This is a genomic window from Rhizobium sp. 01T417 (assembly GCF_056398905.1).
The window spans coordinates 1-51,658 of sequence record NZ_JBFTQH010000033.1; the positions used below are offsets into that span (position 1 = coordinate 1).

The following is a 51,658-nucleotide window of genomic DNA, read 5'->3' on the forward strand; positions in this document are numbered from 1 at the left end:
TTGAGTACCGTTTCAAGTTCGCAGTCGATAACCGTCAGCGCATCTTTCAGCGCGGGCGTGCCGGTCGAAAGACTATACCATTGCGCGTCCTGATAGCGCTCGACCCCTCGCCGCCCATCGAAGCCGGCGAAGGACTGCGCGATATGCTGTTGGTCGACGGCAAGCACATTGACGCAGAAGCGGCGATATCGTTCAACCACCGGCCAGGACGACGACCCGCGATTGAGACTGACGATTATCGAAGGCTGCTCCGCGGAAAGGGACGAAACCGATGTCGCGGTAAAGCCTGTCCGCTCCTCGCGTTCGCCTACGGTGATGACGCTCACCGCGCCGGCCAGGTGGCGCATAGACAGCTTGAACGCAGATTGATCGACGACAGGTCGGGTTGTCATCTCTAGCATTCGCTCTCTCCTTGGTTAGGCTGTGGCTTGCGCCTTCGCGAAACGATTGGTCGGCATCGAAAGGCCGAGGTTGTCCCGTAGCGTCTTGCCCTCATATTCTTCCCGGAAAAGTCCGCGCCGGCGCAATTCCGGCAGAACGAGCTTCACAAAATCGTCGAGGCTGGATGGCAGCGTCGGGAACATCAGGATGAATCCATCCGCCGCACGGGTCTCGAACCACTCCTCCATGAAGTCGGCAATCTGTGTCGGCGTACCGGTGATGCCATTGCCTGTGTGCTTCTCGGCGTAGTGGCGGACCAATTCACCGACGGTACGACCGCTCTTCACAAAATCGGTGAGTTCCTCAAACAGCGCCCGCGATCCCTTGGGTTCCGTCGGCAATCGATCCATCGGAAATGGCTTATCCAATGGGACGCCACGCAAATCGGCCTCGAGGAACTCGGAAAGCATCAGGCGACCGACGTCCGGGTGCATCTTGTCGATAAGGTAGTTGACCTTCGCCTGCGCCTCGGCTTCCGTTTCACCCACGTTCAGCACGACACCGGGCATGATTTTGAGGTCGTCAGGGTTACGCCCGTAGGCGGGCATACGTCCCTTGACGTTTTCGTAGAATGCGCGGTTTCGCTCGATGTTCGAGGCGAGGCTGAAAACGATCTCGGCCGTGCGTGCTGCCATGTCCATGCCGGGCTCCGAGCCACCGGCCTGCGCAATGACCGGCCGGCCCTGCGGCGAGCGCGCAATGTTCAGCGGTCCGCGCACCTGGAAGTGCTTGCCCTTGTGATTGAGCGTATGGTGCTTGGTCTTGTCATAGTAGACACCGCTCTCGCGATCGAGCAGCAACGCGCCGTCCTCGAAGCTGTCCCAGAGACCAAAGACGACATCCACAAACTCGTTGCCTCGCTCATAGCGTAGCGCGTGCGGATCCAGCCCCTCACGATTGAAATTGTAGCCCGTCTCGTCGTGGTCCGAGGTAACGACGTTCCAGCATACCCGCCCGTGGCTCAGATGGTCGATTGAGGCAAATAGCCGAGCGACGTTGTATGGCTCGTAGTAGCTGGTCGATACAGTGGCGACGAGACCGAGCTTCTCCGTCGTTACCGCAAGCGCCGCGAGCAACGACAATGGCTCGAAACGGTTCATCTTGGTCGGGATGCGCGCGAGAGCATCCGGGTCGCCGACGGCGGCGGCCGGAGAATCGGCCATGAACATGAAATCGAGTTTCGCCGCTTCGGATCGCCTGGCAACATCGAGCAGGTGGCTAAAATCGTTGGCGCCGTGAACGTCGCTTGCCGGATGCAGCCATGAGGCCGGGTGAAATCCGAACGTATAGACGAATGTACCCAGTTTCATCTTGTCGGTACGCGCCATGCCATTCTCCAGTGGGATTGTTCTTTGATTGCCCAAGGTAACGCCACGCGACTTTCTTCATCAAGAACGCAACGCTGACTTCCGTTTTAGTTTTTCTAAAGAGTCGCAGGTGCGGAGATTTGCGCCTGCCGCCGCGAGATCGCCATGACCCAGTCGCGAAACTCCGAGCCATAAGGCTTTTGCAGCGCGGAGCGGTCCCAAGCAAGGAAGTAACTCTCGCGCAACGGCATTCTGATATCGACCGGTATCACCAATGTCTGCGCTTCCAATTCGTCGGCGATCATCGACATCTGCGCGAGCACGATTCCGCGCTTGTTGATGGCGGCGTCGATGGCGCTGCTCGACAGGGTAAAGGACAAGCCGGAGGGAGGACCTTTGAAGCTCGCCCCGATCTTCTCAGCGAATTCCGCCCAGCTGGGATAGGGTGTGAAATGCCGTTCCCACTCGACATGCAGCAGCGAATAGGACAAGAGATCGGCGGCCGTCAAATTCCTGCCATCCGTCAGGGCAGGGGAGCACACTGGAACAACCCAGTCGCGAAACAGCTCGGCATAGTGATCGTGCTGCAGGACGTCCGACCCGTAACTGATCCGGAAATCAACCTCGTCGAAGCCCATTCGCGGCTCCCTGTCGCGGCCGGTCAGCCTGACGTGAGCGTCTGGATGGAGCACTTGCCAGTCAAAAATGCGCCTGCCGATCCATTTGTTGACGACCGACGACAGCGCGCTGAGAACCAGCGCATTTTCGTTGCGCGCCCGTTCGAGCACCTGCTGGGCGAGCGCAAACTGCTCAAACCCCTTCGATATTTCCCGGTGGTAGAGCCGGCCCCACTGCGTTAGCTCCACCGTCCGGCCACTTCTCTCCACCAGGGTAATGCCGATAAAGCTCTCAATTTTGCGTATCTGCTGGCTGATGGCGCCCGCAGACACGTTCAGTTCCGCGGCAGCCGCCATCACGCTCCCGCAGCGCCCGACCGCTTCGAATGCCTGCAGACCTTTCAGCGGAATTCCCCGAAACTTCTGTTCCTCGCTCAACGCGCTCCCCCATGGCTCCCGACGCTACGCAGGTTTTTCGGCCGGATGAAAGATGCCGGCAAACTGAAAGCGATCTCCGGGATGCGTGATCTCGACATAGGTCACCATGCGATCATTCTGCCACGTCTGACGAATGAGATTCAGGCACGGCTCGCCACGATCGATCTCAAGAATGCGCGCAGTCGCAGCATCGGCCGAGACCGCCCGTATCACATGCTTGGCCCGAGACCACGGCACTTGCGAGAGGAGCCATTTTGCCGGAGGCGCGGTCGCGAAGCTCTCGTCTCTTGCGAGCGGTACTGTGTCCAGCAGTATGATACGACGCTCGACTGCGGTGGGCTTTCCATCGACGATATGCAGACATTGGATCCTGAGGACTTCGGCTCCCGACGTACTGTCCAACTGTGCGGCCTCGACCGAGCCAAGGGTCTCGATCTTTCGTGTCAATATCTCGTAGCGATGCTCATAGCCCGCCAAAGTCGCCTCGGTGCCGATATCCTGGATATCCATGACCGTGCGGTCGATCTGCGGCGAGGCGACAAAGGAGCCGGTTTTGCGCTTGCGTACGACAAGCCCGCGGTCGACGAGTGCCGTCATCGCCTTGCTTACCGTCATGCGCGAACAGCCGTAGTCGTCGACGAGGTCGTGCTCTCTCGGGATCCGATGACCTGGACGCCAGTCCCCAGCCAGGATCTTCGCCTCTATATCCTTGAATATCCGGAGATAAATTGGCTCCAAGACGCGACCCCATCTTGCCGCTGGCGAAACGATATAGACGCGAAACTCGCGCCCCAATGAACCCGGTCGGCACAAAAATTGCGTCCGTCGACTTTGACGTTGACACCTTAGGCTAGCGCATATCTATTTGTATAGTCAAAAGCGGATCATAGAAGTCCGTGTCACGGGACTAAATCGGGAACTCGAACGCATCCACGGATGCGAAAACTGGAGAGATGACAATCATGATCGCACGTTCACTGCTGAAGGGCCTCGTCGGCGCTGCCTTTCTGGTTGGGGCGACGCTGTCGGCGCACGCCGCCGATACGCTTGCCGCCGTCAAGGAGGCCGGCACTCTGAAGGTCGGTACGGAAACCGCCTTTGCACCCTTTGATTTTATCGATGCCGGCGAACATGCTGGCCTGAACGTTGATCTTTTTGCCGAGATCGGCAAGGAGCTGGGCGTCAAGATTGAGTGGGTAGCGCTTCCTTGGGATGGCGTCTTCCCGGCGCTCGAAGCCGGCAAGTTCGATGTCGTCGCCGGTCCTGCAACCATCACCAAAAAGCGCATGGAGCGTTACCGCTTCACGCCGCCGATTGCCGAAGCGACCATCGCAATCCTGAAGAAAGCCGGTGACACGACCATCAGCAAGCCGGACGATATCGCCGGGAAGACGATCGGTGTCGGCAAGGCCACCTCGCAGCTCGATCAGTTGAAGGAATTTTCGGCAACGCTGTCTTCCAAGGTGGATATACGCGAATACCCCGCTTTCACTGAATCCTATGCCGATCTCGCCGCCGGTCGCATTGCCGGTGTCGCCAACTCGCTGCCGAACATCGCCTTCGTGGCCAAGCAGCGCGAGGGAACGTTTGAAGTCGTGCTGCCACCATTCGGCAAGAAGTCCTACTTCGGCTTCATTGGCCTGAAGGATGCCGACCATGCGCCGCTGATGGACGCGATCGATGCAGCACTGCTGAAGATCAAGGCTGATGGCCGTATGGCCGAGCTCCAGAAGAAGTGGTTTGGCGCCACCTTCGAAACGCCCGATGCCGTCAAGGACCCTGCGTTCTGATAGAAGACGATCGTTGATTGCGCCCCTTCCAGGGCGCAATCAAAGACGCCATCGTGCCTCCATGACAGCCAGGCGGGCAAAAGCCGGACATGTCCATCAAACTCTTTGAACTGCTTCTCTACGCGTCGATCTACACGGTGCTGATAAGCGTCGTGTCTATTTTGATCGGCTTTGCCATCGCGATCTTTCTTTCGGGCATGCTGCTGTCGAGGAAGGCTGTCTTCGTCGTTCCTGCACAAATCTTCATCAGTTTTTTTCGCGGCGTGCCGCTGCTTGTGCAACTGCTGCTTATCTACAATATGTTGCCTGCGATCGGGCTGAACGTACCGAGCATCGTCGCAGCCATCATCGGGCTCTCGCTTTGCACCGCGGCCTATCAGGCGGAAAACATGCGCGGCGGATTTGCCAGCGTCCCTATCGGTCTCGTGGAGTCGGCAGAGATGGTCGGCTTGACGCCGGGGCAGATCTTCCGACGTATCAAGGCGCCCATCGCACTGAGGCTGACGTTCCCTGCCTTGGTCAACGAGGCGATCCTGATCCTCAAGGCCTCGTCGCTGGTTTCCGTCGTCGGCGTCGTCGAATTGACACGCATGGCGCAGGATCTTGCAGGCAGCACCTTCCTGCCATTGCAGATCTTTGCTGCAGCGGGCCTCATCTATCTTGCGATCAATTGGCTGGTGGCCCTTGCCGGCGACCTCATCGAGCGCTCTCTTCCGGGATTACCGCGATGACCTTTGACATCAACGTCATCCTCGACCAATTGCCAGCGATCACAAGCGGCGCCGGCGTGACGATCCTGATCTGGGTTGTCGGCACGATTGCCGCGGCGATCCTGGGATTTTTCGTGGCTGTGGGGCGGCGCTTCGGTGGAGTGCTTCTCGACAAGGCCCTCGGTTTTGTCGTCGCGGTCCTGCGCGGGACGCCGTTCCTCATCCAGATCTTTATGGTCTACTATGGAGGTCCCTTCATTGGCCTGTCTCTCGATCCCCTGCCGGCGGGCTTGATCGGCATCTCGATCTACGGCGCCGCCTACTATAGCGAGATCTTTCGATCCGGCTTCATGGCGGTTCCCAAGGGTCACATCGAGGCTGGCGAATGCGTGGGCCTGACACAGGGGCAGATCATCCGGCGTATCCTGTTGCCTGAGATGACCATGCTCGTGCTGCCTCCGTCTTTGAACATGGCAGTTCTTCTGATGAAGGAAACGGCCGTCCTTTCGATCATCACCGTTCCCGAGTTGACAGCAACACTGAGCGCGATCGGAGCACAGCAATATGCCTTCGTCGAAGCACTCTCGGTGCTGGCACTCTTCTATTGGGTGCTCGTCGAGATCACCGGCCGGCTTGGCCGCCTCGTAGAAACGAAATTCACCAGATTCAGGTTTTTCAACGCATGAGCCTCCCAGCGATCGCAGTCAAGAATCTCGTCAAGAAGTTTGGGGAGACGACAGTCCTCCAGAACATCGACCTCGAGATCCCGCAAGGCCAGGTCTCCTGCCTGATCGGCCCCTCAGGCTCCGGCAAGAGCACGCTTCTTCGTTGCATGGCCTTTCTCGAAGAAGCAACGTCTGGAACCATCACAATCAATGGCGAGGTCCTGGGTTTCACCGAAAATGCCAAGGGCCTACGGGAGCGCGTCGCTCCTGCCGCCAACCGTGCGATCCGCGCCCAGATCGGCATGGTGTTCCAGCAGTTTAATCTCTGGCCGCACATGACTGCGCTCGGAAATGTGAGCGAGGCACTGAAGACCGTTCAAAAGATGAGCCGCAAGGATGCTGAAGAACGAGCCATGGCGCAACTTGTGAAAGTCGGTCTTGAGGCCCGGGCAGGGCACTATCCGTCGCAGCTTTCCGGTGGACAGCAGCAGCGCGTGGCCATCGCCCGAGCGCTTGCCCTCAAGCCGAAGATCATGCTTTTCGACGAGCCGACATCCTCCCTCGACCCGGAACTGACCGGCGAAGTGCTGAACGTCATGCGCGATCTCGCCGCTGAGGGAATGACGATGGTCGTCGTGTCACACGAGATCGGTTTTGCGGCCACCGTCGGACAACAGATCGCGTTCCTCGACCACGGCAGAATCGTCTTCACAGGTCCTCCGCAGGAGGTCTTCAGGAAGCCGCGCAATGCGCGGCTTGAGCAGTTCCTCGACACCTATCTTGATCGCGGAGCGTCGATGTTGCTGTGAAGGCGCCGAGCCTACGTTCACTCATTTGATGTCATCTAGGTGAACGCGCACCCAACGGCTCCATGCCAGCAGGCAGTAAACCGACGATATCGCCGACATCGCACGGTCGCTGGCAAGGCGCGGCGGACAGTATAGCCTGACCGGATGCCAGGGACGGTCGGTGCCGGGCACGATATCTTGGGTAGCACGCTAAGGCGCCGATCGCGTTGATGTTTGCCGCCTGAACCTGTCGATCCGCTTGAAACCGCGTCCCCCGCGCCTGCTGCGGCTTTCGGTCCTGCCAGGCTCGCACTGGGCCGCAACGGCGTTGCCGTCCTCCACTGGCGTTTCGGCCCTTCGGGTGCCGGCCAGCGCTTGAAGCCCGGCTTTTGGACCGCCGTAGCAGGTCGCGATGGTCGCGACCCCAAAGCGGAGGTTCCAACATGACAAGGCAGCAAACCAGCCAACGATCCGACATCCACGCCCGCATCACCGACAAGATCATTGCCGCTCTCGAACAGGGTGTCCGTCCCTGGATCCAACCCTGGCATAGCGCATATCCGTCCGATCCGGTCTCACGACCGCTGCGCTTCAATGGCGCAGCCTATTCCGGGATCAACGTCATTCTCCTCTGGTCGGAGGCAATCGCCCGCGGCTTCTCGTCCTCGACCTGGATGACATTCCGCCAGGCGCTCGAACTTGGCGGCGCGGTTCGCAAGGGCGAAAGCGGAACGACCGTCGTCTTTGCCAGCTCGATCATCCGTAGCGAAACGGCTGATGGCGGCGATGACGTCGAGCGCTCCATCCCCTTCATGAAAGCCTACACCGTCTTCAATGCCGATCAGATCGATGGCCTCGATGCCCGGGCTGACAAGCCAGCAAGCCTGTCGGATCCATTCGACCGCATCGGTGAGGCCGGTCGCTTCTTTGCCAACACCGGCGCCATGATCCGGCATGGAGGTTCGTCGGCCTATTACGCCGCAGCCCACGACTATATTCAGATGCCGCACTGCGACGCCTTTAGGGACGACGCTTCTTACTTTGCCATCATCTGCCACGAATTGACGCATTGGACGTCGGCAAAGGGACGGCTCGATCGCGATCTCAGCCGCTATGGGACGGATCGCAGTGAGCGCGCCCGGGAAGAACTGATTGCGGAACTGGGCAGCGCATTCCTGTGCGCCGATCTCGGGATCGTTCCGGAACTTGAACCGCGTCCCGATCATGCAAGCTACATCGATAGCTGGCTGACCGTGCTCAGCGGTGACAGGCGCGCAATCTTCACAGCCGCTTCACAGGCGCAGCGTGCCGTCGATTATCTGCACCATCTGCAGCCACGCATCGAAGACGAGGGGGCGGCGTGAGCCGCCCTTTCACGCCTGACGATGCCGCATGGAAAACAGGACCCCGCCCAATCCGAGCGGGGTCTTCCCATTTACTTGTTCAATGCATCCTTCAGCGCCTTTGCCGGCTGGAAGCTCAGCTTTCTGGCAGCGGCCACCTTGATGGTTGCACCGGTGGATGGATTGCGGGCCTCGCGCTCCGGTGTTGTCTTCACCTTGAACTTGCCAAAGCCCGGCAGGGACGTTTCGTTGCCGGCGACGGCTGCGCTGGTGATGGAGGCGATCACGGCTTCCACGATTGCCTTGCCCTGAACTTTGGTCAGGCCATGTTCGGCGGCGATCTTGTCAGCGATTTCGTTGGTGGTTGTCATTGTTTCCCCTTTCGTCAATTGAGAATCCCTGCCATCCGCTTCTCGCGCTGTCATCGGCGCACCGCAGTAAAAGAGGGTTAAACGACTGATTTCCACAGCTTCTGATTAAAATTCGCCAGCGGTGACCGCTGATCGGGTCGCGGCTGGCAAGATACCCTGGAGTGCTCGGGAAGCTTTTCGGGCCAGCCCCTCCAGTAATAGGCCAATCGCTTCCTCTTGCTGTCAACACCGTCTTCGACCGTATCTCCACCGGCAACGCATGTCGTTGGACCCGAAGCGGTATTGCGTACGTGTGCGAAACTTCCAGATACAGACGTAGAAGTCGTCGCGGTTGAAGCGCTTCAGCGACGGAAGTCTGCGCTGTGCGGGTCAATACCACACAGCCCTCTCGTACGACCAACAGCTCCCAACACGTCCAGCTCAGATATGTCGTCGACACGTCACGGCGAGCTTGAACCCAAGGCGCCCGACCCCCAGCGACAGGACAAAAGCGACCGGCCATGCGATAACGAAAGCGTTGGCCCATTCAGAAAGCCACGCCGGAATTGAGGTCGCGTGGATAAAGCCGAAGAATCCGGTCATGAGGAATGCCATCATTCCTGATATAAATAATTGAGCGACAATAATTGTTTTCGTGTCGTGCATGCAAATCTCCACTTGATAAGGTGGAGCGCTCACGGCAGCACCACCTTGATTGAAGGTCGGTGCCGTGGGTTCGCATCAGCGACTTTCCCGAGAACGGGGGCCGGAATAACCACACCGGCCTGAAACTTTTCGACACCCGTTCCTGACTTCAGATGTGTCGGGTGTCAAGGCGGCTCAAAGACCCTCGAAGCGAAAGCCGCATGTCGATCGGACCTCATCCACAGGGCAGATATGCAATCTTTCTGGCAAGCCAACAGCCAACGGTGAGGCCCGATACGGTACCATCGGCGTCACGGTGGACCTGGACCGTCCAGTCGCCGGGTGGAGCGGCGTCCATCGACCGTCTGGTGGTGATGACCCAGACATCCACGGCGAGAGCATACATGCGCTCCACCGGGCCGGTTCCGAACATGCCTTCGAAGCTGGCATAAGCGGCGCCGCCGCGCGCTTCGATATGGAGGTGAGCTTCGAGTTCTTCCGACCAGTAGCGTCCAGCGATGCCTACGCCGTCAGCCCATTCGACAGGGGTCAGAGGACGGGCCGTCACCTCAAGGTTTTCACTCTCACGACGCATGACGAGCATCTCACCTTGTTTCTTCAAGGCGAGCGCGTGTCCGCGGGCAACACCGTCCGCAGAGACGGTAAGCCGCGCCGCGGCGGGGGCGTAGTGGAGCTTGATGCCAGCGGTGTCTTGAACGGTCCTAAGGATGAGACCCTGGTCATCGTCGAGCCACAACCCGTCCCAGCCTTCGGGGCGAACGGTTTCGTTGGAAGCTTCGCGCCCGAGCGCAGCGTCGAGAATTGCGGTGGCAGCTGTAAACGAGCTTGCATCGTGGTTGAACATCACAACCACCGAAACCCGCTCCTCTGCTGCGTGAAGCCGAAACGAGCTGAAACCGCGCAGGCCGCCGCCGTGGCCAGTGATCTTGGCGCCGCGCCAGGTATCGCGGCGCAGGCCAAAGCCGTAGCTTGCCGGCGTTCCGTTTCGGTAGGTCACCGGACCCGATATGCGGTTATAGAGGCTGTCAGGCTCGTCGCGCGTCTCGTCGATATGGCATTCCCAGGCCAGCAGGTCGTCGAGCGAGGCAACAATGCCGGCGTCGCCAAACCAGTAGATGCCGTTTTCCGCCGGAAGAAAGCCGACGTCGTCGTTGCCCTCATAGCCGACCACCTCGTCGGGGGGGTAGCGGGTGTCTGGCGCGAGCTCGGCCGTCTTCATGCCGGCGGGTGCAAAAATCCTCTCCCGCAAAAGTTCGCCGAAGGAGCGGCCCGTGCCGTCCTCGATCATCTCGCCGAGGATGCGGAAATTGCCGTTGTTGTAGGAGTAGAGCTCGCCTGCCGGGAAGTGGCCGGTCTTCGAGCGCGCAAGCAGCGGGAGTGCGTGCTCGCGCGTAAACTCCGCCTCCGGCTTGGCACCCTGCAGAACCGTCAGCGCCCAGTAGTCGCGCAAGCCCGACTGGTTGTGGCAGAGTTCCGCAACGCTTGGCAGCCTGTCGCGATAGCGCGGAAGATATGCGCTGACCCTGTCGTCCAGCACTGCGGGATCGCCAAACTGATCGAGCAGCAGCGCGCAGGTGAACTGTTTGGAGAGCGAGCAGATCGGCATGCGCGTCTCGGCCGTCATCTGTACCTTGCGGTACATGTCGGCGAACCCCCAGGCGCGCCGGGCGACCACCTGTCCATCCTTCACCACCCCTGCAACGCCGCCGGGTCCCTTGTAGCGGCCCGGCAGGAGGTTGAGCATCCGCTCTAGCGCGGCGGTGTCGATGCTGGTCATGACGCGTGCCTTGAATTGTCGCGAACTATGGAAGTGGAGGGGTGGTAGAGCGCCCGAAACGGGCGCGTCTTTTCAGGATGGGGAGATGAAGGCTAAACCGCCATCGGCAAGATGTCAGCTCGCCTCGGAAAAACGCAGATGCGTGGAGGGCTCAGCGGCGGCAAGGAAGGAAAGCAGATCCTCACGCGAGAGCGCCGCGCAGCCCGCGGTCGGAGAGTAGTTTGGCCGGGCGATGTGCAGGAAAACGGCACTGCCTGCACCCGCCACCGGCGGGTCGTCGTTATGCCCCAGGACGACGACGATGTCATAGACATCGTCCTCCATCCACATCTCCTCGTGGCTCGCGGCGAAGGGTAGCTTGACCTGGCGGTTGTAGTCTGGGTGCACGGGGTCGTCGCACCAGCCGTCGAGGCGGTCCATGGCGCGGCAGGGAAACGGCGATACCGGCTTGCCGATCCGGTCGGCGCGGTAGAATAGCTGGCGGATCGGCCAGCGCCCGATCGGGCTCGCACCGTCACCTTCGACCTTTTCGTTGGCGGGACGCATGCCGCCGCGGCCAATGGCACAGCGCCAGCGCTTATCTCCATAGGCGGCCTGCCAGCCGTCGCCGTTGCGCGTTACGATCAGATCCAAATTCGAACACCTTTCTTGACGTGAAATCACTGGTCCAGTGGAAAGTGGCATGCGACCGTGTGGCCGCCGCGGTCCGACAGCGCAGGCTCCTCGCTCCGGCAGATCGCCTGTGCAAAGGGACAGCGCGTATGGAAGCGGCATCCGGACGGCAGGTTCATCGGGCTCGGAATGTCGCCGGTGAGCAGCGGCCGCTCACGGTTTCGCTGATGCGGATCGGGACGCGGAACCGCCGACATCAGGAACATCGTATAGGGATGGCGCGGCTTTGCGAAAATTTCCTCTGTCGTCCCGACTTCCACCATCCGCCCGAGGAACATTACCCCGACCCGATCGGCAAACTGGCGTACCACGCTCAGATCGTGGGTGATGAAGAGATAGGTTAGCTTCAGTTGTTCCTGGAGATCGCGCAAGAGGTTCAAGACCTGCGCCTGGATCGAGACATCGAGTGCCGAGACGGCCTCGTCGCAGACAACGAATTCGGGATTGTTGGCAAGCGCCCTAGCAATACCTATGCGCTGCCGCTGCCCGCCGCTGAACTGGTGGGGATAGCGGCGCAGGAGCTGTCGGCGCAGCCCGACCATATCGAGCAACTCGCCGCAGCGTTCTTCGATTTCGGCTCGGGTACCGTATGCGTGTGCGCGCAAAGGCTCGGCCAAAATGTCCTTGACGCGCTTGCGGGGGTTCAGGGAGGCGAATGGATCCTGAAAGACGATCTGCAGCTTCTTGCGCATTGCCCGCATTGCAGGCTCGTCGAGCGCGTGCAAGTCCTGACCGCGATAGTGCACGGCCCCTTCCGTGCGCTCGATCAGCCGAAGCATCACGCGGCCGAGCGTCGTCTTGCCGCAGCCCGACTCCCCCACGAGCGCGAAGGTTTCCCTTTCGCGGATCTCGAGATCGATGCCGTCCACGGCGCGGATCACCTTATGCTGAGAGCGGAAGAAGCCCGTGCCGACAGGGTAGTGCTTGCTCAGCCCGGCGGTGGAAATCAGAACGTCGCTCACGCCTTTGCTCCCTCTTTGTCATGCAACCAGCAGCGCGCCTTGTGGCCATTGCCGAGATCCGTCAGTTCAGGCTGCTTCAGCTTGCAGATTGGCATCGCATCGCCGCAGCGGGGGTGGAAACGACAGCCCGCTGGAAGTTTCGCAAGATTCGGCACCACACCTGGAATGCTGTTCAGGCGTTCCGCCGTGCGTTTTTCCGTCGCTTTCGGGATCGAAGCGAGCAGGCCGCGCGTATAGGGATGCGACGGCCGGTCGAAGAGGTCGAAGACATTGGCCTGTTCGACGATCTGGCCGGCATACATCACGTTCACCTCGTCGCACATCTCGGCGATGATACCGAGATCGTGCGTGATCATGATGATTGCAGTGCCGGCTCGCTCACGCAGTGCCATCATCAGCCTGAGGATCTGCGCCTGCGTGGTTACGTCGAGCGCCGTCGTCGGTTCGTCGGCGATCAGGAGCTTCGGTTCGCAGATCAGCCCCATGGCGATCATCGCCCTCTGGCGCAACCCCCCCGAAAGCTGATGCGGATAAACGTCGAGGCGTGCCTTTGGCTCTGGAATACCCACCGTCTCGAACATCTGCAGCACCTTTTCACGGATGGCGCGCTTGTTGAGGCCGGTGTGAATGGCAAGGGGCTCGCCAACCTGCTGAACCATGGTCTTCACGGGATTCAGCGAGGTCATGGGCTCCTGAAATACCATTGAAACCTCGCGACCGCGCCTGCGCCGCATCTCGTCGCTGTTCAGCCGCGCCAGATCGGTCCCGTCAAGGATAATGCTATCGGCACTCACCGTTCCCGGCGGCGAAGGGACCAATCCCATCAGCGACAGCGCCGTGATGCTCTTGCCGGAGCCGGATTCCCCGACCAGACCGACGATCCGCCCGCGCCCGACGTCGAACGACACACCGTCAACTACCCGGACGGGGCCGTTCTGCGTCTTGAATTCCGTGCGCAGGTTGCGCACGCTGAGCAATTTGTCTCGGTTTGTCATCGTCGCGCCCCTCAGTCCTTCATGTAGGGATCGAGCGCGTCACGCAGTCCGTCGCCGACAAAATTGAACGCCAGCACCGTGATCAGGATCGCAACGCCGGGCATGATCGCAACCAGGGGTGCGGAGAAGAGGTATTCCTTGCCCTTGGCCACCAGGAGACCCCAGCTGGCTTCGGGAGGCTGAACGCCGACGCCGAGGAAGCTGAGGCTCGATTCCCACATGATCGCGTCGGGAATGCTGAGCGAAAAGAGAACAATCAGTGTCGGAACGACGTTGGGGAAGATGTGGCCGACCATGATCGCCACCTTCTTCGTACCGTTCGCGCGCGCCGCCTCGATGAACTCTTTCTCCTTGACGGCGAGTGTCTGTGCGCGCACCACGCGGGCCACTCCGGCCCAGCCAACGAGGCTGAGCGCGATGAAGATGTTAAAGAGGTTCGCCCCAAGCGTGTACATCACCACCATCGCCAGCAGGAGCGACGGGAAGGCGATCATCATATCGGCCAGCCGCATGATCATGAAGTCGACCCGACCCCCGTAGTAGCCGCTGACAACACCAAGGACTGCTCCAATCATCAGGGAGATGAAGCTCGGCACGATACCGACGACCAGAGATATCCGGGCGCCATAAAGAATGCGGGTCAGGAGATCCCGGCCGAAGTTGTCCGTACCGAGCCAATAGGTGGTGGACGGCGGAAGGAACTGCTCGTTCAGCGCCACGCGGTAGGGATCATGCGGACTGATGAAGGAAACGAACAGCGCCACGAAGACGAGACACCCGACCATGATCAGACCGGCCATCGCCATTCGGTTCCTGCAAAAGATCCTGATGCCGTCGCGCAGGAAACTGTCGTTGCCCGCATCATCCGCAACGTCCGGGATGGTTTCGGCGATCTCAGTCATTTCGAACCTCCCTTCATTTCGGAGCGAATGCGGGGGTCGAGAACCGAATAGAGGATATCGGCAACGAGATTGCCGAAGATGACGAGGACGGTGGCGAATAGCACCGAGCCCTGCAGAAGCGGCATGTCGCGCGCCTGGATGGCGCTGACCGAAATGCGGCCTACGCCTGGGATGCCGAAGATCGCTTCGGTGATGACTGCGCCCGACAGCAGCCCTGCGACCTGGATCGCCATGATGGTCACGACCGGGATAAGCGCGTTCTTCAGCGCATGCCGTCGGATCACCATCAATTCGCGAAGGCCCTTGGCGCGAGCCGTGCGGATATAATCGTGGCGCATGACCTCAAGCAGGCTGGAGCGGGTGAGGCGGGCGATGACGCCAGCCGAACTCCATCCGAGCACGATCGCTGGCATGATCACATACTGGTATCCGTAAAAACCGGACACAGGCAGCCATTTCAGCTTCAGAGCGAAGACATACTGCATCAATAGGGCCGACCAGAAGATCGGCATCGAAACCCCAAGAAGCGAGAAGCCCATGAACAGGTGATCGAGCAGCGAATCCCGCCTGACCGCCGACAGCACGCCCACCGGAATGCCGATCACCCAGGACACGAGTGCCGCACAGATCGTCAAGATGAGCGTGCTCGGGAATGCATTGAGGATGAGCGTCGTCACGTCGCGATTGAGCTTGATCGACACGCCGAGATCGCCTTGAAGGGCGGCGAAGAGGAACCTGAAGTATCGCGTGATCAGCGGATCGTCGAGGTGCATCTGGGCGCGCACGCGGTTGATGACGTCGGCGCTGGCATGCTCCTTCATCAGAAGCGCTATGGGATCACCGGGTATCACGTTGAGCATGATGAAGAGCAGCGCCGTGATGCCGATCAGAACTGGGATCGACATCGCGATGCGCTTTATCACGAAGGTCAGCATCGAAAGTGGTCTTTCATCGAATCTCGCCGGAACAAGGATCGCCGGCAAATGGATCCTGCGAAACCGCAGGGAAACAAGAGGATGGCGGGCCCCTTTCGAGGCCCGCCACGCCGGTTAAGTCCTATTCGACTTCCATCTTGTAGTAGCTCATGTCGCTCCAGCCGTTCCACGGCACCACGAAGTTCTTCACCCGGGGCTGAACGACATAGTTGTGGTCAAGGCTGAATAGCGGCACCCAGGCTGCATCATCCTGCACGATCCGATCCGTCATCTTCTGGTACAGCGCGCAGCGTTCCTCAGGGTTGGTCATCGAGCGCGCCTTGTCGAGCGCCGCAAAGACCTGCTCGTCGTTGTTGTTGTAACCGCGAACCGACGTGCCGCTCTTGCTGAAGAACGTGTAGAAGAAATTGTCCGGATCATTAAAGTCCGCCGACCAGTTTTGCGTGTAGTTGTCGACGGTCCCCGCCTTACGGGCCGCAAAATATGCGGATTCGTCCATCGTGTTGATCTCGGCGTTGAAGCCAGCTTCCTTGATCTGGGCCTGGATGATCTGGTTCATGTCGGACCAACGCGAGGACCAATTGCTGGCCTGGGTCAGCTTGATGTCTACCCCGTTGGGGTAACCAGCCTCTGCCAGTAGCGCCTTGGCCTTCTGCGGGTTGTACTCGATCGGCTTGGCCTCGGCATAGCAGGTCAGTCCACGCGGCATGACGCCGTTTTCCAACTTGCCCTTGCCATAGAAATTCTTGTCGAGAATTTCCTGGCGGTTGATGGCCATCTGGAACGCCTTGCGGACGCGCACGTCGTCGAAGGGCTTCAGCGCCTGATTGATGTGGTAGTAATAGATGCCGACGCGTGGACCGGATCGAATCTGGTCCTTCCATTGGTCACTGCCGGCGAAATAGGGCAGCTGCGACGATGCGTAGTCGATATCGAACACATCCAGCTCGCCCGACTCGAAGAGAAGTCGCAGTGTTTCGGCATCGGCGACCACGCGGATGACGATCTGGTCGAGCTTCGGGCGACCCTTGAAATACTTGTCGTTGGCCTCAAGGACCTGACTGTCGTTGAGGGTGTATTCCGTCAGTTTGAACGGCCCGGTTCCGTTGGTCGTTTCCGGCGTAAGGCCGTACTTGTCGCCAAGCGGTTCGGTGAATTTGCGATTGTAGATCGACGCACCGGGGCTCGCCAAGAGGGCGATGAAGGCCGCGTAAGGCTCCTTCAGGACGATCTTGACAGTGTATTTGTCCACCGCCTGCAGACCGGGGACCGTGGTGGCGGATCCATCCAGGCGCTCGGTGGCACCATCGACGAAATTGAGAATATCGGTGCTCAGCGCCTTGGTCTTGGGGTCGAGCATGCGGTCGAAGGTGTAGACGACGTCATCCGCAGTCAGCTCCTCGCCATTGTGAAACAGAACGCCTTTGCGCAGGTGGAATATGTAGGTCTTGCCGTCTGGCGAAACTTCCCAGCTCTCGGCAAGCCCGGGGGTGAGCTGCGACTGGCCCGGCCCGCTCGTTTCGGCCTCGACGAGCCGGTCGTAAACGTTGAGCGGCAGTGTGTAGAAATCCTGCGTCATCTGGACGTCGACGGTCTTCGGATCCTCCTGATAGGCGATCTTCAAGACATGGTCGGCCGCAAGACTGGTCGAAGCCATCGCAAGCGTAATGAGGCCCGTCGCCATCATAAACTTGGCTTTGTTCAGCATTTGAAATTCCCTCTTTTTCTTGTTTCCCCATCCGGGGCAGCGCTTGTCGCTTCCCCGTGCTGACCGGTTCCCGGTCCAATTATTGTTCAGCGTCTGCCAATTCCCTCCCGGTGCCTTTTGTGCCCCCGTGCAAGACAGGTTCGGCCATCACTTTTCCGCCCGGTGCAGGACGCTCCCAGGCTCCCCCATGCTCGAGTTGTAGCATTTCTTGAATGCCCTGCCTGCGCCGGATTGTCCTGAACCGATCACCGTCCACAAGTACCTCGGCAAGAAGATCGCGCGAGTTGTAGGTCGATGACATCGACGCGCCATAGGCGCCGGCGAGATCGAAAGCCAAAAGCTCACCGGCCCGCAGTTCACCGAGCCCATCGTAGCGTCCAAATTTGTCGGAGCTTTCGCAAATTGGCCCGACGAGGGTATAGGTGCATGTTGCATCGTTGAGTTGCGGTTCCTGAAGGGGAAGAACCGGATGGTGGGCGTCGTAGAGCGCCGTGCGCATAAGGTCGTTCATTCCCGCATCGAGGATGCCCATGCATCCGTCCTGCATGTCCTTGAGGTAAAGCAACTCGCTCACCAGCAACCCCGCCCGCCCGACGAGCCAGCGGCCCGGCTCGACGGCAAGTTTGCAGCCGAGATGGCCAACTGTCTCGGCGATGATCGCGGCATAGCGCCCAATGTCCGGGCCCGGTTTATCGCCGGAGGCAATCCCAATGCCGCCGCCGAGGTCGAGGCGCGGCACGGACAATCCCCTGCCGCGCATCTCCGTTACCAGCTCGGCCATTGCCGAAAAGGCGCGGCGGAACGGCTCCATGTCATGTATTTGCGATCCGATGTGAACGGCGACGCCAACCGCTTCCAAATCAGGCGCCGCAGCAACCTGGGCGTAGAGGTCGGCCACCTGGCCGATCGCGATTCCAAACTTGCTGTCCTTCGTCGCGGTGGTGATTTTCGCGTGCGTCTTGGCATCGACGTCGGGATTGACTCGCAATGCGACCGGCGCGCGCTTGCCGAGTGCACGGGCGACCTCGGCGACCACGCTGATTTCGGCCGCCGACTCGACATTGATCTGGTGAATGCCGACCTCAATTGCGCGGGCGATCTCGGCGCGGGTCTTTCCGACGCCGGAGAAGATGATCCTTGACGCTGGTACGTCCGCTGCCAGTGCACGCTCCAGCTCTCCTCCGGAAACGATGTCCATCCCGCATCCGAGTTCTGAAAGCAGGCGAAGCACGGCGATGTTGCTATTGGCTTTGACGGCGTAGCAGATCGCGACGTCGATGGGGGCGAGTGCTCGCGAAAGTGTCCTGTACGCCGATCGGATGGCGCCGGCGGAGTAGCAGTAAAATGGCGTTGGAATGGCGGCGGCAACCGCGCCCAGCCGCACATCCTCGATATGCAGAGCGCCTGCTCGATAGGCGAGCCAGCGCCGCTCGTCATCCTGCCAGGTCTCTTCTTCGACGTATTTTGTCATCGCCCGTCACGCATGTTTGGGTTCCGGCAGCGATAGTTTCAGACCCTGAATCCTGAGGGAAATAATTGATAGGGCGCTCTTATTCATTTCTGATATATGAGAGGCTTCACCTGCGCTCTCGTCAGGAGGGGAAAGGCACCGAAGCGAAAGGCTCAGACCGATGAGGCTCAACCAACGCCAGATTGAGGTCTTCAACAGCATCATGATCAGCAAAAGCGTGACCGCGGCGGCCGCGGCACTGGGAACGTCACAGCCGACCATCAGCCGAGAGCTCAGAGAAATGGAGCAGCGGATCGGCTTCGACCTTTTCGTGCGCTTCGGCAAGCGTTTGACACCCACGAACCAGGCACTTTTGTTACATGAAGTCGTTCGCCGGTCCTTCCTCGGCATGGAAGAAATCAGCCGTGCTGCGTCGGCGATCCGCATGCACAACGCTTCCAACCTAAGGATCGCCACGATCCCGGCATATGCCGATTCCATCATCCCACGCGTGGCGCAAAAACTTCTGAAGCATCGCCCGGCGGTTCATCTCTCCCTGCATTCGCTGGAGGAGGTTTCCCTGCAACATGAAATGGCAACAACGGTCTTCGACATGGGTGTGACCGAAGGCCGGTTCGAATATCCTGGCGTAGCCTCTCAGCGGATCGACGTTGGCGATCAGGTATGCGTCGTGCCGATCGGCCACAGGCTTTCGCAAAAGAACCTCCTTGAACCCGCAGATTTCGACGGCGTACCATTTGTCTATTTCTCGCAGGACGATCCCTATCGAAGAAAACTCGACGACATATTCCTGGCCGCAGGAATTTCGCGCAGCTATGCCGTCGAGACGACGACGGCCACCAGCGTATGTTCGATGGTTGCCGCCGGCGTAGGTGTGTCAATCATCAATCCGCTGACTGCTGCAAACCATGTCGACAAGGGAGTGGTATTGCGCAGGCTGAGCGTCAGCGTCCCATATACGCTTGCCGTGTGGCGCCCGGTTCGAAGGACGCGATCGACGGTCATTGAGAGGTTCCTCTCGGTCCTGACCGAGGCTGCCAACGAGATGCGGGCAACTTTGCACTCCGCGCTGGATAGAAAGTAAAGCAGACCACGCCGCGGGCTTGAACGCAAAGCTTCTTGGCTGCTCGGCACGTGCACATCGTGGGTCGCGCCATGACCTAACGCAGGAAGCGTCTGAAACGACGCAGCGCCAGCCAGAAAAACACACTCGCGATGACAAGAAGCGCCAGAAGCTGTGGCCAGACCACGTCGAGCTGTGCTCCTCGGAACAGGACCGCCTGCGCCAGAATGACGAAGTGCGTGTTCGGCGCCAGCAGCATGATATTCTGGATAATATCAGGCATGCTCTCGCGCGGCGTCATGGCGCCCGACAATACCTGAAGCGGCAGTAGCACGAGGATCAGGAGCAAGCCGAACTGCGGCATCGATCCGGCAATTGTCGCCAGGAAAATCCCCATCGATGTCGTGGCGAAGAGAAACAATGCCGTGCCGAGAAGGAAGATCGTCAGCGACCCCTCGATCGGAACCCCCAGGAGCCCCTTGACGACGACAAAAAGGGAAAAGCTCGTCGCCAGTAAGACGACCAGCCCCATTGACCAGATCTTGCTTACCATGATTTCGATCGGCGTGACGGGCATTACCAACAAGTGTTCGATGGTGCCATGTTCCCGCTCCCGAATAAGGGCAGCCCCTGTCAGGACGATAGACAACATCGTGATCGAGGTAATGATGTTGTTGATCGATCCGAACCAGGACTTGTTCAGCGACGGATTGAAGCGGTTCCGCAGCGTCAGGTCCACCGAGACATTGTTCGCGCCGCGGTAGCGGTCCATGAATTCATTGACCTCGCTCGTGACAATGCTCTGAATGTAGCCGCTGCCGGTGAAAGCCTGGCTCATTCGGGTTGCATCGACGTTGAGCTGGATCGTTGGTTGCCGACCGGCAAGGACGTCCCGCTGGAAATTTGGTGGAATGTTGAGGGCAAACGTGTCCACCCCTGCGTCCATCCGCTGGTCCATCTCTGCAATCGAGATCAGCTTTGGCGGCACGAAATAGGGTGGGGTGAAAGCGGTGGTAATGCGCCCCGAGAGTGGCGACTGGTCTTCATCGACGATGGCGATCGCGGCGTTGTTGAGTGTTTCCGGAAGCGCGCTGGAGCCTGTGTATATTTGCAGGCTGAAGGCATACACGATCAGCAACATCAGCATCGGGTCGCGTGCAAGCCCTCTCAGTTCCTTGATGCCAAGCTGGACGATGTTGGACCAACCCATATCAACTCTCCTGCTTCTTCAGCAGTACCGCGCCGGCGACAACCAATATGGGAATTGCAATCAGCAAAGGAACAAACGAGCCAGCCAGCCCCGAGAAATCGAGCGCCTTTGAAAAGGTACCGCGTGAAATCGTCATGAAATAGGTCGCCGGATAGATCTGGCCGATCAGGGCGCCCGCGCCCTTCAGGGAGGAAACCGGATCGGTCATGCCGGAATACTGGGTCGCGGGGATGAGCGTCAAAAGCGCCGTTCCGAAAATCGCTGCGATCTGGCTGGACATGAACGTCGACATGAAGATGCCGATCGAGGTGGCGATGATCACGTAAAGCACCGCGGCTGCCGCATAGGTCATGAAACTGCCGGTGAACGGTACCCTGAAAACGAGGGTTGCGAAGGCAACCAGAAGCAGGAAGTTTGCAATGCCGAGCATCACGTAGGGCAACTGCTTGCCGAGAAGGAATTCCAGCCGCGTGACCGGGGTCACATATAGATTGATGATAGAGCCCAGTTCCTTTTCCCTGACCACGCTGAGTGCGGCGAGCATCGCCGGAATGAGCAGCAGAAGCAGGGGAATGACGGCCGGAACCATGGCGACAAGGCTTTTGACGTCGGGATTATAGCGGAAGCGGGTTTCAATGCTGAATGCGCCCTGGGTCGCGGCGGTACCATAGAGCTTCTTTGCGCGTGCGGTCAGCCAGTTGGCATGCATTCCCTGGACATAGCCGCCGATCGTCTCTGCGCGCTGTGGCATGGCGCCATCGATCCAGGCGCCAATCTCGACGGGATCGCCGCGCAGCACCTTTCGGCCGAAGCCAGGCGGTATCTCGATCGCGAGGCTGATCTCGCCGTCGCGCATCCGTCTGTCCATCTCGGCGTAGTCGCGGATCGGGTCTTTCTCGATGAAATATCGCGAGCCGGAAATGTCGAGCACATAGTCACGGCTAATAGTGGAATCATCACGATCGAGGACCGCAAACGTCAGATCATCCACGTCCATGTTGATGCCGTAGCCAATGACGAACATCAAGATGACACTGCCGAGCACTGCGAGAGTGGCTCGAATAGGATCACGCTGTAGTTCCAGAGCCTCGCGCCTCGTATAGCTGAACATGCGGCGAAAATCGAAAATACGTCGCCTGCCGGTGATCTGTCCATGACCCGGGCCCAGCAGTTTCGAGGTATCGGTCGTCTCTGCGGCAGCACTCTTGACGACGGGTGATATGCCGGCCGCCTCCTCGAGATATGCGACAAACGCGTCCTCCAATGTGGGGGAATTCCTGCTCTTGGTGATCGCCTCCGGGGTATCGCTGATCAAGACCTTGCCGGCGTGCATCAACGAGATACGGTCGCAGCGCTCAGCCTCATTCATGAAGTGCGTCGAAATGAAGATCGTCACATTGTCCTTGCGCGAGAGATCGACCAGGATCTGCCAAAAGGCGTCTCGGGCGATGGGATCGATGCCCGACGTCGGTTCGTCGAGGATAAGGACGTCCGGCGCATGTATCATCGCAACCGCCAGCGACAGGCGCTGACGAATACCGAGTGGCAAGCCGTCAGGAAACGCATCCATCACACCTTCGAGGTCGAAGCGTTTGGCCATCTCCTCGACGCGAACCGATATCGTGCTTGTCGGCAGCTTGAAGAGGTGGGCGTGCAAATCGAGGTTCTGGCGAACCGTCAGTTCCGTGTAGAGCGAAAATGCCTGGCTCATGTAACCGACGCGACGACGCACCGCCATGTCGCTTGCATCAACGGTACGACCAAAAAGCCTGGCCTCACCTTCGCTGGCTGCAAGCAGGCCGGTCAGCATCTTCATCGTCGTCGATTTGCCGCAGCCGTTGGATCCCAGGAAGCCGAAGATTTCCCCGCGCGGAATCTGGAAACTGACATTGTCGACAGCCGTAAAATTGCCGAAGCGCATGCTGAGGTGGCTTGCCTCGATTGCATAATCCTCGCCCTCTGTTTCCTGTCTCGGAGGGATGACGACGTCGACGTGACGACGCCGCTCGGCTTCGGGCAAAAGGGCGATGAAAGCGGCATCGAGATTGCCGGTGCCGGTGCGCGACAAAAGCTCGGCAGGCGTTCCGGTATCGAGCACCTTGCCGGCATGCATCGCAACCAGCCAGTCGAAATTGGCTGCCTCCTCCATATAGGCTGTGGCAACGATGACGCTCATCCCCGGCCGGCCGGCCCGAATCTGGTCAATCAGGTCCCAGAATTGCCGGCGTGACAAAGGATCGACACCAGTTGTGGGCTCATCGAGAATGAGAAGATCCGGATCGTGGATAAGCGCGCAACAGAGCCCGAGTTTTTGCTTCATCCCACCTGATAGCTTTGCAGCCGGCCGGTCAGCAAAAGGGGCGAGCCCGGTGCTGTCGAGAAGTTCGCGGATACGTGTCTCGCGTTCCTGTCGATCATGGCCGAACAGACGCCCGAAAAAGTCGACGTTCTCAAAGACCGATAAGGTGGGATAGAGGTTCTTGCCGAGGCCCTGCGGCATATAGGCGATCCGTGGGCAGGTCTCATCACGATGGCGGGCATCGGACATATTTCCTCCCAGCACCTCGACATCGCCTTTCTGCACGGCGCGTGCGCCGGACACAAGCGACAGAAGGCTGGATTTGCCCACGCCGTCCGGTCCAATCAGCCCGACCATGCAACCCGCGGGAACATCCAGTGACACGTCCGATAGCGCAAACGTCTTGCCAAACGCCAGCGTGACATTCGCCAGCCGAGCCACGGTTGCGTGACCGTCTGCGGGAACGCTCATGCTTAGAGGTGCCCCACTCATGCTCCCCACATCACTTCACGAGGTTGCGTTCGAGGCGTTCGGGCCAGGCTGCTTGTGGATCGAGCCGGACATAGGCCATGCCGGGCAGTCCAGTCTTGACGTATTGAACATACTTCTGGAGCAGCTCCTGCGGGATTTGCGCCCGCACACGGAAGGTGAGTTTCTGGCGCTCCTCCTCGGTCTCGACGGTCTTCGGCGTGAACTGGGCGACATCAGCGACGAAGGAAACTTTCGCAGGGATCGTATATTGTGGTGCTGCATCCAGCACCAGACGGACGTCTGAGCCAATCGATGCGAGGCCCGCCTGTTCCGTTGGCAAGAAGAAGGTCATGTACACATCGCCAAGATCAACGAGATTCAACACGCGACCACCCGCGGACAGGACCTCGCCGGGCTGCGCGATACGATACTGAATTCGGCCGTCGCGTGGCGCGACGAGGGTGCTGTCGGCGATATCGGTTTCGACGCTCTCGATCTGCGCCTTTGCCGCGTCCACGGCGGCTTCAGCGTCGATCACTTGCGCTTTGGCAGCGTTGATCGCCGCGTCTGCAGCTGCAAGCGATGCCTCCGCCGATGCGAGCGTCGCACGCGCGGCTTGTTCCGCCGCTTCACTATCGTCCACCACTTGCTGCGATACGGTGCTGCTGCTCAGGAGCTGTCGCGAGCGGGCATTGGTCTTCATTGCAGAGTCAAGCTGTGCTTTGCGCTGCTCGATCACGGCCAGCGCGGACTTCCTTTCGGCTTCGCGCTGAGCAACCAGACTGTGGGCCGTATCGACGGCGATCTGCGCCCGGCGCAACTGCGCCTCGGCCTGGCGCTTGCTCGCTTCGAGCTGGGCGGTATCCATCCGCGCCAACACCTGACCCGCCTTGACGAAATCGCCCTCGCGGACCAGCAGTTCCTTCAGCCGGCCAGCGGTCTTGGTCGAGATATCAATCTCCACCGCTTCGATGCGACCATTGCTGGCAGCAAATCCGGCGGGCAGACCGTCATTGCGAAGGACGGTCCATGCGTAATACCCAACGCCGATTGCAATGAGGGCCACTACGCCCCAGATCCATCCCTTTGCGGACTTGATCATTACCTCTCCTTGGCAACGGACACTGTCTCCGTCAGCATAATCCCGTGATTTCAAGCCAGTATGAACGTGGATTCTGCGCCGTCACAGGTGGGTCACAACCACAAAATTGCCGGCGCGGAGCGGCCATCATGCTTCGAATAAAGTGTTCCAATTGCCGGCCATCCTGACAGACGACAAGCGAAAGTCTATCGAAAATGCACGCAGATGTTATTGCTGTGACTGCTGCACAATCGTCACGTGCCAAGGGGAGCTGAAGCCAGACTGCCATTTCTCAGTTGACGGGGGCAGGTCCCAAACGCGGCTACTTGATGATTGACTCCGGGACGTCACCTCGATGTTCCAGCGAGTACCCGAGCGCCATCAAGCCATCTGCTAGACGCCGTGGCGCGTCTGCGGAAGGAGGCATCGTGCGAATATCTTTCTGCCCCGGCTGGAAACCGATCCGATCGAAGAGGGCGGCAAAGGATTTCCATTCCAGGGGTGCCATTGCAAACGGCTCGGGAAAATGAACGAAAAGGGTACCATCGATCGACTTCCATTCGATGATTATGACGCGGGGCATCGGTCCTCACTCGTGTTCCATGGTGCAGGCTGGTCCACCCATTGTTCCGACGATGTAGTTCGAAATTTGAGCACGACCAGCGACGCGATGGACGCAAGGAGCGAGAACGCCGGTAGAAATACTCTCTCGGGGCGCCCAGGCGCCTGTTTTAGCTCGCCCGGTTAGCCGGTCACCGCAGGTGTTCCGGGTGGGTCCGCGCTTTTCTCAATTCGGCCGGCGTCCACGAAGCGGAGGGCTCGACAGAGCATTGTCGTGACAATCGTCGAATGGTCTTCCTGGTCGCCGATTTCGAACCTGACATCCGCGTCCGGCACAAAAGTGGCCTGGATCTCGTCTGCGACCTCCCGGGCGTTGTCGATCATGCGCCGGGCTGCCCGCAGGTCCTGATATTCCGTGTTAAATCCCGCCGCGGCCTGCCAGGGAGCAAGCTCCTGCTCAAACCGGCCGACGCTGACATAGAGGCGAAGTGCCGTTTTGCCCGCACCTTGTTCCTTCAGCGTCTCGACAAGCCTGGGCCTGTCCCACCAGAGGGAGGGAGAGAAGCTGATATAGGAATTGAAGATTTCGGGGCATTGGGCGAGAAGATCGAGCACGAAATAACCCGCGAGCGAATGACCGAGGAGAACCCGGTGAGAAGGGTCGATGTCGAACTGGTCGGAAACATAAGGAAGAAGCTGGCGGGCGAGAAAACGTATATATGCAGGCTGTCCACCGCAGCCATCGGCGGGAACGTCCGCGCCAGTGGGGTCTGCGGAAACGCCGCGGGTGAAATCGAGATAGCGCCGGTCGAGATCGTAGTTGCGCGTATTCGGGTAGCCGATGCCGACGACGACCGACGGGCTGATCCCGGTCGCCGAAGGCCTGCGGGAGACGCGCCGCACCGTTTCTGCGACAGTCACGAAATCGGAGTTGGCGTCGAGGACGTAGATGACGGGAAAGCCCGAACGGGGAGGCGGAGTGTCCGGAACATAAGTGAAGATCTCATAGTCCAGTCCCGTTTCAGCCGATCTCATGCTGAACTTGCGGCAGCCGTCCAAAACGAGCTGTCTCCCATCACTATCGACGGTCCGGTTTTCCGAAGGCAATGACGCATTTTTGCTGTTCGCGTGACCCATCAAATTGACCTCGTCGGATTCAGAAGTTACCGGCTATTCCGTCCAATAGGTGCCGCTTAAAGGAACTGCCGACAGAGCGTTCAGCTGCTGCCTCGTCGCTTCGACATCGATGTCCGAAAAGAGCGCGGGATGTGACCATTTGGCCAGCAGTTCGAGAGCCAGGATGTCCAGAGGCGAATTGAACAGCTGCTGCGACATCCCGTGTGCGTTCTTGCCGTCATTTGCGGGAATCGTCGAAAAACCTGGCCGCTGAAGGAGGTTCTGCAGCGATGCATCGGTCTCAGCGGCATTGAAATGCGGCCCGATAAGCAGACCGCCCCGGTTCTTCATGTATTCCCCACCGGTGGCGACATAGACCTGCGCCTTGCTGGCGACGATATATTCACGATTGAGCTGACCGAACGGCTTGCTGTGGAGAATATCGCCGATATTGCGCGCGCCAGCCAGGTCCATGAACTTGCCGATCCCCGCAGCTCCTGGCGAATTGCAGCAGGGTTCATCAGAGGAGGCATGAGTTTCCATCAGCATAGCCGGCTTGCTGTGATCGGCCGCGGCGCCGATCCGCCTTGCGATCATCGCCCGATGCTCGGCGCGGAGCGCAACGATGCGTTCTGCGGCCTGTGTGTGGCCTGTCGCTTTGCCGAGGATCTCCAGGCTTTTATCCGTATTGACGAGCGGGTCAGAAACGAAATCGACGAATATCACCGGAATTCCTGCAGCGACGAGCTGACGCAACTGCGCTTCGGCCGGATGGGAATAAGTCGACAGAACCACCAGGTCCGGTCGGGCCGCGATAATCTGCTCGACCATCATGTCCTGCGCATTGCTGGTTGTTTTCGGCAAGCGATCGAGCTGCGGGAATTTCTGCACGTAGCTGGCGTAGAGTTCGCGACCGAAGCGGTCGATATCGTGCGGCCATGCCGCAATGAGCCCTACAGGATCGGCGGAGAGGAAGGATAAGGCGAGGATCATACGCCCATCGTCGACAACGAGCCGTTCGGCCGGTTTCGTCAGCGAGACCGTTCGGCCCTTGAGATCCGTTACGATCTCGGCCCGTGCCGGCGAATTGGTGAATGCAATGAGCATCGAGGAGATGAGCAAGACGACCGCAGCGGGCTGCCAATGCCCGCTGCCTTTTCCGTTGGAGGGGAGTTTCAAGACATCACCATTTGTAAGAGGCGGTTGCCATGATCACCCTGCCTGTCCCATAGAAGCATTGATATGCCGAGGCGCAAGCTGCCACATATTGCTTGTCGAAGAGATTGGTGGCGTTGACCGCGAGCTGGAAGCCTTTCATCTTGGTGTCGTAGTTTCCGAAATCGTAGCTGATCGAGGCATCAAACAGCGTATAGGACGGTACCTTCATGGCTGCCGTATTGGCTGCATCGCCATTGGTGGCCCCCATATATCGTACACCGGCCCCGATATTCAGCCCCTCCAGCGCACCCTCGCCGATCGTGTAATCGGCCCAAAGGCTTGCCATGTGGGCCGGGGCGCCCACCGGCGTTCTGCCGATCGTCGATGGTACATTGCTCTTGGTCACCTCCACATCCGCATAGGTATAGGCGGCACTGATATTGAGGCCATCGAGCAGCGCAAACCTTGCGCCGACTTCCGCGCCTCGCGACCGGACTTCACCGGTCTGCGTCTGGCATGTGGTTGCGCTGCAGCCTGTCAGAGCGGTGTTCGTGCTCGTATGGACGAGGTCCGTGGTAAGCACATTCTGCTGGGTCAGGTCGTAGAGCGCCAGTGAAAAGACCGTCGAAACCGGTCGGCTGGTACTTAACGCCGACTTCGTATTGCTGACCGGTCGTGGGCTTGAAGGGGACGGCGCCGTATCCCGTGCCCATCGTCGGTTCGAACGAAGTGGAGTAGCTGGCATAGGGAGCCACACCATTATCGAACTCGTATAGGAGGCCTGCTTTCCAGGTGAAGGCATTGTCGCGGGTTTCGACGTCTTTCACCGCTCCGGATGCCAGGGTCGTGGTGGCGCTGTCGATTGATGACCAGTCATTGCGACCAGCCAGCACGAAATTCCAGTTGCCGACCTTCATCTGGTCCTGCAGGTAAACCCCGGTCTGCTGGCGGGTCTGGTCCTGCCGCCCGGTGAGCTTTACGTTCGGGGCGCTTTCGTAGACGGGATTGAGATAGTTGATGTAAGTCGTCGCGCCATTGCCGTAAATCGAGCGGGCGTCGACGAGCTGGTAGTCGAGGCCGAGCAGCAGCTTGTGCTCCAAAAGGCCGGTATCGAAGTCGGCTTCCGCCTGGTTGTCGATTGCAAGGGCGTTGAACTGCTCGAGGTAATGAGTGGACTGGCGGCCAAGGCAAAGATAGGCAAAACCGCCGCAGCTTCCGGCCGCTGCCCAGGCTGCGGCATTGGGGACGACCGAATAGGCCTTGAATTCGCTGTCGCTGTGCATGAACCGGAGATTTTGCCTCACCGTCCAGACATCGTCGAAGTGATGTTCGAATTCGTAGCCAACCGTGCTCTGGGTGCGATCGAAAGAATTGTAGTTGGGATTGCCGCTGAAGAAATCAAAGGGGATCTGGCCGTTCGGATTCTTCTGCAGCGTTCCGAGTGCAGGAAGCCAATTCGTCAGGGCCGCGTTCGGGTCGCGCGTATAGGTCGCCTTGACCGTCAGCGTCGTATCCTCGTCCGGCGACCAGGTCATGGAGGGAGCTATGGCAACGCGCTTGCTGTCCGAATAGTCAAAGCCAAGGTCGTAGAGTCGCCCGACACCTGTCAGACGGTAGAGAAGGTCGCCGCTCTGACCGACGGGGCCTGTGACGTCGAAGCCACCCTCGGCCCGACCGTTATTGCCGACGCGCGCAAAGACTTCTCCGCCGGTCTGGGCTGCCGGTTCCTTGCTAACGAGGTTGACCAGCCCGCCCGGATTGCCTGACCCGTAAAGGACGGAGGCCGGTCCGCGCGTGATTTCGATGCCATCCAGGAAGAATGGATCGACCGAGGGAACATTATAATTTATGCCCGCTGGCAGCCGCAGGCCGTCCCAGTAATGGACGTAGTTTGCGTTGCCACCGAAACCTCCGAAGCCACGAATAAAGACGCTGTCGAAGCGATCGCCAGGGCGAGAGCCGACCGTAACGCCCGGCTCGTAGCGCAAAGCTGTGGAGACGCTCGTCGCGCCCTGCTTCGTGAATTGTTCGCTGGTCACCACAGATATGGATTGCGGCGTCTCTAAGATGGGCGTGTCGGTTTTTGTTCCGGTGCGCGACACCTTGACGATCGGTCCATCATTCTCGGATTTTTCAGACTTGATCGTGATTGGCTGGAGGGGAGTTGCGGCTTGTTCCTGCGCTCCGGCTGTTGCGGTCGTCAGAATGCTCACGGATCCCGCCAGCAGCCACGCAACTGTTTGTTTATGTCCCATTTTGCCCTCTTGGCCTTCGGTCGTCGCGGGGCATATGGCCCCGGCCAACAAAAGATGATGTAAAATCTCAAGTTTTGCGTTATAGCCATCTGGGGCGCGAAGGCTACGGCGAACTTGTTTGAGAAAACGCCATTTTCATTTGAGTTTGGCACCGAGCGCAAAACTGATGCTGAAATTGCTGATAGGCCTGCCGGATGAACTCTCTGGTCACTGCGCATGAATTATTCGATCAGATGGAGGCGGGAAATCGAGCCTTCAGGTTGGTCAACTCGAATATTGATTCCGACCAGACGGTGCTGCGGGGAAAATTCACCAAGACGAATATCCGGGCCGGGCTGTCCATTCACTATTCGGACATCACCAACCTGTGCGACTTCAAAACCGAGACAGAGGCCCCGCCCCATCTCGGGATCAAGCTCTTCTTTCAGGGGGGTGTCGCGGCCAGCATCGGGGACCAGAACATTCCGATGCCGAGATATCTGCGCGGCCGCTGGATACCGTCGGCGACCCTGTTCCATCAGAAGGAAAAGGAGCTGTTCAGGCGCCATGCGGCACCGGGCGACCGGGTGCGCAAGCTGACCGTCAAGATCCTGCCTGGCTGGCTGGAATCAGGCGATGTCTTCGCGGATGCGAGTGCTATCGGCTTGCGAGACTTCATGTCGGGTAAGCTGTCTTCGCGTTCCTGGGTGCCAAGTCCCTCGCTCCTGGCGCTTGCCGATCAGACAATCAGTCCGCCCGTCTTGGAGCCACACCTCCACCGACTGTACGTGGAGAGCCGGGTGCTGGGTATCATCGGAGAGGCCTTCGCGCTTTTAGTCGAAGGAAAGACCACAGCCGATGCCAGAGGCAATCTTAGTGCGATCGAGCGCAGGCGGCTGTTGCGGGCGGAGGAATTCCTGAGAAGTACCCCCGACTTCCTGTCGGTAGACGAGATCGCCGCAAAGACCGGGGTCAGTGTGAATACCCTCCAGCGGCTCTTCCATGCAGCCTATGGCACGACGGTGTTTCACTACGTCCGACGTCAGAAACTTGAGCAGGCTCGGGTTGCGCTCGAGAACGAAGGTCTGACGATTGCACAGGCGGCTTACGTGGCGGGCTATAATAGCCCGGCGAATTTTTCGACTGCCTTCAAGCGGCAATATGGCTTCACCCCGAAGAAGGCGCGTGGCTAGCAGGCCGGATGAACAGGACGGTTTGGACGACCGAGCCACCCCCCCTGTCAACAGGAGATTAAATTTTCGTCATATATCTCGATATATCTTGATTTTCGATATATCGAGATATATCCAAAAATTATGAAACACGGACCTTTCGATACTTCCCATGATCACCAGGGACGGCACCTCAGAAATAGGGGCGGCAAGCGGATGTTCGATTATGGCGAGCTACGCCTGCTGATCCTAGCGATGATCTTGCAGCGTCCCTTCCACGGCTATGAGTTGATGAAGGCAATCGAGCAGCGCCTCGGAGGCAACTATACACCCAGTCCAGGCGTCATTTATCCGACGCTCTCATGGCTCGACGACATGGGTTACGCCTCAATCGAACTCGAGGAGGGGGGGCGCAAGCTTTATCATGTCACGGAGCAGGGGAGAGCCTTTATAGATGCCAACAGATCGCTCGTGGAGGAACTGCTAACCCGGGCAGTACCGGGCGAGCGGGGGCACGATGAGGTTCCAGACGCGATCATCCGAGCGATGGAAAACCTCAAGCTCGCCTTGCGGCTGCGGCTTCGAAAGGGGCCGCCGGATGAGGCGACGACAGGTGATATCGCCAACATCCTGGACGAGGCGGCGCGGGCAATCGAACGCCGCTGACTGACGCTGGGAGGCACCAGGCGTTCAAAGGTAGAGACAATGGACCAGAAGATCGAAGCGGTTCTTGAAGCGTATCATGCTCTCATCCGCGAGGAGCAGGCGCGGCCACGCGAAATGCCGCCAGGCGGGCGTGATGGTGGACAGGACCGCCGTATGAGGGCTGTGGGGCCGGAGACAGGAAGGTTTCTCAACATCGTCGCCAAAAGCCAGAAGTCCCCCGCGATTTTGGAGATCGGGACCTCCTTCGGCTATTCCGGCATCTGGCTCGCCGAGGCTGCCAGGGCAAGCGGCGGGCGCCTGACCACCATGGAAATTCACGAATACAAATCACTATACGCTCAGGAACGCGCGGTGGCTGCCGGTCTCTCTGACTATATCGATTTCAAGGTCGGGGATGCAGTGGAGATGATCAGCGCGCTGCCTTTTGGCGTCGACTTCGTGCTGCTCGACCTGTGGAAGGATCTCTACATTCCGTGCCTGGAAGCCTTCTATCCCAAACTCAACCCCGGCGCGATCGTCGTCGCCGACAATATGCTGCGGACTGGCGACGAGAACGTGAAGATGTACGGGAGGGCGGTGCGCGCGAAGCCGGGGATGACGAGCATATTGCTTCCGGTGGGTGCTGGCCTTGAAGTCAGCCGTTTCGAGCCGGACTAGGCGGAGCTCGAAATGCTTCCCGAGAACTTCCCGATGGAAATGCTTTGCCGGCTCGCCGTCTTTTTCCACTGTCGTACGACGACAGACAGCAAAGGAACGAACACATGAATATATTGCAAGGCGACCGGCTGACCGAAGTCGCAAACAGCCCGCGCATAGAGCGCGTGCGCCACGAGCTGAAACGGCGGCAGCTGAATGTCCTATCCACCGAGCGGCTGACTCCGCATATGATCCGCATCACCCTCGGAGGCGAGGAGCTTGAGGACTTCACCTCGCTGTCGGCGGGTGATCACATCAAGATCTTCGTGCCCGACGGTGCCGGCGGAACGGCAATGCGGGATTATACGCCCCGGCGATATGATGTGGCGACACGCACGCTCGTAATCGACTTTGCCGTTCACGATGCCGGTCCGGCGACGCAATGGGCACTCAACGCTCGCCCGGGCGACATGATACAGATCGGTGGCCCCCGCGGCTCCCAGATCATATCAGGACCAATCCGCTCCTGGCTGCTGATCGGAGACGAAACGGCCCTTCCTTCGATCGGCCGCCGCATCGAGGAGCTGCAATCGGGTACGTTGGTGACCAGCGTCGTGGCCGTGCCGGGCTCTGAGGACGAGCAGGTCTTCGAGACGAAAGCGAATCTGACTGCCCATTGGATTTATCGAGAGAATGCGGCTGATCCTGCCCGTCTGATCGACCGCCTAAGCGACATAGCCGTCGAACCTGGCACTTTTGTCTGGATCGCCGCGGAAGGCTCGGTTACGCGGCGCATTCGCAGTTATCTCACCGATGAACGCAAGCATCCAGCCAACTGGTTGCGCGCATCCGGTTACTGGGTGCAGGGCAAGGCCGACACGACGGAAAAGTTCGAGGATTGAGCTCGGCCGCCAGTGCATGCAAGCCGGTTCTCTCGCCGTAGACAGAGCCCGGTAGAATGTGCTGCGGGAGGTGGTCTGGCGCGCACCAGTTCCATGGTGCAAGCCAAAGTCATATCATCAACCTCGCATCGTACTGTGTAACGATGTTTCTCAGCGCCACCACAGCCCGGCGACCCTTCAAACGGCCGCCAGGCTAAAACGCAACCACGATGTGCTCCTTTTCCCTTGCCGACGTACATTGCCGCCATCTTCGATACTGTTCAGGGAAATCGGTTGTTTGTTATGTGGAACGGCGAGTGTATTGATCCGCAACCAGCGCAGTCGTGAGTGAATTGCACGTGTGCAGCGGGAACGTGGCTAGCCGATGCCTAGTCGTCTATTCGAAAGCCGACCTTCATGACCACCTGATAGTATTCCACCGAGCCGTTCTTGATGTGGCCCCGGATCTGCTCAACCTCAAACCAATCGAGGTTTCGCATTGTCTTTGACGCTCGTGATATAGCGGTCTCAATCGCCTCCGTCACCGAGACTTTCGAACTTCCGACAAGCTCCACCTTTTTATAGACGTGATCGCTCATTTCCGTCCTCCGACCATTGATGTTGCGTTTAGGCACCCGATCGCCCAACTCGTCCGAAGGAAAGTTTGCGTCCGTAGAGTCTCAAGTCCGACTGGCGTTCAAGATTTCGTTCATGCCCAAATGTCGTCTCGACTTCGCCAATGTAACGCGCCGCACCAATCGGTTGCCATGAAGGGAATATGAGCGAGCGAGGAAAGGTTTGAAACAAAATTCTGACGCACAGGGGCAGGCATTCAGGCTTCGGCGAGCCCCTGACGGAAAAAAATGCAATTCGCTCTCCGAAGTATCCGATTGTAAATGCAGGAATTGTGTGGCTCTTTTTCTGTCGAGCGAACTGGTTGTGCTTAGGTAGTGGAATTGGGGCTGTTTCGCGATCGGTACCCGAATGTCATGATCAACAAGTTTTAAAGAAAATTGCGCATATGATTGCGGTGACTTTGCACAGTCAAACATTTCGCCCACCAAGGAGTTCCACATGACTGACGAAATCAAAGCTACCATCACTAACGACACGGCAGCCGGGAATGAACTTAAAGTAAAGAAGTCACGCGCACCGCGAAAGCCGAAGACCGTCGCTGAAACGGCCGTAGGCACGTCGGTGAGTGCGCCCGCGAAGACGACACGTGGCGGCCGCCGGAAGAACACGGAAAAGGGTGAGGCCATTGCTTCGGCGACGCCCGTTCCGGGAAATAAAATTGCCTCGACCAAACCAAAGCAAACCGCGCAACCTCAGAAGCGCGGGCGGCGGAAAGCTGAGGCGCCTAAGCCAGCGTCGGACGACTTTGCGGATCTTCTGAAGCTCGAGGAAGAGAACCAGAAGCTCCGAAGGGCATTGTCCGAGAAGCTCCGCACAGAGAACGCTGGCCTTCGGAAGAAGCTTGGCCTGGCTTGAGTGAACAGGATCACGGGTTTTCCACAACGATAAGACTGATGACCGGGCAAGCATTGCAAGCCCGGTCTCCGGCCCGGTACTATGTTCTTGGAACACCGAGTCGGAGGAGGCGGATCGATGAGATCAGCGTGGAAACTGATTACTGGGTTGGTATCCCGTGGTAACTCAGAAGGACGTGGTGAGCTCGAGGACGAGACTTCGAAGATACCGCATCCTGGTGCTAAAGACGTCGAGGCCGTAACGCTTCCTGACACCGAGGAATCTGAACTCCAGGGTTCTCCCCAACGCATTGAAGAGGCTTTCATTGAGCCGTCGGCCGCTCCTTTCGATGGCAGCGTCCAACGACCGGAGCCGCAAGAGAGGATTGTGGCGCCTTCCCGCCTTTCTCTGGCCAACGACGCCGAGCCCGTGCTGGCAACGACGATAAGGCTTGTGACGAAGGACAGGTTGAGTCTGCGAGCGGAACTCTCACATTCAACTGCAGTGCCGAATGCACCTGAAGCCAATGCCAGAAATGCTACCACCGCGAATTCTAACGGCAGCGGAAAATCGACCGAACCGGCCACATTGTTGACGAGCGATGCCAGCGCAACCACCACGCCAATTCCAATAAGCCAGAAAGCCGAGGTCGGGCGTATTCGTAAGGTGAGGTCGGCGCAAAGCGCTTCCGGCGTTGAACGGCCCAAGGTGAAACGGCGCTCTTTGCCGATTGCCGAGATCGAAACAGTGCAGGTATCGCCTGAAGCAGCTTTCGTTTCCGAAAGCATAGTGCTAGACAGCGAAATCAATCAGCTGAGACAGGAATTGGCTCAAAAGCTGCGTTTGCAAAACGATCAGCTAAGGCGAATGCTTTCCCGATATGATGCGGGTTGAGCAAGAGCGACTTCAGAACCGGGGACGTCCCGGCCGACGACGCTTTCTATCGAGCTTCACATCCATCCGGAAAAACTTCACAAGTTCCGGAATGAAAATCAGAAAAAATCAGTCGAATCAGTAAATGCGACGCCGACGGCCGCAATGTCGCAACGGATTTCCTAAATTCTGAATCCCATGTGATCGCGGTCGAAATCCGGCTCGTCTAGAAGATCGATCTTTTTCAAATTCCTTCCAACGAAGTTCACAGGCGGAAAACCGGATGTGATTAGCGACTGAGCGGCATCTTCGTCGCCATCAAGGAATTCCTGCAAATCGTCTTCATCCGCCTCATCATCACAACCAACTTCCAAGTCTGGTTGGTAAGTGCCGAGATAGATCATTGACCGAACGACCGCATCAAGCGCTGCAGTAATTGCAGAAGGATTGCTTCGGATAATGTCATCGGCAGTAAAGTGCTGGAGAGTGGAATCCGCAGACAGAGCAGCCGCAATCGTCTTGGTGCGATCGAATTCAGCGCGGATGATCTTCGAGGCACGCTGCATTGTCTGACCAAGCGGCTGTTCCCAAGCGCTTTCCAGATCGACGTCGGCGCAGACCAAGGTGACCGAAAAATAGCTTTCGTCGTGCCCGGGGACCTCCTTCTGCGACACGTACGCGCCGCCAAACCGCAGATCATGCTCTTCGCTGATCTGGAAGCGTGATCCGTTGCCGAAGTCGATATAGATGTTGTCATGCGGCAGTGTAAGCTGACCCAGGCTGTAGTGGGCGATGTCGTGATCTGGCAGTTTCGCGATCAGGTCGGAGACGTCGTAAATCTGTGGGTCTTGCGAAGGCGACAGCACATTTTCCGCCAAAGTCCGGAGAGAGCGATTGAGAAATTCATACAGGTTCAGCTGGTCTTCGGTCAGCCCGGCCATTTCGTTTCGCTCCGCCCACGACCGGATTGCCACCTGCTCTTTGTACGACTTCCATCCGGGCGTCGCATTGGTGCGCTCTTGGACTTTGTTATCCAGCTCGCTTTTGCGAACTTCGACCAAGGTATCGAGAGCAAGAATACGAACGGGATGTGGCGAGTGCGCCATTAGGGATTCTCCATGTGATGGCTCATCATGATCCCCGGGTAACATGGTTCAGCACCTGGTATGAAACGATGGTCTCGGCAGATGTGCGACGTCGAGGCTTCTTCGCGTCTACCGGGTGGGCCTTTATGCCCGGCACTGCAATAGGCAGAGATAGCAACCCACTCTGGAACGAACTGGAAGCGGCACAGTATGAAGGGTTCGCCCGAGTGGGGACCCTTGGCCGCAAGTTCACCAACTACAATCCGACGCGCTCGGACAGGACGCTCCGCGAGGCGGCTGAGGAACTCGGCTTGCCGGTGAAAGGGCTGGGGCCGTTCGTAAAAGCTATTGGCCTTCTGCCGAATGCCAAATGGAACGACGACGCGCACTCCATCGACCAAGCCACCTTTGAGAAGCTGAAAACACTGGTTGACGACCTAATCACGCTGCCACAAACGAGGGAAATCACAGGGATTTCAGGGACCGAGTTCAGGCGGTTGGCCAAAAACGGCTACGTCCGGGAGTTCTTGCATATGTCGGTCGGCGGGGTCGCGGGTCCTCGATACTTCGCGACCGAGGTGTTCGAGTTTGTTGAGCGAACCCGATCCCTCTTTGCCGAGCCACCAACCCCCGGGACGCAGAGCATTCCGACCTACTGCCGGGCGCGAGGGCTGAACATTGGCGATGTAGTACTGATGGCACTAGAGGGGAAGCTTAAGCCGTCAGGCATTGCAGTGGCAAAAGCAGGCTTGCGTGCATTGAATTTCCGCCGGGACTGACGAGCCGACCATCGACACCTGGCCGCGAATGCGCGGTGAGGCTAAGTAGTTGAAACTACGACATGCAACCCCTGCATTATTTACATCTGGGGAAATCTTGGGAGATCATGCGAAGCATCCTCGCGACCGGGGAAACGGAACTGAGGCACGCATGTCTGATCTTCCTTCTGATGTCCTAAAAGGTCGAGCACTGGAAATTTGGGACATGCTTGTGCAAGCGGAGGGAAAACTCGTCACGAAAGACGAGATCATGAACCAGCTTTGGCCTGGAGTTTTTGTCGGAGAGAACAACCTGCAGGTCCACGTTTCTGCCCTTCGGAAGGCGCTGGGTGAACACAAAAGTATCGTCCAAACGGTGTCAGGTCGAGGCTACCGACTGGTGCCGAATTGGCAGTCGGTGGTGGGCAACACCCGGTTGCCGGGTATTGCGGCGGCGACCGGCCCAATGCGATTACCTGCCTCCATCACCAGGCTGTTCGGCAGACGTGAATCCATTGCGAGGGTTGTGGAACTGCTCGGCGAGCATCGACTTGTGACTCTGACGGGCATGGGAGGCATCGGGAAGACGCAGCTCGGCCTGGAGGTTGCAAGGCTGGCAGCCAAGACGGGTAACGCTGCCTACGTCGAGTTCGCAACGATACACGACGAGGCTCAGATCAGCCAACGGATGGCTGCTTCTCTCGGCCTTGTATTTGCAGGCGGAACCCCGACGCCAGCCCTGATTGCGGAGGCGTTGGGCCAAAGTCCCATCCTTTTCGTCCTCGACAACTGCGAGCATCTGACGTCAGGCGTGGCCACGCTTGCGGAGTTCCTTCTGCGCGTTCTCCCGGAGTTGCGAATACTGGCGACGAGCCGAGAGCCGCTTTGGGTGGGCGGAGAGGCGCTCTATCAGGTGCCGCCGTTGCCCATCCTACCGTCAAATGCCTGTGACGACGCCGTCGCGCTATTCATCGCTCGGGTTCGGGCTGTTGCGCCCTCCTTTACATTCAGCGAGTCCGACAAATCGGCGGCAACCGCGATTTGCACGAAGCTTCACGGCATTCCGCTTGCCATCGAGCTTGCCGCGCCTAGAGCTGCCGCCATTGGGATCGAGGCGCTGAGAGATAGGCTCGATGACAGGTTTGCGCTGCTGACTGGTGGCAACCGAACTGCCCTTCCGCAGCACCAGGCGCTACGGGCAACGATGGACTGGAGTTACGACCTCCTGTCGGAACAAGAAAAGGTCGCGCTCTATCGCTTGGCCGTGTTCGCCGGGGAGTTCGACCTGGATGCGGCACACGAAGTAACTGGTGCGGAGGTATCGACGGGCGAGTTTGTGAATATCATCACCGCTTTGGTCATGAAGTCGCTGGTTGTTTTCGATCCGCGTGCTCGACCGCCGCTATACTCGCTTCTCGAAACGACGCGTGCTTATGCCAGAGAGAAAGCCGACGCGGCGGGCAACACCTCAATGATATCGAACAGGCACGCCGAATATGTCATTCGCACCCTCAACCTGATGAGAACAGCAAAAGAACGAGGGCTGGGAGCCGATTGGTTCGACGCGGGTAAACGAGAGGTCGAGAATCTTAATACGGCGCTGAATTGGGCGCTTTCGCCCATTGGAAATGCCGAGGTAGCGGTTCGGCTGTGCGCTGCCGGTGCGCCAATTCTCCTCGAACTGTCGATGGTCGAGGAGTGCAAACGTCGAGTAGAGGCCGCGCTGACCTACGTTCGAGAGGGCATTCCTATCAGCGTTGAGGATGAGATGATCCTGAATGCCAGCCTCGGGACCGCGCTGACGTTTACTGTCGGACCGACCACGCGAAGCAACGTTGCATGGGAGCGACTGTTTGAGCTTGCGGAGAAAGCGGGGGCGAGCCCATTTCAGGCCCGAGCGCTGTGGGGTCTATGGACCGCTAGCATATACGGTGGAAAGCCCCAACGAGCGCTGGCCCTGGCAAGGCAATTCGAAGCGCTGGCACTCAGCCACACGGAGGCGGCCGATCCCTTGATGGCAAAACGCATGATAGGGGTGTCCCAACACTTTTCGGGAGACCAGATTTCGGCCAGGCAAAGCCTTGAAGACGTCATCGCACAATACGACCATTCGGCAGCTCGGACCAATACGGCGGGCTACCGTGTCAACCAGTCGCTCGTCGCACGCGCCGTCTTGGCTCGGGTGGCGTGGATCAGCGGAAGGGTCTCGGATGCGCTGCTCCTAGCGGAATGTGCGGTAGACGAAGGCCGGTGCAGCGACCACGTGATGACGAGGTGCTACGTATTTGTTGAAGCTGGCATCCCAATTCTCCTCGGCGCGGGGCGGCTGGAAAGCGCACAACGATGTCTCGAAACCCTTCAGCAGGAGGCCCGACGTCATGGCCTGATGGTCTGGGAGGCGTGGGCTTCATGCTATCTCGGCGAATTGAAGATTGCCGGAGGAGACCTTGCGGCGGGTGTCGATCACTTGCGCATTGCTCTGGCGGACTTGGCAAAGACTGGATTCACCGCTCACCACGTTAGGTTCGTCGGCCTGTTAGCCGAGTCCTTGCTGGAATTGGGAGATGCTGCCGAAGCAGCGACACACATATCCAAGGCACTCAGCCTCACGAGAGAGCATGGGAATGATTGGTATCTCGCGGAGTTGCTAAGGATCAAGGCCCTCAAATTAGCAGGGGGAGGAGATTTTGTGGCGGCTGATGCAGAGCTATTGCAAGCCATTTCGCTTGCAAAACAGCAGGGCGCTGGACTCTGGGCGATGAGGGCGACGACCACCCTGGCGATGTCGCTCACAGATCGGGGTGAAAGGGATAGGGCGGCCGAGGTGCTCGAAGCATGCGTGGTCCCCGAGGGGATCGATACGCCGGATACAGTGCGGGCGAGAACACTCCTGGCTCAACTGGCTTGATTCAGAAAGTTTAAGCTTTCTCCCAAGGACATTTACGTCGGGCCAGGCGCAAATGGTTCCGCAGTTCATCAAGGGAGAATGAAGATGTCTGAGAGCCGCCCCCCGTTTCCTCCATTTACATTGGAGACCGCCCGCCAGAAGGTCCGAGCCGCCGAGGATGGCTGGAACACGTGTGATCCTGAGAAGGTCTCGCTTGCCTATACGCCGGATTCCTACTGGAGAAACCGCGCCGAGTTCGCCGTTGGCAGGGCAGAAATCGTCGCCTTCCTAAGTCGGAAGTGGTCGCGGGAATTGGATTACCGCCTCATCAAGGAGCTTTGGGCGTTCACCGAAAACCGAATTGCCGTCCGGTTTGCGTACGAGTGGCACGATGATTCCGGCAACTGGTATCGCTCGTATGGCAACGAAAACTGGGAGTTTGCCGAGAACGGCCTGATGCGCCGCCGCTTCGCGTGCATCAACGACATGCCCATCAAACCCGCTGACCGCAAGTACCACTGGGACCGCAGTGGACCCCGACCAGCGGACCACCCCAGTCTATCTGAACTCGGTCTCTAGCTATGGCTCCGGTTCTTGCATCGGAGCTTGATCGCCGAGCTGTGATCATTCGCGGCGCTATTCTGGGCGTCGCGCCCTTCCTCCCAAGTAGCCTGATTGCGGCCGGGTTTCGTCAAAGTGATGCTGGGACGGCCGCCCCCAAGCAATTCAAGGAACGAAGAGTTATGGCAACCTTCAAAACGAAAGACGGTGCAGAAATTTTCTTCAACGACTGGGGCACTGGCGATCCCATCGTGTTCAGCCACGGCTGGCCGCTGAGTTCGGACGCCTGGGAAGATCAGATGTTCTTTCTCGCCTCCCACGGCTACCGGGTCATTGCCCATGACCGGCGGGGACATGGCAGGTCCAGTCAGACGTGGCATGGCAACGATATGGATACCTATGCTGATGATCTGAACGAGCTTCTCGTTCATCTTGACGCGCAGGGAGCCGTGCTGGTCGGCCATTCCACCGGAGGCGGCGAGGTAGCACGGTATGTCGGCAGGCATGGAACGTCCCGCGTGAAAAAAGCGGTGCTGGTTGGAGCGGTGCCTCCGTTGATGTTGAAAACAAAGGGCAATCCAAACGGGTTACCACTTGAAGTCTTTGACGGCATCCGAAAGTCGGTCGCTGCCGACCGCTCCCAATTCTGGCTCGACCTCAGCATGTCATTCTACGGCTACAACCGCCCCGGCGCGAAGATATCGGAAGGCGTGCGCCAGGCATTCTGGAGGCAGGGTATGCTCGCAGGGCTTCCTGCATCGTACTTCTGCGTAAAGGCGTTTTCCGAAACGGATCAAACGGACGACCTCAAGAAGTTTGACGTGCCGACTTTAATCATCCATGGCGATGACGATCAGATCGTGCCAATCCAGGCCGCCGCGCTTGCTTCGTCACAATTGGTGAAAGGGGCTGTCCTTAAAATCTATAAAGGGGCTCCTCATGGTCTCGCTACGACACACAAGGGCGAGCTAAACAACGACCTATTGGCGTTCGTGCGTTCATGAACTGAAAGTGGAGAGAGCAGCTAATGCTTTCTCCCAATTGTCCGACCTTGCGACGCCCGCGAGCCTCAAGTACCTCACCGAAATTTTTGTTGTCGCAGTGCTGAGCTGCATCTTATTATCAAGCATCCATCGTGCGACATTAATGCGCTTCTGCGAGCAGGAGGTGTGTGATGTGGTTAGTCGGTCTTGCGGAGTTGGACGAAGATGACACCGAGGTTGTCATCGATGTGGTGCGCCGCTGGTGCGAAGATCACAAAGTGGCAATCGATTCCGACAACGGACGGGCGGCAATGGCCGCAGTGGTTGACCGAGTCCTCTCGGGGGAGAAATCGCCCACAGCGCTCTCCGAGGCGATCAACGTCGTGTCTTTGGCGTGGTCGCCAAAGGCTACTGGTCCCCTCTCGGAAGCTATCGGGAGCGGAACGCCATCCTGATTTTAATGGTGCGATCCAAGTTCAACCAGCGTTTTGGTCAACGTGCGGCTATTGTACGGCTTGGAAAAGAAGACGCCACGCTCCGGCAACATTACCTTACAGTCCCGGACATGGCCCGAGACGAGAATAATCTCAATGGGCGGCCAACGATTTCGGATTGCTGCCGCCAGCATCATGCCGTCCATACTTCCGGGCATGTCGATATCGGTCAAGACGATGCAGATGTCGGCGCGGCTCTCCAGAATTCGAACGGCCTCGTCGGCGTCTCTCGCTTCCGCGGCTGTGAACCCCGCGTCTTCGACGAGGTCAACCGCCATCATGCGCTGTAAGGGCTCGTCCTCGACGACGAGAACTACTGGCCTAGGCGGCTGTGAGTCCATCGGCGGCCGCTCCTTTCCATTGCGAAAGCGACGCGACTTTTGGCCGAGAAGCCAACTTTAGTTGCAACTTAAGTTAGGCTTCTCGCCTCGACGTTCAAGGGACAATCAAGACTTACCGAGCCGCCGTTAACGGAAACCGGCTGGACGATAAGCGCCTTCACTCACGGCCGGAACAAAACGCCGGGAATCGCATTTATCGGCCAGAGGCGGTTTGCCTCGACCTTTCCTAAGTGCCAACGCTTGCCCCGTTTTCACGGCGGGGCCCTTTTAGCGATGGCAACCGAGATGTTCTTCATGGAGGATGTTGTGATGTCTCGCAAAAACTTTACTCGCCACGATGAGCCCCTGCATTCAGATGACCTCCGCAAGTGCCACGCAGTCCTAGATGCTATTTGCGACGAGTTCGGCATAGAGCCTAGCAGCGAGGAGGCGGATCGCATTGGCGCAATCACCATCGAGCTTTATCAGCAGGGCGTGCGCGACGTCGGCCAGTTGAAGCACATTGTCGACGCCGCGCGAGGCCTCGATCTCAATGGAGATGGAACCAAGGCATAGCGGCCGACGTTTTCAACTTCGCTCACATCCGACGATGTGACACTCAGGAGCCCTGACCTTGCCCCGCTTCATGGCGGGGCTCTTTTCCCGTCACGACGGCGAGTTATTTAACGCGTCCGCTAGGGGCCTAAAAACTGCCGGTGGGCGAAGCTTTTGAAAGTGAGCCTCAAGCCAGCGGCCTGATATTCTGGTTCAAACGAAACAAGTTTGCTGGATCGAAGCGAGTCTTGAGGCGTGCGAGGCGCTCATATTTTGACTTGCCATACGCTTCCAAGGCAACGCCGATGCCGGTGTCAGCCTGCTCGTTGACGTAGTTTCCATTGATCGCATTGCTCGAAAGCGATTGTCCAGTCGCCCGCCCCCAGGCGATGCAGCGCTCGTCGTCGGCGACTGCATCCCACACCGGTTCGGCAATCCAATAGTAGCTGGCACTTCGTCCCGAATAGGCCGTGGCGTCCTCTGCGCTGTCGCCAACGGCTCCCCCGAGCTGGATGGCGAAGATTTCGCAATCGGGATTGGGACCGCTGCCTGCCGCAAGCAATGCCTGATCAATGGCATCGTCCGTAATATCCAGCCAAAATCCCCCTTTGGAATAGTAGCGGCGCGACCAGGAGAAGTGCTCGTCGTTACGGCTTTGCAATGTGAGAAAAGGCAGTAAGTTCATTGTTCCTTCGCCGGTCCCTGCGAGGGTACCGTACGGGGACAAAGCGGCGTCTGCGAGCGCTGGCTTTCCTTGCCAGACCGAGGTCACGCTGAGGCCCGCCGATGTTAGAGTGAATGCCAGCGCGTGATCCCGCGAGTTGCTTGTGGCCCGTTCGCGTAGCGCGATCAGCGCCTGCCTCGCCCGTTCCGGCGGATAGTTCCACACGCCAACCACGATAGTGTCGATAGGATGCAGTTTGAACTGGAACCGGGTCACGACGCCGAAATTGCCGCCGCCACCGCGAATGCCCCAGAAAAGCTCAGGCTCCGATGTTTCGCTCGCCCACACGACTTCTCCTGCGGCCGTCACGATCTCCGCGCCCAGCAAGCTGTCAATGGTCAGTCCATACCTCCTGGAATTCCAGCCCATACCGCCGCCGAGGGTGAGCCCCGCCACGCCGGTATGCGAGACGACGCCCGCTGGGACGACGAAACCTTCCGGGACCGTTGCGCAGTCGAGATCGCTGAGCAATGCGCCGCCACCTACTTCCGCAGTGCCTGCTCGCCGATCAACCGAAACCGAGTTGAGATACCGGAGGTCGATGACGAGCCCACCGTCGCAGGTTGAGAAGCCCGGGAAACTATGACCTCCGCTGCGGACCGCCAATAAGGCTCTCGACGTCGCCGCCGCGTGCACGGCGCGACATATATCGCCGGTGCTGCGCGGTTGGATGATTGCGGCCGGATGCCGATCAACAACGCCATTCCAAACCTTTCGACAGGCATCGTAGTCCTGGTGACCGGCCGTGATAACCGGGCAGTTGCCTATAGTGGAAAGCTCCCGCAGCAGCAGGTCGGACATAATGCGCCTCCTCTCCCGGATGCTGAGACAACCTATCATCGAAGGCAACAGCAACAAAGTCGAATTGGTTGTGACTGTTTTGGCCGCTTAGGGCCGAGATCGTTAAAAGCGGACATCGGAAAAGGCAGTTTCCGTCTTTTAAATCACGCCAGTCGTCGCTCCTTTGGCTGGATGGGGCCTGGCATGGGTGAAGCGATTACGCTCTAGCAAGCAATGGGTGCTGCGCTCGTGATGGCAGGCATCCTCTTTGCGATCCGTGATTGACGACATCCACTTATTAGAAAAAAGGGCGGGACGTATTCGAGAGTTCAGCCATTCCGGAATGATGTGAGGCTCCGATACAATATTCCGGATTGATCTGACCATAATTCCGGAAATCAACGAGCAACGACGCCAAGAGTTGAACGTTTTCAACACCACTGATTCCGGATGGATGTGCTGCTAGTCACTTTCAGTACCTTTACGGCGTTTTTAATCTTCGGGCACTTGCGTGCGGTTCTGCGGCCGCGGACAGTTAGTCGCTGCAAGATGCATCGTCTGCGGGATAGCCCAATCAGGACGAAATCACGCTGTTTCAGCCAATGCGGGACACGCGGTATCCGTCTGCCCCGCACAAGCCTTGACAGATCGACCCTTACGGTTTTGCAACCGGTCCGGACAGAACCAGACCTGACCTACAAACGCGGACAATCAGGGAAGCACCCCAGCCACATCCCAAGATCCTAATTTAGCCAAGATCACACGTCGATACTGTTACGGAGTGGCAACTGGCAGCGGAGAGGGCGCATGTCGAGTTTCGCGAGGGTCGTTCTGTTGATCGCGTCGTCGTTGATGGCTTCTCAGACCTCTGCGCAGCAGGTGGGCATCGAGACGGGGCTAGGGAGAAGCACATCATCTCCTGACCAAGCGTACAAAGAGCACAAGGATCAAAAGCAAGCTGCGGAAGAACGCGACGGCGAGGTTGCCGAGATGGCCCGCCAGGCGCTATTAAAAGCCCGCTTACTTACCGTTCCTCAGCTGACATCAAAGTGAGCCCGCCTCACAGGGAACCCGCAAAGATGTCGCTTATCGGGCTTGTCCCGCGATTTGGGAGAAACGGTAGCTATCCCAAACGCATCCTGGTCCGCCTCCCTAAAGACATTCGCCGACTTTTCGGAAAACGGGGTGTTGCTTATGCGACGTAACAGATCGGAAGAAACACATCTCGATTTTCAGTACTTGAGTTGGTGGCAGCCCGCCCTCGAGTATTCGGCCTTGAACTGATGACCAACAAAGGCTGAGCCGAGTTTACGAGCGCCGCTGAGCGGAAGGGGTGCTGACACGAGGTGGGTTCCTCAACATTCGCGATTCTCGTATTTTTCCCGTAATGGTTTTCCAGTGCGTAGTCAGCTATCTTGCTTTCCATGGAACGCAAATTGGCCGTCATTCTTGCTGCCGATGTTGTCGGGTTCAGTCGCCTCATGGAGGTGGACGAGGAGCGCACCCACGCGGCCCTTAATACGTGCAATACTGCGATTGCGGGCTTGGTCTCAAAGCACTCCGGTCGAATATTCGCTGTAGCCGGTGACAGCTTTCTCGCTGAGTTTGCGAGCCCGGTGGAAGCGATGCGAGCAGCGATTGAATTTCAAGAAGATGTTTCTGGGCGCTCATTCGACCTACCAGAGGGTCTGCAGATGAGGTTTCGCATCGGGATCAATCTTGGGGACGTGATTGTCGACGGAGGAAATCTCTTCGGTGATGGTGTGAATGTCGCAGTCCGCCTTGAGGCACTCGCGGAGCCGGGGGGAATCTGCCTTTCTAGCGCTGTCTATGAGCAGGTGGAACAGAAGCTGCCTCTTGGCTACGAGGACATCGGACCTCAGGCGCTAAAGAACATCGTGCGGCCGGTGAAAGCCTATCGGGTGTCTCTTCGCCGGGGGGCGGAGACGGTCCTTTCGATCACCGCAACGAGCACTTTCTCATCCAACTGGCTGGTTCCGCGATTGGGCCGCTTCCGAAATGCCAACCCCGATCTCGACATTGAACTGAAAGCGATGAGCCGAGTGGTCGATTTCAGTCGAGAGCCGTTCGATGTGGGAATCCGGGAGGGGCATGGCAAATGGCCTGGCCTTAAGGCTCACCCCTTAATGGATCGGGAGTTCGCCCCGTTTTGTAGTCCGGCTTTCCTGGAGGCGGTGGGTGAAATTAGGGTCCCTTCTGATGTTCTGAAACACCCATTGCTCGACTGGAGGGATGATTGGTGGCTTGACTGGTTTAATGCAGCGGGCGTCGACAGCCCAAAACCGTCATTCTCTCAGAATTTCCAATTTGATACGCAACTCGCGATTAGCCAGGCCGTAATTTCCGGGCAGGGGATAGCCCTTCTTACGCCTATGTTCTTTCAGACCGAAATTCAGTCAGGTCGCTTGGTGCAATTGTTTGATTTGACCGGCCGCCATGGGAAGTTCTGGCTCGTCTATTCGGAAACACGGCAGAATTCTCGCAAAATAGTCGCTTTTCGGGACTGGCTCCTCGAAGAAGTCTAGCGGGCGATCTAGACAATCGAGGTTTCCCAAGAGACGGATGCTCGCGTCTCTCATGTGCGATTTTCGCCCAAAGCATAGGCAGAGCTACGTGGCGTGACCATACGCGAGCCGCTCTGGCGCTTTCCGTTGCCGGGGCAAAACAAAAGCGCCCGCCTGGTAGGACGAGCGCTTCAAACTGCACATTGTTTTCGCGGACTTAGCGAGCGCCAGCTCTTGCGATCCGCTCGATTTCGCCGCGATTGATGCCAAGGTCGTGGAGTGAGCGATTGCTCATACGGCCCAGTTCGGAGACCGTCTGACGATACTTGCGCCAATTGATAAAAGAGCGTGCGATGTTCATGATAAATCCCCTTTCCTGGGTTTTCGAAGTCAGCTGCCAGTCCGTGGCGCTTCGATTACTTCGATGTCGCTTATATATGATTGGTCGGACCAATTTTGCAGCGCGAAGACTGGACCTCAGCTATGCGTAGATTGCATGTCGTGCGCAGTGGTGAATGCGGCAAGTCGATGCTCAATGCGATCCGTACGGTTCGCATTGATGCCTGGAACTCGACGGCAGCCAGAAACGGAGCGGGGGATGATCTGCGAAGTCCATATGGCCACACTTGGCAGCTGCTACGCGAATGACTACGGTCTCCGTAATCTCGCGCGGAAAAGCCTGGTGCAATCAGCGCAGTAGCCTCATCTCAATGAGCCGCCCCAACGGGTGGGGACGTTTCGTCCGGCACCACAATTCCAGCGTAGTGGATCGGATTGTCTTTGCGATCCCGAAAGCATCGGCCGAAGGCGGAAACCGAAACATAGGATCCATCTGCCTTTTGTGACCGATAGTGCTGTACCGTTGGGTGTTGCGCGACAATGGCGTCGCTGATTTGTTTAGCCAATACAGCCACGTCGTCGGGGTGCACACGATCAAGATAGGTTTGTACCGGCAATCCCCGTTCAGTTTCCGCGGGATCGAGACCGAACAACGCGGCGAGGGCACCGTCCGCGTACACGAGGTCGGCGTTCATATCCCACGTAAACAGGCCGGGGTCAGGCATTCGTTCACCCGAGATATTCGTGACGAATAAGTGCTTTGCGTCCGGCACCGTTGGTCCTCTCGTTTGCCGTTTTGCATAGAATGTCCGTAGCTCGACGTGTCCGCAAGTTGGCCTTTGAGAGAAGAGTATGGCATCCAGAAGTTATGTTGACTTGGCAGCCGGACCGGCGTCCCGCGCAAAGATCTCTCCTACGGTCTCCAGGACCCTGCGAATACTGTCGTCTGATGTCGAGTAGTAGATTGTCTGCGCCTCGCGCCGCGTGGTGACTACCCTTGCGGCACGAAATCTTGCGAGATGCTGGGAGAGGGCCGACTGCGAGAGGCCCACCTTGTCTGCGAGTTCATTCACACTGAGTTCGGCGCCGAGAAGATGGGAAGCAATAAGCAGCCGCTTTTCATTAGCGAGGAGAGTGAGCAGCTTCGCGTGCTCAACGAAAACCATTTCATCATGCATTTCAATTCACCATTTAACCAACTGCGGCTGACTTATACGTAAGATGGCGTCCAGGCTAGAGATCGCTACATTACATTTTTGAGATATTCGAGCGCAGCTCTGAGACGTGTTCAGTGAACAGCCCGGATTACCGGTATTCCCGCTTCGTCCGCAGCCCGAATGAGTGCTTCGCGTGCTTCCTGCGCCGATAGCTTACCATGGATTGCGTCAAGGCAGACCTTCACCGCCTCCATGTACTCCTCTCCGTCGTCGGATGGCCAGTCACCTATAAGGGCTTCCGCAACCTCTCTCAGGGACCCGACGAGCCTGTATTTTTCCCGACCACCCATCACCAGCATCAGGGGAGCGAAATGATCGCTTCTGTGCCACTTCATTACAAAACGCCTCCGCACGGTAAACACATCATTAACCGAGCAAGAAGTGTTCCAGCTTCACGACCCTTGCTGGAGACTCGACCAGCAGAGGCACCAACGAAAGACCGTGCTTTGAGCGGGTGCGGAGGCTAGCATTCATGACCTCGGTGCAAATGCTACGCGCAAGTTGATGACGCCCGGGCCGCATTGTCACGGCCGCCCATGAACTGGGTCTTCGTATTTTACCCGATGATATCGCCGGGTTACGAAGAGCAAGTTGAAAAAAAGAGGCCCCAATAGGGTGGGGCCTAGATTGATGAGCAGTGCCCGAGAGTGGGCAGCGCTGCGGACAATACGCCTCACGATCGAGGCTCTCAAGCAAAACAACTCTCGTTTACATTTCGTGACGATGAAGCATGACCACACCTTCGCGCTCCGGGCCACTGCTAACCCAAGAAAAGCCAATGCGTTCGGGTCTGCGCAAACCTCGTGATCCAGCTCAGGCGTCGTCCAGACGCTGCGGCGCCGTGTATGATGAGGCAGCGCACAAGCCAATGAACGTGTGCTGGCGGCGACGCGTTGGAAAGACGTTCTCTCGCGAATAGCTTCGTCCTCAAAATGAAAGGGGCGGCCGGGCAGGGAACCCAGACCACCCCTGGCATCCGACCGGAGGTCCACCGATCAGAGACTTCCAGGTGCGGTGCCGCGCTGCCTTTCCCCGTGAGGAGAGAGATGCGGCAACGCGGCGCCGCTTTTTTAATTAGAATGCGCGCTGGAGGCGGAAGAAGCTTGTCGTGACGTCATCGATGTTGTCGCCGTCGAGGTAGTTGACGGTTGCCTTGGCGTAGAGGTTGTCAACGATCTGATACTCAACCGTCACACCGACCTTCCAAGCGTCGTTGTCCGAGAAGTCGGCGTTGGTAGCGGCATTAACGACGCCGTAGCTGCCGTAGTACTGAGCGCCTGGAGTGATCTTCAGCTTGTCGGTCGCCTTGATGGCGTATTCCGCAGTGATCGCCCACTCGGCAGCGTTGTAGTAAGCACCCGGATCGGACGCCCAGACAGCTGCGAGGCCAAGGGTGCCCGGACCAATAGCGGCTGTGCCCATCGCACGGACCGCGCCGGCTTCGTTGTCGGTGTCGTAGCCGGCCGTGATCTGGTAGCTGAATATGCCAGCCTTCCCGCCGATACCAACGGCTACGCCAACATTGTTCGGCTGTTCACCGTTGTAGAATGGGCTATCTTCCAGCTCGTCGACGCTGATGCCAGCGTAAAAGTTGTCGGCTTCGTACTGATAACGGATGGAGTTGTGCAGCGTGACGGGGCTGCCGACGTTATCGGTTTCGCCCGAGAGACCATCGTCCCACCAGCTGTAGAACAGACCGGCGCGGAAGCCAGCGATGTCGATGTAAGCGGAGTCAAGCACGGCCGACTGCGAGGAAGCGTTATCGGCATTCGTCTGCAGAACGATAACACCGGTGAGCGGGCCGTATTCGGTGTCGCTCTTGGCGGTGAACTGGACCTGACCACGGGTGTAAGCGTCCCAGTCGGAGTCGTTGGCGACAGTGCTGCCGTTGCCCTTGGTTGCGCTGGCACTCGGGCCGGCGTTAACCTGGAAACGGATGTAACCGCTGATCTTGAGGCAGGTTTCGGTGCCTGGGATGTAGAAGTAGCCGCTGCCGTAAGCGTCGCAAACGCGGACGTATTCAACTGGTTCCGGCTCAGCAGCAACGATGGCGTCAGCAGCCTGGGCGCCAGAGAGGGCAGTCAAGGCCACGGTCGTGCTCACAAGGATCATCTTAATATTCATAAATAGTCCAATCTTCTGTCGATTGGGCACAGGTCATCATTGCCGAGAAACGGCTCTACCTACCCAGTTTTCGTGAAAGGCTCTGCGAAGCAATGTGCGTTTGCGCAGAAGCGTGGTGCTCATTCTACCTGAATGAAAAAACTACCAATGACATTGTCTATTGGAAACGTGCACGGATCCCCCTTGCTATCTATGATCGAGCATTGCCCCCACGGCATCGTCCATGCTCCCCCTGCTATCTATCGTGGTGTTGTTCTCTCCCACAAATTTGAATTGCAAAGGATTTATAAGTTCCCGTTATAGACGGCTTGATCGTCACCATGATCTGACCTGAATCTCCACTGACGCCCCAAATTCCCTTTGAGAGGAGACCTGACTGTCTATCAGCGGTGAGGTGCGCGAAGTCGCTGTCATGGGCAACAGCAATGCCGAGGAGAGTTTGTCAGCCGCGGCTTTCGATCGTCAGGCCCGAACGGTTTCCACTTGAGGGAGCTACCGTTCTTCTGGACCAGGCTCCATCCAAGGACCTCGGCGAGCGTCCACAACACAGATCCGGGATGTTACGACCGGAGGTCTGTGAGCGACGGGGGCCGTTCAGAAAATTACCTCGTAAGTTCAATCAGTTGTTCGAATTGTCTCGAAATTCCAATAGTCCTGCTTGACGTTTCTCTGGTTGGGCATCTATAAGCCCCCTCACTGAACGAGGGCGGCGGCGCTGCTGGCGACGARGYCCTTCGCTCTCAAGTTTCTTTTAAGATTGGCTTWGSTGCTGATTGGTTCCTTGGACTTTTTGGTTTGAGGCGAGGAAATTCGACCGGGGTATCTGGTCTGTTATTTGACAATTGAAGATGAGAAGAAAGAGAAACGTGGGCGGCGGA

At 58.3% G+C, this 51,658-nt stretch carries 50 protein-coding genes and 1 pseudogene; 21 read left to right on the plus strand and 30 right to left on the minus strand.

Features of this window, described 5'->3' with window-relative positions:
• From AC1DPR_RS24425 to AC1DPR_RS24440, 4 genes are all read right to left on the minus strand, one after another.
• Positions 1-401, minus strand: a 401-nt coding sequence (locus tag AC1DPR_RS24425) for a flavin reductase family protein (protein WP_477817311.1), incomplete at its 3' end; no start/stop codon positions are given.
• A gap of 15 nt (positions 402-416) precedes the next feature.
• On the minus strand, positions 417-1,769 hold the full coding sequence (locus AC1DPR_RS24430) for an LLM class flavin-dependent oxidoreductase (RefSeq protein ID WP_477817312.1): 1,353 nt from the start codon (positions 1,767-1,769) through the stop codon (positions 417-419).
• A 95-nt stretch (positions 1,770-1,864) separates the two neighbouring features.
• Positions 1,865-2,803, minus strand: coding sequence for a LysR substrate-binding domain-containing protein (locus AC1DPR_RS24435; protein WP_169684380.1), 939 nt, complete (start codon positions 2,801-2,803; stop codon positions 1,865-1,867).
• Between the two features lie 24 nt (positions 2,804-2,827).
• Entirely contained in the window at positions 2,828-3,541 is a 714-nt protein-coding gene (locus AC1DPR_RS24440) for a UTRA domain-containing protein (protein WP_113583033.1), read from the minus strand.
• 224 nt (positions 3,542-3,765) lie between these two features.
• On the opposite strand from AC1DPR_RS24440, the gene AC1DPR_RS24445 reads away from it, so the two are divergent.
• The 5 genes from AC1DPR_RS24445 to AC1DPR_RS24465 all read left to right on the plus strand — a co-directional run bounded on the left by AC1DPR_RS24445 (position 3,766) and on the right by AC1DPR_RS24465 (position 8,120).
• The gene (locus tag AC1DPR_RS24445; protein ID WP_026372236.1) at positions 3,766-4,593 is read left to right on the plus strand and encodes a transporter substrate-binding domain-containing protein; all 828 of its coding nucleotides are present in this window, start codon (positions 3,766-3,768) and stop codon (positions 4,591-4,593) included.
• 89 nt (positions 4,594-4,682) lie between these two features.
• On the plus strand, positions 4,683-5,324 hold the full coding sequence (locus tag AC1DPR_RS24450) for an amino acid ABC transporter permease (RefSeq protein WP_113469805.1): 642 nt from the start codon (positions 4,683-4,685) through the stop codon (positions 5,322-5,324).
• Complete coding sequence (locus AC1DPR_RS24455) at positions 5,321-5,989, plus strand: amino acid ABC transporter permease (RefSeq protein ID WP_477817313.1); 669 nt, start codon at positions 5,321-5,323, stop codon at positions 5,987-5,989. Before AC1DPR_RS24450 ends, AC1DPR_RS24455 begins: the two co-directional genes overlap by 4 nt.
• The gene (locus AC1DPR_RS24460; protein WP_477817314.1) at positions 5,986-6,777 is read left to right on the plus strand and encodes an amino acid ABC transporter ATP-binding protein; all 792 of its coding nucleotides are present in this window, start codon (positions 5,986-5,988) and stop codon (positions 6,775-6,777) included. The genes AC1DPR_RS24455 and AC1DPR_RS24460 overlap by 4 nt, the downstream gene beginning before the upstream one ends.
• 422 nt (positions 6,778-7,199) lie before the next feature.
• Positions 7,200-8,120: an ArdC family protein gene (locus AC1DPR_RS24465; protein ID WP_477817315.1), complete on the plus strand. Its 921-nt coding sequence runs from the start codon at positions 7,200-7,202 to the stop codon at positions 8,118-8,120.
• Positions 8,121-8,191: 71 nt separating this feature from the next.
• On the opposite strand, the gene AC1DPR_RS24470 is transcribed toward AC1DPR_RS24465, so the two are convergent.
• The 10 genes from AC1DPR_RS24470 to lysA all read right to left on the minus strand — a co-directional run bounded on the left by AC1DPR_RS24470 (position 8,192) and on the right by lysA (position 18,537).
• On the minus strand, positions 8,192-8,470 hold the full coding sequence (locus tag AC1DPR_RS24470) for an HU family DNA-binding protein (RefSeq protein ID WP_018860244.1): 279 nt from the start codon (positions 8,468-8,470) through the stop codon (positions 8,192-8,194).
• 420 nt (positions 8,471-8,890) lie between these two features.
• The gene (locus tag AC1DPR_RS24475) at positions 8,891-9,115 is read right to left on the minus strand and encodes a DUF2798 domain-containing protein (RefSeq protein WP_477817316.1); all 225 of its coding nucleotides are present in this window, start codon (positions 9,113-9,115) and stop codon (positions 8,891-8,893) included.
• A 214-nt stretch (positions 9,116-9,329) separates the two neighbouring features.
• Positions 9,330-10,892, minus strand: a complete 1,563-nt coding sequence (locus tag AC1DPR_RS24480; protein WP_477817317.1) for a D-aminopeptidase — start codon at positions 10,890-10,892, stop codon at positions 9,330-9,332.
• A gap of 114 nt (positions 10,893-11,006) precedes the next feature.
• Complete coding sequence (locus AC1DPR_RS24485) at positions 11,007-11,525, minus strand: L,D-transpeptidase family protein (protein ID WP_477817318.1); 519 nt, start codon at positions 11,523-11,525, stop codon at positions 11,007-11,009.
• Positions 11,526-11,551: 26 nt separating this feature from the next.
• Positions 11,552-12,526, minus strand: coding sequence for an ABC transporter ATP-binding protein (locus tag AC1DPR_RS24490; RefSeq protein WP_477817319.1), 975 nt, complete (start codon positions 12,524-12,526; stop codon positions 11,552-11,554).
• On the minus strand, positions 12,523-13,521 hold the full coding sequence (locus AC1DPR_RS24495) for an ABC transporter ATP-binding protein (protein WP_477817320.1): 999 nt from the start codon (positions 13,519-13,521) through the stop codon (positions 12,523-12,525). Before AC1DPR_RS24495 ends, AC1DPR_RS24490 begins: the two co-directional genes overlap by 4 nt.
• Before the next feature lie 11 nt (positions 13,522-13,532).
• The gene (locus AC1DPR_RS24500) at positions 13,533-14,423 is read right to left on the minus strand and encodes an ABC transporter permease (RefSeq protein WP_477817321.1); all 891 of its coding nucleotides are present in this window, start codon (positions 14,421-14,423) and stop codon (positions 13,533-13,535) included.
• On the minus strand, positions 14,420-15,358 hold the full coding sequence (locus AC1DPR_RS24505) for an ABC transporter permease (protein ID WP_018860236.1): 939 nt from the start codon (positions 15,356-15,358) through the stop codon (positions 14,420-14,422). Before AC1DPR_RS24505 ends, AC1DPR_RS24500 begins: the two co-directional genes overlap by 4 nt.
• Positions 15,359-15,479: 121 nt before the next feature.
• Positions 15,480-17,066 (minus strand): ABC transporter substrate-binding protein, encoded by a 1,587-nt coding sequence (locus AC1DPR_RS24510; RefSeq protein ID WP_477817322.1) that lies wholly within the window; start codon positions 17,064-17,066, stop codon positions 15,480-15,482.
• A 79-nt stretch (positions 17,067-17,145) separates the two neighbouring features.
• Complete coding sequence (gene lysA / locus AC1DPR_RS24515) at positions 17,146-18,537, minus strand: diaminopimelate decarboxylase (RefSeq protein WP_477817323.1); 1,392 nt, start codon at positions 18,535-18,537, stop codon at positions 17,146-17,148.
• Positions 18,538-18,697: 160 nt separating this feature from the next.
• On the opposite strand from lysA, the gene AC1DPR_RS24520 reads away from it, so the two are divergent.
• On the plus strand, positions 18,698-19,621 hold the full coding sequence (locus AC1DPR_RS24520) for a LysR family transcriptional regulator (RefSeq protein WP_477817324.1): 924 nt from the start codon (positions 18,698-18,700) through the stop codon (positions 19,619-19,621).
• A 76-nt stretch (positions 19,622-19,697) separates the two neighbouring features.
• Here the strand turns inward: AC1DPR_RS24520 and AC1DPR_RS24525 are convergent, their stop codons facing one another.
• From AC1DPR_RS24525 to AC1DPR_RS24555, 7 genes and pseudogenes are all read right to left on the minus strand, one after another.
• Positions 19,698-20,810: an ABC transporter permease gene (locus AC1DPR_RS24525; protein ID WP_477817325.1), complete on the minus strand. Its 1,113-nt coding sequence runs from the start codon at positions 20,808-20,810 to the stop codon at positions 19,698-19,700.
• A gap of 1 nt (position 20,811) precedes the next feature.
• On the minus strand, positions 20,812-23,580 hold the full coding sequence (gene rbbA, locus AC1DPR_RS24530; RefSeq protein ID WP_477817326.1) for a ribosome-associated ATPase/putative transporter RbbA: 2,769 nt from the start codon (positions 23,578-23,580) through the stop codon (positions 20,812-20,814).
• 31 nt (positions 23,581-23,611) lie between these two features.
• The gene (locus AC1DPR_RS24535; protein ID WP_477817327.1) at positions 23,612-24,682 is read right to left on the minus strand and encodes an HlyD family secretion protein; all 1,071 of its coding nucleotides are present in this window, start codon (positions 24,680-24,682) and stop codon (positions 23,612-23,614) included.
• Between the two features lie 301 nt (positions 24,683-24,983).
• Positions 24,984-25,244 (minus strand): hypothetical protein, encoded by a 261-nt coding sequence (locus tag AC1DPR_RS24540; RefSeq protein WP_477817328.1) that lies wholly within the window; start codon positions 25,242-25,244, stop codon positions 24,984-24,986.
• 161 nt (positions 25,245-25,405) lie between these two features.
• On the minus strand, positions 25,406-26,257 hold the full coding sequence (locus tag AC1DPR_RS24545) for an alpha/beta hydrolase (RefSeq protein ID WP_477817329.1): 852 nt from the start codon (positions 26,255-26,257) through the stop codon (positions 25,406-25,408).
• 135 nt (positions 26,258-26,392) lie between these two features.
• Positions 26,393-27,517, minus strand: coding sequence for an ABC transporter substrate-binding protein (locus tag AC1DPR_RS24550; RefSeq protein WP_477817330.1), 1,125 nt, complete (start codon positions 27,515-27,517; stop codon positions 26,393-26,395).
• A 4-nt stretch (positions 27,518-27,521) separates the two neighbouring features.
• Positions 27,522-29,751, minus strand: a pseudogene (locus AC1DPR_RS24555) (TonB-dependent siderophore receptor).
• Between the two features lie 194 nt (positions 29,752-29,945).
• Between AC1DPR_RS24555 and AC1DPR_RS24560 the strand changes: the two are divergent.
• The 4 genes from AC1DPR_RS24560 (at position 29,946) to AC1DPR_RS24575 (ending at position 33,106) form a co-directional block, all read left to right on the plus strand.
• Positions 29,946-30,923 carry a helix-turn-helix domain-containing protein gene (locus AC1DPR_RS24560; RefSeq protein WP_477817331.1) on the plus strand — a complete coding sequence of 326 codons (978 nt, stop codon included), beginning with the start codon at positions 29,946-29,948 and terminating at the stop codon, positions 30,921-30,923.
• 195 nt (positions 30,924-31,118) lie between these two features.
• Positions 31,119-31,568 carry a PadR family transcriptional regulator gene (locus tag AC1DPR_RS24565; RefSeq protein WP_477817332.1) on the plus strand — a complete coding sequence of 150 codons (450 nt, stop codon included), beginning with the start codon at positions 31,119-31,121 and terminating at the stop codon, positions 31,566-31,568.
• A gap of 39 nt (positions 31,569-31,607) precedes the next feature.
• Complete coding sequence (locus tag AC1DPR_RS24570) at positions 31,608-32,225, plus strand: O-methyltransferase (RefSeq protein WP_477817333.1); 618 nt, start codon at positions 31,608-31,610, stop codon at positions 32,223-32,225.
• Between the two features lie 104 nt (positions 32,226-32,329).
• Positions 32,330-33,106 (plus strand): siderophore-interacting protein, encoded by a 777-nt coding sequence (locus AC1DPR_RS24575; RefSeq protein ID WP_477817334.1) that lies wholly within the window; start codon positions 32,330-32,332, stop codon positions 33,104-33,106.
• Between the two features lie 368 nt (positions 33,107-33,474).
• On the opposite strand, the gene AC1DPR_RS24580 is transcribed toward AC1DPR_RS24575, so the two are convergent.
• Positions 33,475-33,684, minus strand: coding sequence for a dodecin (locus AC1DPR_RS24580; protein ID WP_477817335.1), 210 nt, complete (start codon positions 33,682-33,684; stop codon positions 33,475-33,477).
• 475 nt (positions 33,685-34,159) lie between these two features.
• Between AC1DPR_RS24580 and AC1DPR_RS24585 the strand changes: the two genes are divergently transcribed.
• Both AC1DPR_RS24585 and AC1DPR_RS24590 read left to right on the plus strand, forming a co-directional pair.
• Positions 34,160-34,576 (plus strand): hypothetical protein, encoded by a 417-nt coding sequence (locus tag AC1DPR_RS24585; RefSeq protein ID WP_477817336.1) that lies wholly within the window; start codon positions 34,160-34,162, stop codon positions 34,574-34,576.
• 117 nt (positions 34,577-34,693) lie between these two features.
• Positions 34,694-35,449, plus strand: coding sequence for a hypothetical protein (locus AC1DPR_RS24590; RefSeq protein WP_477817337.1), 756 nt, complete (start codon positions 34,694-34,696; stop codon positions 35,447-35,449).
• A 161-nt stretch (positions 35,450-35,610) separates the two neighbouring features.
• On the opposite strand, the gene AC1DPR_RS24595 is transcribed toward AC1DPR_RS24590, so the two are convergent.
• Positions 35,611-36,534, minus strand: coding sequence for a hypothetical protein (locus AC1DPR_RS24595; RefSeq protein ID WP_477817338.1), 924 nt, complete (start codon positions 36,532-36,534; stop codon positions 35,611-35,613).
• 17 nt (positions 36,535-36,551) lie between these two features.
• Between AC1DPR_RS24595 and AC1DPR_RS24600 the strand changes: the two genes are divergently transcribed.
• The 5 genes from AC1DPR_RS24600 (at position 36,552) to AC1DPR_RS24620 (ending at position 42,157) form a co-directional block, all read left to right on the plus strand.
• Complete coding sequence (locus AC1DPR_RS24600) at positions 36,552-37,292, plus strand: hypothetical protein (protein ID WP_477817339.1); 741 nt, start codon at positions 36,552-36,554, stop codon at positions 37,290-37,292.
• A 151-nt stretch (positions 37,293-37,443) separates the two neighbouring features.
• The gene (locus AC1DPR_RS24605) at positions 37,444-40,179 is read left to right on the plus strand and encodes a winged helix-turn-helix domain-containing protein (protein ID WP_477817340.1); all 2,736 of its coding nucleotides are present in this window, start codon (positions 37,444-37,446) and stop codon (positions 40,177-40,179) included.
• Positions 40,180-40,263: 84 nt separating this feature from the next.
• On the plus strand, positions 40,264-40,737 hold the full coding sequence (locus tag AC1DPR_RS24610) for a nuclear transport factor 2 family protein (RefSeq protein WP_477817341.1): 474 nt from the start codon (positions 40,264-40,266) through the stop codon (positions 40,735-40,737).
• A 164-nt stretch (positions 40,738-40,901) separates the two neighbouring features.
• Entirely contained in the window at positions 40,902-41,723 is an 822-nt protein-coding gene (locus AC1DPR_RS24615; RefSeq protein ID WP_477817342.1) for an alpha/beta fold hydrolase, read from the plus strand.
• Positions 41,724-41,893: 170 nt separating this feature from the next.
• Positions 41,894-42,157 (plus strand): hypothetical protein, encoded by a 264-nt coding sequence (locus AC1DPR_RS24620; RefSeq protein WP_477817343.1) that lies wholly within the window; start codon positions 41,894-41,896, stop codon positions 42,155-42,157.
• A 2-nt stretch (positions 42,158-42,159) separates the two neighbouring features.
• Here AC1DPR_RS24620 and AC1DPR_RS24625 read toward each other — a convergent pair whose 3' ends face one another.
• Entirely contained in the window at positions 42,160-42,537 is a 378-nt protein-coding gene (locus AC1DPR_RS24625) for a response regulator (RefSeq protein ID WP_477817344.1), read from the minus strand.
• Positions 42,538-42,846: 309 nt separating this feature from the next.
• Here AC1DPR_RS24625 and AC1DPR_RS24630 point away from each other — a divergent pair, with 309 nt between their 5' ends.
• Positions 42,847-43,092 carry a hypothetical protein gene (locus AC1DPR_RS24630; protein ID WP_477817345.1) on the plus strand — a complete coding sequence of 82 codons (246 nt, stop codon included), beginning with the start codon at positions 42,847-42,849 and terminating at the stop codon, positions 43,090-43,092.
• A 166-nt stretch (positions 43,093-43,258) separates the two neighbouring features.
• Here the strand turns inward: AC1DPR_RS24630 and AC1DPR_RS24635 are convergent, their stop codons facing one another.
• The gene (locus AC1DPR_RS24635; protein ID WP_477817346.1) at positions 43,259-44,596 is read right to left on the minus strand and encodes an FAD-binding oxidoreductase; all 1,338 of its coding nucleotides are present in this window, start codon (positions 44,594-44,596) and stop codon (positions 43,259-43,261) included.
• 786 nt (positions 44,597-45,382) lie between these two features.
• On the opposite strand from AC1DPR_RS24635, the gene AC1DPR_RS24640 reads away from it, so the two are divergent.
• Both AC1DPR_RS24640 and AC1DPR_RS24645 read left to right on the plus strand, forming a co-directional pair.
• Positions 45,383-45,628, plus strand: coding sequence for a hypothetical protein (locus tag AC1DPR_RS24640; RefSeq protein ID WP_477817347.1), 246 nt, complete (start codon positions 45,383-45,385; stop codon positions 45,626-45,628).
• Between the two features lie 383 nt (positions 45,629-46,011).
• A complete protein-coding gene (locus AC1DPR_RS24645) occupies positions 46,012-47,121 on the plus strand; it encodes a LysR substrate-binding domain-containing protein (protein WP_477817348.1) in 1,110 nt (369 codons plus the stop codon).
• Between the two features lie 196 nt (positions 47,122-47,317).
• Here AC1DPR_RS24645 and AC1DPR_RS24650 read toward each other — a convergent pair whose 3' ends face one another.
• Complete coding sequence (locus AC1DPR_RS24650) at positions 47,318-47,461, minus strand: DUF1127 domain-containing protein (protein WP_082728620.1); 144 nt, start codon at positions 47,459-47,461, stop codon at positions 47,318-47,320.
• A 122-nt stretch (positions 47,462-47,583) separates the two neighbouring features.
• On the opposite strand from AC1DPR_RS24650, the gene AC1DPR_RS24655 reads away from it, so the two are divergent.
• Positions 47,584-47,748, plus strand: coding sequence for a hypothetical protein (locus tag AC1DPR_RS24655; RefSeq protein ID WP_477817349.1), 165 nt, complete (start codon positions 47,584-47,586; stop codon positions 47,746-47,748).
• 59 nt (positions 47,749-47,807) lie between these two features.
• On the opposite strand, the gene AC1DPR_RS24660 is transcribed toward AC1DPR_RS24655, so the two are convergent.
• From AC1DPR_RS24660 to AC1DPR_RS24675, 4 genes are all read right to left on the minus strand, one after another.
• Positions 47,808-48,164 carry a PAS domain-containing protein gene (locus tag AC1DPR_RS24660; RefSeq protein WP_210258435.1) on the minus strand — a complete coding sequence of 119 codons (357 nt, stop codon included), beginning with the start codon at positions 48,162-48,164 and terminating at the stop codon, positions 47,808-47,810.
• A 141-nt stretch (positions 48,165-48,305) separates the two neighbouring features.
• A complete protein-coding gene (locus AC1DPR_RS24665) occupies positions 48,306-48,617 on the minus strand; it encodes an ArsR/SmtB family transcription factor (RefSeq protein ID WP_113162130.1) in 312 nt (103 codons plus the stop codon).
• Positions 48,618-48,727: 110 nt separating this feature from the next.
• Entirely contained in the window at positions 48,728-48,991 is a 264-nt protein-coding gene (locus AC1DPR_RS24670; protein ID WP_018860444.1) for a DUF982 domain-containing protein, read from the minus strand.
• A 739-nt stretch (positions 48,992-49,730) separates the two neighbouring features.
• A complete protein-coding gene (locus AC1DPR_RS24675; protein WP_477817350.1) occupies positions 49,731-50,780 on the minus strand; it encodes a porin in 1,050 nt (349 codons plus the stop codon).
• Between the last annotated feature and the right edge of the window lie 878 nt (positions 50,781-51,658).

What these genes read in the sequence shown, in the direction of transcription:
- AC1DPR_RS24430 (WP_477817312.1), bottom strand. Translation starts at nt 1,769, where the DNA reads ATGGCGCGTACCGACAAGATGAAACTGGGTACATTCGTCTATACGTTC.
- AC1DPR_RS24445 (WP_026372236.1), top strand. Translation starts at nt 3,766, where the DNA reads ATGATCGCACGTTCACTGCTGAAGGGCCTCGTCGGCGCTGCCTTTCTG.
- AC1DPR_RS24450 (WP_113469805.1), top strand. Translation starts at nt 4,683, where the DNA reads ATGTCCATCAAACTCTTTGAACTGCTTCTCTACGCGTCGATCTACACG.
- AC1DPR_RS24455 (WP_477817313.1), top strand. Translation starts at nt 5,321, where the DNA reads ATGACCTTTGACATCAACGTCATCCTCGACCAATTGCCAGCGATCACA.
- AC1DPR_RS24460 (WP_477817314.1), top strand. Translation starts at nt 5,986, where the DNA reads ATGAGCCTCCCAGCGATCGCAGTCAAGAATCTCGTCAAGAAGTTTGGG.
- AC1DPR_RS24465 (WP_477817315.1), top strand. Translation starts at nt 7,200, where the DNA reads ATGACAAGGCAGCAAACCAGCCAACGATCCGACATCCACGCCCGCATC.
- AC1DPR_RS24470 (WP_018860244.1), bottom strand. Translation starts at nt 8,470, where the DNA reads ATGACAACCACCAACGAAATCGCTGACAAGATCGCCGCCGAACATGGC.
- AC1DPR_RS24475 (WP_477817316.1), bottom strand. Translation starts at nt 9,115, where the DNA reads ATGCACGACACGAAAACAATTATTGTCGCTCAATTATTTATATCAGGA.
- AC1DPR_RS24480 (WP_477817317.1), bottom strand. Translation starts at nt 10,892, where the DNA reads ATGACCAGCATCGACACCGCCGCGCTAGAGCGGATGCTCAACCTCCTG.
- AC1DPR_RS24495 (WP_477817320.1), bottom strand. Translation starts at nt 13,521, where the DNA reads ATGACAAACCGAGACAAATTGCTCAGCGTGCGCAACCTGCGCACGGAA.
- AC1DPR_RS24500 (WP_477817321.1), bottom strand. Translation starts at nt 14,423, where the DNA reads ATGACTGAGATCGCCGAAACCATCCCGGACGTTGCGGATGATGCGGGC.
- AC1DPR_RS24505 (WP_018860236.1), bottom strand. Translation starts at nt 15,358, where the DNA reads ATGCTGACCTTCGTGATAAAGCGCATCGCGATGTCGATCCCAGTTCTG.
- AC1DPR_RS24510 (WP_477817322.1), bottom strand. Translation starts at nt 17,066, where the DNA reads ATGCTGAACAAAGCCAAGTTTATGATGGCGACGGGCCTCATTACGCTT.
- lysA (WP_477817323.1), bottom strand. Translation starts at nt 18,537, where the DNA reads ATGACAAAATACGTCGAAGAAGAGACCTGGCAGGATGACGAGCGGCGC.
- AC1DPR_RS24520 (WP_477817324.1), top strand. Translation starts at nt 18,698, where the DNA reads ATGAGGCTCAACCAACGCCAGATTGAGGTCTTCAACAGCATCATGATC.
- AC1DPR_RS24525 (WP_477817325.1), bottom strand. Translation starts at nt 20,810, where the DNA reads ATGGGTTGGTCCAACATCGTCCAGCTTGGCATCAAGGAACTGAGAGGG.
- rbbA (WP_477817326.1), bottom strand. Translation starts at nt 23,580, where the DNA reads ATGAGCGTTCCCGCAGACGGTCACGCAACCGTGGCTCGGCTGGCGAAT.
- AC1DPR_RS24535 (WP_477817327.1), bottom strand. Translation starts at nt 24,682, where the DNA reads ATGATCAAGTCCGCAAAGGGATGGATCTGGGGCGTAGTGGCCCTCATT.
- AC1DPR_RS24540 (WP_477817328.1), bottom strand. Translation starts at nt 25,244, where the DNA reads ATGCCCCGCGTCATAATCATCGAATGGAAGTCGATCGATGGTACCCTT.
- AC1DPR_RS24545 (WP_477817329.1), bottom strand. Translation starts at nt 26,257, where the DNA reads ATGAGATCGGCTGAAACGGGACTGGACTATGAGATCTTCACTTATGTT.
- AC1DPR_RS24560 (WP_477817331.1), top strand. Translation starts at nt 29,946, where the DNA reads ATGAACTCTCTGGTCACTGCGCATGAATTATTCGATCAGATGGAGGCG.
- AC1DPR_RS24565 (WP_477817332.1), top strand. Translation starts at nt 31,119, where the DNA reads ATGTTCGATTATGGCGAGCTACGCCTGCTGATCCTAGCGATGATCTTG.
- AC1DPR_RS24570 (WP_477817333.1), top strand. Translation starts at nt 31,608, where the DNA reads ATGGACCAGAAGATCGAAGCGGTTCTTGAAGCGTATCATGCTCTCATC.
- AC1DPR_RS24575 (WP_477817334.1), top strand. Translation starts at nt 32,330, where the DNA reads ATGAATATATTGCAAGGCGACCGGCTGACCGAAGTCGCAAACAGCCCG.
- AC1DPR_RS24580 (WP_477817335.1), bottom strand. Translation starts at nt 33,684, where the DNA reads ATGAGCGATCACGTCTATAAAAAGGTGGAGCTTGTCGGAAGTTCGAAA.
- AC1DPR_RS24585 (WP_477817336.1), top strand. Translation starts at nt 34,160, where the DNA reads ATGACTGACGAAATCAAAGCTACCATCACTAACGACACGGCAGCCGGG.
- AC1DPR_RS24590 (WP_477817337.1), top strand. Translation starts at nt 34,694, where the DNA reads ATGAGATCAGCGTGGAAACTGATTACTGGGTTGGTATCCCGTGGTAAC.
- AC1DPR_RS24595 (WP_477817338.1), bottom strand. Translation starts at nt 36,534, where the DNA reads ATGGCGCACTCGCCACATCCCGTTCGTATTCTTGCTCTCGATACCTTG.
- AC1DPR_RS24600 (WP_477817339.1), top strand. Translation starts at nt 36,552, where the DNA reads ATGGCTCATCATGATCCCCGGGTAACATGGTTCAGCACCTGGTATGAA.
- AC1DPR_RS24605 (WP_477817340.1), top strand. Translation starts at nt 37,444, where the DNA reads ATGTCTGATCTTCCTTCTGATGTCCTAAAAGGTCGAGCACTGGAAATT.
- AC1DPR_RS24610 (WP_477817341.1), top strand. Translation starts at nt 40,264, where the DNA reads ATGTCTGAGAGCCGCCCCCCGTTTCCTCCATTTACATTGGAGACCGCC.
- AC1DPR_RS24615 (WP_477817342.1), top strand. Translation starts at nt 40,902, where the DNA reads ATGGCAACCTTCAAAACGAAAGACGGTGCAGAAATTTTCTTCAACGAC.
- AC1DPR_RS24620 (WP_477817343.1), top strand. Translation starts at nt 41,894, where the DNA reads ATGTGGTTAGTCGGTCTTGCGGAGTTGGACGAAGATGACACCGAGGTT.
- AC1DPR_RS24625 (WP_477817344.1), bottom strand. Translation starts at nt 42,537, where the DNA reads ATGGACTCACAGCCGCCTAGGCCAGTAGTTCTCGTCGTCGAGGACGAG.
- AC1DPR_RS24630 (WP_477817345.1), top strand. Translation starts at nt 42,847, where the DNA reads ATGTCTCGCAAAAACTTTACTCGCCACGATGAGCCCCTGCATTCAGAT.
- AC1DPR_RS24635 (WP_477817346.1), bottom strand. Translation starts at nt 44,596, where the DNA reads ATGTCCGACCTGCTGCTGCGGGAGCTTTCCACTATAGGCAACTGCCCG.
- AC1DPR_RS24640 (WP_477817347.1), top strand. Translation starts at nt 45,383, where the DNA reads ATGTCGAGTTTCGCGAGGGTCGTTCTGTTGATCGCGTCGTCGTTGATG.
- AC1DPR_RS24650 (WP_082728620.1), bottom strand. Translation starts at nt 47,461, where the DNA reads ATGAACATCGCACGCTCTTTTATCAATTGGCGCAAGTATCGTCAGACG.
- AC1DPR_RS24655 (WP_477817349.1), top strand. Translation starts at nt 47,584, where the DNA reads ATGCGTAGATTGCATGTCGTGCGCAGTGGTGAATGCGGCAAGTCGATG.
- AC1DPR_RS24660 (WP_210258435.1), bottom strand. Translation starts at nt 48,164, where the DNA reads ATGCCTGACCCCGGCCTGTTTACGTGGGATATGAACGCCGACCTCGTG.
- AC1DPR_RS24665 (WP_113162130.1), bottom strand. Translation starts at nt 48,617, where the DNA reads ATGCATGATGAAATGGTTTTCGTTGAGCACGCGAAGCTGCTCACTCTC.
- AC1DPR_RS24670 (WP_018860444.1), bottom strand. Translation starts at nt 48,991, where the DNA reads ATGAAGTGGCACAGAAGCGATCATTTCGCTCCCCTGATGCTGGTGATG.
- AC1DPR_RS24675 (WP_477817350.1), bottom strand. Translation starts at nt 50,780, where the DNA reads ATGAATATTAAGATGATCCTTGTGAGCACGACCGTGGCCTTGACTGCC.